Origin of the sequence: Longimycelium tulufanense (genome assembly GCF_014645795.1) — a bacterium.
GTDB lineage: Bacteria > Actinomycetota > Actinomycetes > Mycobacteriales > Pseudonocardiaceae > Longimycelium > Longimycelium tulufanense.
Genome location: NZ_BMMK01000002.1, coordinates 88,653 through 144,626, shown reverse-complemented (window position 1 = coordinate 144,626; position 55,974 = coordinate 88,653). Strand labels below are relative to the sequence as shown.

Below are 55,974 nucleotides of genomic sequence, written 5' to 3'. Positions count from 1 at the left end.
GAAGCCGGGGTGGTGGCCGCGGTGCACGCCGGCCGCGTCGGCGCCCGGGTCGGCGTGGTGCCCGCCGCGCTTGCCGCCATGCGCGAGCTCGGTGCCCGGATCGACCGCGTCGAAGCCCTGCTCGGCCCCGCGGTGTGCGGCGAGTGCTACGAGGTTCCCGCCGAGATGGCCGACGACGTCGAGCGACACCTGCCGGAGAGCGCGTGCCGGACCCGCGGCGGTCGGCCCGGGTTGGACCTGCGGGCCGGGTTGTGGCGCCAGCTCGCCGACGCCGGCGTCGCCCGGATCGGCCTTGATCCCCGGTGCACCGTGGAGGACCGGACGCTGTTCAGCCACCGCCGGGACGGCACCACCGGCCGGCTCGCCGCGGTGACCTGGTTCGAGCCGGAGGAGGGGAGCACCGGATGACCCCGCCGGCGAGCCACGACATCGACCCCAGAACCGCCGAGATCGCCGCGGGCCTGCGCGCGGTGCGCGAACGCATCACCGCGGCCTGCCGCGCCGCCGGCCGCGACCCCGGCGAGGTCCGCCTGCTGCCGGTGACCAAGACCTTCCCCGCCGAGGACGTGGCGCGGCTGGTCGACCTCGGGCTGACCGAGTTCGGCGAGAACCGCGACCAGGAGGCGGGTGCCAAGACGGCGGAGCTGGCGCGACTGCGGCCGGACGCCACCGTCCGCTGGCACATGGTGGGGCGGCTGCAACGCAACAAGGCCCGGCACGTCGTGCGGTGGGCCGGGATGGTGCAGTCCGTCGACAGCCCACGGCTGGCCACCGCGCTGGAGCGCGCGGTGGCCAGCGCCCGCGCCGCGGGGGAGCGGACGGAACCACCGCTGGACGTGCTGGTGCAGGCGAGCCTGGACGCGGACCCGACCCGCGGCGGCTGTCCGTTACCGGACCTGCCCGAACTTGCGGATCAGATCGCAAGTTCGAGTGAGCTGCGATTGCGTGGGGTGATGGCGGTGGCCCCCCTCGGCGCCGACCCCGACGACGCGTTCTCCACCCTCGCGCAAGCCGTTGACCTCCTGCGGAAGGATCATCCGGCGGCCACCGAGCTGTCCGCGGGCATGAGCGGTGATCTCGAACAGGCGATCGCCCACGGGTCGACCTGGGTGCGTGTCGGAACCGCGTTGCTGGGCGGCCGCCGACTAGCCTCACCCTGAGCCGTTGAGGGACGTCGGTGGCCGACCGGGGGGCGCCGCCGGCCCAGGGGAGTCGCGGAGGAAGGGCATGAGCGCGCTACAGAGGCTGAAAGCCTACTTCGGGATGGTCCCCGCCGACGACGTGGACGCCTACGCCGACGAGCGCGACCGCTACCGCGGTGACTACGCGGGCGACTACCGCCGGGGCAACTACGCCGGCGAACCCGACGACTACCACCCCTACGACGACCGCGTGGGGGGGCGCCGCCGGCTGGGCCGGGGTTACCGGCCCGACCTGGGGACCGAGGACGAGTACGAGCCGGAGCGCGTGCCGGGCCGACGGGGTTGGGCCACCGACCCCCCGGTGCGGGGTGCGCTCGCCATGGAGCCCCAGCGGGAGCCCGTTCCCGCGGTGCGCCCGGTGGAGCAGACCGGCCCGTTCAGCCGCATCACGACGCTGCAGCCACGCAGCTACAGCGAGGCGCGGACGATCGGGGAGCACTACCGGGAAGGCATCCCGGTGATCATCAACCTGACCGACATGGACGACGCGGACGCCAAGCGACTGGTCGACTTCGCCGCCGGCTTGGCGTTCGCGCTCCGCGGCTCGATCGACAAGATCACCAACAGGGTGTTCCTTCTCTCACCACCCAACGTGGACGTCACCGTGGAGGACGCGCGCCGGCTGGCCGAGGGCGCGTTCTTCAACCAGCGCTGACGGGATGGCAGAGTTGAGGGGTGCGTCCGGTTCTGCTCGTCCTCTATTACCTGTTGTTCTTCTTCTGGCTGCTGCTCACGGCGCGTGTCGTCGTGGAGCTGGTCCGCGCCTTCGCCCGGCAGTGGCGTCCGTCGGGAGGGGTTGCGGTCGCGCTGGAGACCATCTACACAGTGACCGACCCGCCCGTGTCGGTGGTCCGTCGGGTGATCCCGGTGGTCCGGATCGGCGGCGTCGGACTGGACCTGTCGATTATTGTGCTGCTGCTGGTCGTCTTCATCCTGATGCGACTGGTGGATCCTGGGTGACGGGGAGCCCGGGTACCCGCAGCCAAGGAGTGCGTGAGGTGATCTTTCGATGCCGTTGACCCCCGCCGACGTCCATAACGTCGCGTTCAGTAAGCCTCCCATCGGCAAGCGGGGCTACAACGAGGACGAGGTCGACGCCTTCCTCGACCTGGTTGAGGCCGAGCTGGCCCGGTTGATCGAGGAGAACAACGACCTGCGCCAGCAGGTGGAGCAGCTGGAGTCCCAGCTCGACGGTGCCCGGGCCGAGCTGGACGACGCCCGCGCCAAGGCCGCGGCCGGCCCGGTGGGCCGCGCCGTCGAGGAACCCCGCCGGCTGGCCCCGGTGCCCCCGCCCTCGGTGGTCGAGCAGACCTCGCCGGGCGGCGGCGACCACCACGTGCAGGCGGCCAAGGTGCTCGGCCTGGCCCAGGAGATGGCCGACCGGCTGACCGGTGAGGCCAAGGCCGAGGCCGACAGCATGGTCTCCGAGGCGCGCGCCAAGTCCGAACAGCTGCTCTCGGAGGCCCGCACCAAGGCCGACGCCATGGTCAACGACGCGCGCAGCCGCGCCGAGACCATGCTCAACGACGCGCGCAGCCGCGCCGAGACGCTGGAGCGGCAGGCCCGGGAGAAGGCCACCGCGCTGGAGCGCGACGCGCAGCGCAAGCACGCCGAGGTGATGGGCACCATCACGCAGGAGAAGAACGCGCTCGAGAGCAAGATCGACACCCTGCGCACGTTCGAGCGGGAGTACCGGACCCGGCTGAAGACCTACCTGGAGTCCCAGCTGCAGGAGCTGCAGGACCGCGGCTCGGCCGCCCCGGACAGCGGACGGAGCCAGCAGACCGGCTACACGTTCGGTTCCCGCGCGGCCGAGGCGGGCTGAGCCGGCCAGACGGCACAAGACGGGCGCGACATCGTGCTCCACCTCGTCCTGCTGTTCGTCCTGGCGGCCTTCGGGCTGCTGGTGACGGCACTGGCCACCGGCGCGACCGGATGGGCCTGGGCTTCGGTGGCCACGAGCGTGGTGGCCGGCGGGTTGCTCGTAGCCGACGGGCTGCGCCGCCGTTCCGTCGTCACCTCCGGCGACGGCACCACGGGGGACATCGTGGCTTCCGACTCCCGCCCACCGGAACACGCGTCCGGTGCCGGGGTGGGGCATGACGAGCTGGCGGGCGGGCCGGCACGGTCGGCTGCCGACGGGGAAGCGGCAGCCGACCGCCGTAAGGCAACCGGTCCGCCCGCCGATCCCGGCGCTCCGGCCGGATCCGGCGGGGAACCGGGCTCGACGTCCGGCCGGCGACCCGATCCGCCGGAGGAGGACACCGACGCCGCGGACAGCCTTCGGGTAGCCGAGCTGGCCGATGAAATCCTCGTCGTCGACGAGCGGCCCCGGTACCACCTGGCCGGCTGCCGCTGGCTGGAAAACCGACTCACCCTTCCCCTTCCGGTGCGGGAGGCGCGTTCCCTCGGCTTCACCCCGTGCGCGCACTGCGCACCGGACGCCACCCTGCTTTCTCGGCACCGCACGCTCCCGCGATAGGCACGCTGGTCGACTCGCTCACCGGCTGATCGCCGAAACCGTTCCGCCGATCACTGAACCTGATCATTGGCTTGACCGGTGTTGTGCGGCATTCCGGACAAAGCGCCGAATTGGCCATTAAACTTCGGGCCGCCACGCGGGCTTGAGTGCGCAAGCAATTCGTGTGTGCAGACCGAGCACGCCCGCTCGCCCAAGCCCGATTGCGTTTCTCCCCTCGACCTCGTCGACGGCCGGGTTGGAGCTGTGTTGGATGGCTCGGTTCCGGGTTTCGCTGTGCGCCTCGTCGTCCCGTTGCAATGCTCGCTTCATCCGTCACCGAGCGGTGGTTTGCCGGTACCGGCTACCCTGGGCAACACAGGCATCGATCCGGCCATCACCGGGGAGCCTCCGGAAGAACGGGCGATAGGCGCGCGGCGCGCCGGTCCCATCGCCTCAGTAGAACCGGACGGGTCCGGCCCGTCACAGCCGGCAACGAGAGGCCGCCGCAGTCGCGGTGGCAAGCGGGGTGGTACCGCGGGACACCCGTCCGGCCCACGGGCCGGTGTCGAGGGTGTGTCGTCCCCGCGTGGGCATCGGCGAGCAGCCGGGCCCGTGCGAGCGACGAGAACTCGACCCGCGAGGAGCACCGCCCGATGGCCTACCCGAAGGCTCCGCTGTCCGGCGCCGAGCACGGCGTCCCCGCGCAGCCATCCTTCCCCCAGCTCGAGCGGGACGTGCTCGGCTACTGGGCCGCCGACCGCACGTTCGCCGCCAGCGTCGAGGCCCGCCCGGCCGGCGAGGCCGGTACGAACGAGTTCGTCTTCTACGACGGCCCGCCGTTCGCCAACGGCCTCCCGCACTACGGGCACCTGCTGACCGGCTATGTCAAGGACCTGGTGCCGCGGTTCCAGACGATGCTGGGCCGCCGCGTGGAGCGCCGGTTCGGCTGGGACTGCCACGGGCTCCCGGCCGAGGTGGAGGCCGAGAAGCAACTCGGCATCACCACCAAGGCCGAGATCGAGAAGCTGGGCGTGGCCGAGTTCAACGCCGCCTGCCGCGAGTCCGTCCTGCGGTTCACCCGTGAGTGGCGCGCCTACGTGACGCGGCAGGCCCGCTGGGTCGACTTCGACAACGACTACAAGACGCTCGACCTGCCCTACATGGAGAGCGTCATGTGGGCGTTCCGGACGTTGTGGGACAAGGGCCTGATCTACCAGGGCCACCGGACGCTGGCCTACTGCTGGCGGTGCGAGACCCCGCTGTCCAACACCGAGACCCGGATGGACGACGTCTACCGGGACCGGCAGGACCCCGCGCTGACCGTGGGCTTCCGGCTGGAGACCGGCGAGCTGGCACTGGCCTGGACGACCACCCCGTGGACGCTGCCGTCCAACATGGCGCTGGCGGTGGGCCCGGACGTCGACTACGTCGTGGTCGAGCACGGCGACGAGCGGTACCTGCTCGCCGCGGCGCGAATGGGCGCCTACGCCCGCGAGCTGGGGGAGGAGCCGCGCGTCGTGGCTCGTCACCGCGGCGCCGACCTGGTGGGCCGGCGATACACGCCGCTGTTCGACTACCTGGTCGACGCCGAGCGGTTCGGCACCGGCAACGCCTTCCAGGTGCTGCCGGCCGACTTCGTGTCGACCGAGGACGGCACCGGGATCGTGCACATCGCGCCGGCCTTCGGTGAGGACGACAACCTCCTGGGCCGGGCCTACGACCTGCCGATCATCGAGACCGTGGACCCGCACGGCCAGTTCACCGCGCTCGTGTCGGACTACGCCGGCCAGCACGTGTTCGACGCCAACAAGCCGATCATCGCCGAGCTGAAGCGACGCGGCGTGGTGTTGCGGCACGAGACCTACGACCACGCCTACCCGCACTGCTGGCGGTGCGACAACCCGCTGATCTACAAGGCGGTGTCGTCCTGGTTCGTGGCGGTGACGAAGTTCAAGCACCGCATGGTCGAGCTGAACCAGCGGATCAACTGGGTGCCGGGGCACATCAGGGACGGGCAGTTCGGCAAGTGGCTGGAGAACTCCCGTGACTGGTCGATCTCCCGGAACCGGTACTGGGGCTCGCCGATCCCGGTGTGGGTGTCCGACGACCCGAACCACCCCCGGGTCGACGTCTACGGCTCGCTGGACGAGCTGGAGCGCGACTTCGGGGTGCGGCCGACCGACCTGCACCGCCCCTACGTGGACCAGCTGGTGCGGCCCAACCCGGACGACCCGACCGGCAGGTCGATGATGCGGCGGGTGCCCGAGGTGCTCGACTGCTGGTTCGAGTCCGGGTCGATGCCGTTCGCCCAGGTGCATTACCCGTTCGAGAACCGCGAGTGGTTCGAGCACCACTACCCGGGTGACTTCATCGTCGAGTACAACGGCCAGACCCGCGGCTGGTTCTACACGCTGCACGTGCTGGCCACCGCGTTGTTCGACCGGCCCGCGTTCCGCAATTGCGTGGCGCACGGGATCGTGCTGGGCGACGACGGGCAGAAGATGTCGAAGTCTCGGCGCAACTACCCGGACGTCAACGAGGTGTTCGAGCGGGACGGCTCGGACGCCATGCGGTGGTTCCTGATGGCCTCGCCGATCCTGCGCGGCGGCGACCTCATCGTGACCGAGCGCGGGATCCGGGACGCGGTGCGCCAGGCGGTGCTGCCGCTGTGGAACTCCTGGTACTTCCTGGCGCTCTATGCCAACGCCGAGGGTGTCGAGGGGCGGTGGCGCACCGACTCCGAACACGTGCTCGACCGCTATGTGCTCGCCAAGACCCGGGACCTGGTCAGCGAGGTGACCGGGGCGCTGGAGAGCTACGACCTGCCGGGCGCGTGCGCGGCGGTGCGGGACTTTCTGGAGGTCCTCACCAACTGGTACGTGCGCCGGTCGCGCGACCGGTTCTGGGCCGGCGAGGCGGACGCCATCGACACCCTGCACACCGTGCTCGAGGTGGCCAGCCGGGTGGCGGCGCCGCTACTGCCGCTGACCGCCGAGACGGTGTGGCGGGGCCTGACCGGTGGGCGCTCGGTGCACCTGGCCGACTGGCCGCGGGCCGGCGAGCTCCCGGCCGACGCCGACCTGGTGCGGGCGATGGACGAGGTGCGGCAGGTCTGCTCGGCCGCGCTGTCGCTGCGCAAGACGAACAGGCTGCGCGTGCGGCTGCCGCTGGCGCGGCTGGTGGTGGCCACCCCGGACGCGGCGGCGCTGGAGCCGTTCACCGAGCTGATCTCCGACGAGGTGAACGTCAAGGAGGTCGTGCTCACCGCCGACGTGGCCGCGCACGGGCGCTTCGAGCTGGCGGTCAACGCCCGGGCGTGCGGCCCGCGGCTGGGCGCGGACACCCAGAAGGTGATCCGGGCGGTCAAGTCGGGGGAGTGGACCCGCACCCCCGAGGGCGCGGTGCTCGCCGCCGGGATCGAGCTGCGGCCGGGCGAGTACGAGGAGCGGCTGGTGTCCTCCGACCCGGGCGCGGCCGCCGCGTTGCCGGGCGGGGCCGGGCTGGTCGTACTGGACACCGAGGTCACGTCGGAGCTGGCCGCCGAGGGCCTGGCCCGGGACGTGGTGCGGGCGGTGCAACAGGCCAGGCGGGCCGCCGACCTGGCCGTCTCCGACCGGATCGCGCTGACGCTGGAGCTGCCGGCCGAGGCGGCCGAGGCGGTGCGTGCGCACCAGGAGTTCCTCGCCGGCGAGACGCTGGCGGACTCGGTGGCCTATGGGCCGGTGACCGGTGGCGGTGCGGGGGCCGGCGAGACCGGCTACGAGGGGACCGTCGGCGACGGTGTGCCGGTCCGGGTCGGCGTCGCCAAGATCTGAGAAACTGTCTGAAAAGGACGGCGTGTGACGGCGTGTTGCCGGCGATCACGCTGGCAACACGCCGTTTCACAACATCAGGGTCTTCTCCTGCGGCATCCGGTGCTCCCACACTGGGCCGCATGGGAGTCTGGGTGCAGATCGGAGAGATACCCGAGGATGTCCACCGGAACCTGATGGCTCGTGCGGCGGCGGCGGGCCAGTCCCTGTCGGAGTTCCTCCGTCACGAGCTCGCCAGGATCGCGACCAGGTCGGCTCCCGAGGAGTTGCTGCGCCGGGTCCGGGCCCGCAAGCCCGGGTTGGGCAAGACCCTCGCGGAGATCATCCGCGAGGTGCGGGACACCCGGTAACGCGACCGCCGGTGGCCGGTCGGTCCCCCGGGACCGGTCAGCCACCGGCGCGCTCGGCCGGCTGGCCTCCCTCCACCCGACGGGCCAGCGCATGCAGCAGCCGGACCCAGGGCGACCAGCGTGCCGGCCGTTCCGGCGCGCGCCCGGCGACGCGCTCGGCACGGTCGAGCAGGTCCTCCAGCAACGCGTCGTGCATCCATCGGACGACGAGAGGCCACAGCAGGACCATGGCTCGTCGGCACGTCCCTCGGATCTCATGGCGGAGCACGCAGGTACCGGGTGCCGGTCCGTCGAGTATTTCGAGGCTGTGTGTGCCCTCGATGCCCACCGAGCGGGCGAAGGTGAACTCGACCCGCCGTCCGGGCTCGTACCGGCTACAGGTGTAGCGAACCAGGCCGTGGCCCCCAGCGGCGCCCACGCCCAGCGGGCGGTCCAGCAACAACGGCGGCCACTGCGGAGCCGGCCAGACCGACCGTTGCGGCTCGGCGATCTCGTCGACGAGCGGCGCCGCCTCCCGGGCGGGTAACGGCAGTTCTCGGGAATGCACGTTGTGGACCACGCCTGTCCCACCTCCATACGGTAGCGTATGGTTTTGCGCCGTACGGTAGCGTATGGTCCGTGTCGGAGCGAGGTGTTTCGGCCCACGACGGGGATTCCCGACGCCGGTTGGGCAAGGCGGACTGGACCGCGGCCGCGCTCGCGGCCCTGGCCGAGGGCGGTGTGGCCGCGGTCGCCATCGAGCCGCTGGCCGCCCGGTTGGGCACCACGAAGGGCAGCGCGTACTGGCACTACCCCAGCCGCGACGCGTTGCTCCACGCCACCCTGGAACGCTGGGAGGTCGAACACACCGAGGCCATCATCACCATGGTGGGATCCGAGTCCGATCCGGCCCGGAGGTTGCGGGTGCTGCTCGGCAGCGTGCTGGAGCACGCGGCGGAGAACCAGGTCGAGATTGCGGTCCTGGCCGACGCCGACCATCCGGTGGTGGCACCGGTGCTGCAACGGGTGACCGAGCGTCGGGTCTCCTACCTCGCCTCGCTGTTCGCCGAGCTGGGCTACGGCCGGGGGGAGGCACGTCGGCGTGCCCTGCTGGCCTACGCGGCCTACCTCGGCCACGCCCAGCTGCTGCGGGCCACGCCCGAGGTGCTGCCCGCGGCGCGCTCCACCCAGCGCCGCTACTTGGACCAGACCATTCGCGTGCTCACGCAGGGTGGTGGCCCGAGCACCGGGTGACGACGCCGCGGTCGCGGCCACGTCCAGATCGGACGAGGCCAACCGCCCACCCCGCACAATGGGGGACGAGTGCGTGGGAGTCAGGAGGCGGTTTGACGGGGCTGGCGAGCGTCCTCGGGATCATCGCTGTCGTTCTGCTGGTGGCCGTGCTCGCGGTGCGGCTGTCGGTCCGCCTCGGCCTGCCCTCGCTGCTGCTGTACCTCGCCATCGGGCTGATCCTCGGCGAGGCCGGGCTCGGTATCCGCTTCGACGACGCACCGATGACCCAGTCCCTCGGCCTGGCCGCGCTGGTGCTGATCCTGGCCGAAGGTGGACTGACCACCCGGTGGCACACGGTGCGGCCCGCCGTCGGTATCGGGCTCGCACTGTCCACAGTGGCCGTTGCGGTCAGCATCGGGGTCACCGGCGGCGCCCTGCACCTGTTGCTGGACCTGGACTGGCGGACCGCCCTGCTGTGGGGCGCCGTCCTGTCATCCACCGACGCGGCCGCGGTGTTCAGCGTCCTGCGCGGGGTGGGAGTCAGCAAGCGGCTCGCCGGCGCGCTGGAACTGGAATCCGGTCTCAACGACGCACCCGCCTTCATCGCCGTGGTGCTGCTCGCCTCCGCCGACTCGCTGCAGTGGTGGACGCCGCTCAACGTCGTCTACCAGCTCCTCGGCGGTGCCGTGGTCGGCTTCGGGCTTGGGTGGCTGGGCGCGCAGGCCCTGCGGCGGGCGGCGCTGCCCGCGACCGGCCTCTACCCGCTGGCGACGGTCGGCGTCTGTGTGCTCAGCTACGCGGCGGGCCAGGGGGTGGCCGCGTCCGGGCTGCTGGCCACCTACGTGGCCGGCCTGGTGCTGGGCAACGCCCGCCTGCCGCACCGGGCGGACACGCTGTCGTTCGCCGAGGGACTCGGCTGGCTCGCCCAGATTGGTCTGTTCGTGCTGCTCGGCCTGTTCGCCTCCCCGGGCCGGCTACCGGCGGTGCTGGCGCCGGCGCTGGTAGCGGGCCTGGTACTGCTGTTCCTCGCCCGCCCGCTGTCGGTGGTGCTGTCCGCGCTGCCCTTCCGGCTCCCGTGGCGAGAACAGGTGTTCCTGTCCTGGTCCGGGCTGCGCGGCGCGGTCCCGATCGTGCTCGCCCTGGTGCCGTTGACCCAGGGCGTGCCGGGCGCGGACCGCCTCGTCGACGTGGTGTTCGTGCTGGTCGTGCTGCTGACGTTGTTCCAGGGCACCACACTGCCCGTGGTGGCGCGTCGGCTCGGCCTGCTGCGGCGGGGCGAGCCGCGGGAGATCCAGGTCGACGTCGCCCCACTGGACGAGCTGGGCGCCGGACTGCTCCAGGTGCGGATACCGCCCGGCTCGAAGATGCACAACGTCTATCTCTCCGAGCTGCGGCTGCCACGCGGCGCCACGGTGAGCCTGGTGGTGCGACGCGGCGAGGGCTTCACCCCGGAACCGACCACCCGCCTCCAGGAGGGCGACCAGCTCCTCGTGGTGACCACGGAGACCGTGCGCCAGGAAACCGAGCAACGCCTCCGCGCGGTCGACCGCGCCGGCCGCTTCGCCCGCTGGCGCGGCGAGACGGGTAAGTGATCCGCACGCAGGTGATGAGACACCACCCGAATGTCTTGCAGGACAGCGATTCGCTACCCGCCGGACGACCGTTGTCCGAAAGCTGTTGTCCGGCACCGTCAACCACACGCGGAACCCATTGGCAGCACACATGAGTCCGGCGGCTCTCGGGTAACAGCGCGGGGCAGGGTTGACCGCGGGCGCTGACCGTCAGGTCTCGGCATACGGGAGCGACGTTTGCGAACTGCCTCCGCTCGGTTAGGGTGCCGGGCAAGGTCATGAGCGCCAGCGACAAGCCCCGGCTTGCTGGCCGGCAACCCTCCAACCGCGGTGGGGTGCCCCGGGTGAGGACCCGGTCCGGCGCGCGGTGCGTCGGGCAAGCGCGGACCCCTCGTGGGTCCGAAGGGATCCACGAGGAGGGACCCATGTCGCTCGCGTTCGCGCCCAGCCCCGCCACCCTGCCCGGGGTCGTCGGTGACCAGCTCCGGGTGCCGCTGGTGACCGGGGAGCAGGTGAGCTATGCCAACCTGGACCACGCGGCCAGCGCACCGTGCCTGGAACCCGTCCGGCGCGCCGTCGACGAGCTGCTGCCCTGGTACGCCAGCGTGCACCGGGGTGCCGGCCTCGCTTCGCAGGTCTGTACGCGGGTCTACGAGCGGGCCCGCGACGTGCTGCGCCGGTTCGTCGGTGCCCGCCCGGACGCCGCAGTCGTGTTCACCCGCAACACCACCGACGCCCTCAACCTGCTGGCCCGCGCGCTGCCGAAGGGCACCACGGTGGTCCGGTTCGACAGCGACCACCACGCCGCGCTCCTGCCCTGGCGGGGCCGGCAGGTGCGCCGCGTCGGGGTGCCGGCTTCGCCGGAGGAGGCCATCGCCGCGCTCGACCGCACGCTCGCGGCCTGCCCGGTCGGGCCGCGCCTGGTGGTGCTCACCGGGGCGTCCAACGTCACGGGCGAGGTGTGGCCGATCGCGGAGCTGTCCGCGGTGGCCCGCCGGCACGGTGCCCGGGTCGTGCTCGACGCCGCCCAGCTCGCGCCGCACCGGCCGGTTCGCGCGACCGAGTGGGACGTCGACTGGGTGGCCCTGTCCGGGCACAAGCTCTACGCCCCGTTCGGCGCGGGCGCTCTCGTCGGGGTGGCCGACTGGCTCCGCGCCGCCGAGCCCTACCTGATCGGCGGCGGCGCCACCCGGCAGGTCGTCGACCTCGGCGAGCGGCTGGGCGTGTCGTGGGCGGCGGTGCCGGAGCGGCACGAAGCCGGCTCGCCCAATGTCATCGGGGTGCACGCGCTCGCGGCCGCCTGCGACGCGCTGTGCGAGCTCGGCTGGGACACAATCACCGCGCACGAGCAGGTCCTTGTCGAGACGTTGCGTGCCGGCCTTGGCCGCATCCCGGGCGTGCGCCAGCTCGCGCTCTGGGCGCCGGATCACCCGCGGGTGGGCGTGGTGTCCTTCGCGGTGGACGGCGTCGACCCGGGCCTGCTCGCCACGGCCCTGTCCGCCGAGCACGGCGTCGGCGTGCGCGATGGCGCCTTCTGCGCGCATCTGACCACTCGCTCCCTGCTCACCGGTGCCGGTGTGGACGGGGAGCGGGCGCTGCGCGCCAGCATCGGCCTCGGGACCAACCCCGAACACGTCGAACGCTTCCTCGGCGCGCTCGCCCGACTCGTGGAGCACGATCCGCGCTGGTGCTACCGGCTCGTTGACGGCCGGTGGACGCCCGACCCCGACCCCCGACCGCTGCCCTCCTTCCTGGACGGCGACGTGGTGCGCGGTGGTGCTCCGTGTGGGTCAGGGACAATGACCGGGTGAGCACCGAGGAAACCGAGCCGGACCAGGCCCGGCAACGCCCCGGCCGGGAGCCGGCAGCGTTGGATGGGCCGGCGGGCGACCAGACGGGGGTGCCCGCCGGGGCGTCGGTGGGGGAGCCGGCGGCCGGAGCTGCGGGCACCGCCCCGCAGCCGCCCCGCCGGGTGGCGTTGCTGGCCGTGGTGGCCGCCGTCGCGCTGGCGCTGGACATCGTCACCAAGGTGGTGGCGGTGGCCGAGCTGGAGGGCGAACCGGCGGTCGAGTTGTTCGGCGGCGGGCTCTACCTCGTGCTCTACCGCAACCCCGGCGCGGCGTTCTCCCTGGCCACCGGCATGACCTGGGTGCTGACCCTGATCGCGGCGGCGGTGGCGGCCTGGATCGTGTGGATCGCGCCCAAGCTGCGCTCGGTCGGCTGGGCCGTGGGCCTGGGCCTCATCCTCGGCGGGGCGTTGGGTAACCTGGTCGACCGGCTCTTCCGCGCGCCGGGACCGCTGCGCGGCCACGTCGTGGACTTCCTGTCCGTGCTCGCGCCGGACGGCAGCGTGTGGCCGGTGTTCAACCTGGCCGACTCGGCGATCGTCACCGGCGGCGCGACCCTGGTGCTCATGGCGTTGCTCGGCCGCGAGTACGACGGCACCCGCGCGCGGGACGGGGAGAAGCGGCGGCGGTCCGGGGAGGCGACCGGGTGAGGGATTCGCGGACGTTGCCCGTCCCGGACGGGCTCGACGGCATGCGGGTGGACGCCGGCCTGGCGAAACTGCTGGGCCTGTCGCGCACCGCGGCGGCCACGCTCACCGAGGCCGGGGACGTCCTGGTCGACGGCCGGCCGGTGGGCAAGTCCGACCGCCTGGTGGCCGGGGCGTGGCTGGAGGTCGTGCTGCCCGAGCCGGAACAGCCGGTACAGGTGGCCGCCGCGCCGGTGCCCGGCCTGGTGGTGCTGTACGAGGACGACGACATCGTCGTGGTGGACAAGCCGGTCGGCGTGGCCGTGCACCCGAGCCCCGGCTGGACCGGCCCCACCGTGGTGGGTGGACTGGCCGCCGCCGGTACCCGTATCGCCACCTCCGGCGCGGCCGAGCGGCAGGGCGTGGTGCACCGGTTGGACGCCGGTACCACCGGCGTGATGGTCGTGGCCAAGAGCGAACACGCGTACTCGGTGCTCAAGCGCGCGTTCAAGGAACGCACCGTCACCAAGGGCTACCACGCGTTGGTGCAGGGGCATCCTGACCCGACGCGCGGCACGATCGACGCCCCGATCGACCGGCATCCCAGGCACGACTACAAGTTCGCGGTCGTGGCAGGCGGCAAGCCGAGCGTCACGCACTACGAGGTGATCGAGGCGTTCCGCGCCGCCTCCTTGGTCGACGTGCGGCTGGAAACCGGGCGGACACACCAGATCCGCGTGCACTTCGCGGCGCTGCGGCATCCGTGCGTCGGTGACCTCACCTACGGTGCCGACCCGGTGTTGGCGCGGCGGCTGGGGGTGTCCCGGCAGTGGTTGCACGCCAGGACGCTCGGCTTCCACCACCCGGCCGACGGGCGCTGGGTCGAGTTCGTCAGCGAATACCCCGAGGACCTGGAGAAAGCACTGGATATCCTGGCTGCCGACCAATGACACGCGCCGCACCCTAGACTCCTGGCGCGTGACGGATGGAGGGCTTCCCGCAGAGCGTGCGCAGATCCGCGCCTCCGACGCCGACCGGGAACGCGTCGCACAGGTGCTGCAGCAGGCGATGGGTGAAGGACGGCTCACGCTCACCGAGCTCGACGAGCGCCTCGAGCAGGTGTATGCGGCCAGGACCCTGGGGGAGCTGGAACCGCTCACCCGGGATCTTCCCGTCCCGAGGGCCGCCACGGCTCCGGCCTCATCGGTGGCGGGGAAGGCGCCAACGTGGTCCGTGGGCGTGTTGTCCGGGTTCCAACGCAAGCGCGGGTGGATCGTGCCCGAACGCCACTCCGCCCTCGTGTACTGGGGTGGCGGGGAGCTGGATCTTTCCGAAGCGCGTTTCACCGCGGCCGAGACCACCATCAACGCGATCGTGGTGATGGGCGGGATCGAGATCAAGGTGCCCGAGAACGCCACGGTGCACGTCGAAGGCGTCGGGTTCATGGGCGGTTTCGACGGCAAGGCCGAGGGGGAAGGAACCGGCGACGGGCCGGTCATCCGGATCACCGGCTTCGCCTTCATGGGCGGCGTCGAGGTGCGGCGCAAGGGCAAGGGGAGGAAGGGAAAGGGCAAGCGCCGCAAGCCCGAGCTGGAATCCTGACCAGCCCCGGCAACTTGCCCACGGCGACGGCCGCGCGGCGCTCACCCGCGGAAACATCAGGTGTGACGGGGGAACCCCGATGCGGTGCCCCGCGATTCATGACGCGGCCCCGGCAGGACAGCCGGGGCCGAACAAGCGATGCGAGGGGATCAGCCGCGGGAACGCAGCAGGTTCAGGATCTCGTCGAGCTTCTGACCATGGTCATCAAGCTTGCGGCCGTGCTCCGCCTCGAGCCGGTCGATGCGGCCGTCGAGCTGACCCATGTGGCCGTCGAGCTGATCGATGCGGCCGTCGAGCTGACCCATGTGGCCGTCGAGCCGGTCGATGCGGCCGTCGAGCTGATCCATGCGACTCGTGAACTCTCCACGCAGCCCATCCACCTTGTCCTCGACGATACCCACCCGTTCGTTCATGGCGTTGAGGACCTGGGTGTGGTTGCGCAGGATGGCCCGGAACTCCGATACGTCACGATCGGCGGCTCCGGCCAGGACGCGGGCGGCCGCCGCGTCTGCTCGGTTGGCCTGGACCTGGTTGGCGAGCGTGGCCACCTGCTCTTCGATGGTGGCCATCCGGACCTTGAGATCGTCGATCTCGCTCACGCGGCGTATCCCCTCGTGCTCGGCTGGGGCTCCATTCTCGCTGCCGGCCCGTTTGTTGGTCGAGTCATGCTCATAACTCACGCGGGTGTAGCCGAGTGTAACGATCATCTCACTTCCTGGCGGCGCAACGTGTTCGTCCTGGTGACGCCTTACCGAGGGGGTCAGGACGACTCGGTGAGCGACCAGGTGAGGGAGCGTTGCTCATCGTCCGGGCGCGGGCTCCAGCGGACCGCGACCAGATCGGTGCTCTCCGGCAGCACGTACACCGTGTGCCCGCCGGCGGTCTCGCCGGGCTGCACCCCGATCCGGTGCGGCGGCCGGCTGGACAGCGACACCGGTGCCTTCGGCACCGGCGTGCCATCGGCGGCGACCAGCACCAGGTACAGGTCCGGCAACGACGAGAAAGGCACGTTGCCCCGGTTGGTCAGCTCGGTGTGCACCACGACCGCCCGCTCACCCTCCTGCAGCCGGTACCCGGCCGCGGTGAACAGGAAGTCCGCCGGATCCACCACCTCGACGAGCTGGATGGCCACCCGCTCGCCCTCCAGGCCCTCGGTCTCCAGCGTGGCGCCGACCGTGCCCGTGCGCGCGGCCGCGGACACGGCAGTGGTGCCGGCCGCGGCGCCAGCCTGCGGCGGCCGGTCCCCACGGGCCCACGAGGCGCTCTGCGGCGGCCCCCAGACCCCCATCGGGTCGGCGGCGGCCGGCACCGCCTGCGCGGCCTGCTGTGCGGGAACCGGATGGCTGGGCGGCCCGGTGGGCGCCGGGAAACCGCCGCTGGCGGGCCCGGTGTGGTGCTGCGGCTGCTGGGCTGGCTGCGGGTAGCCCGGCGCGGGATACGGCCCGGACGGGTGCGGGTTCGCCACGGGGTACTGCCCGTGCATCTGCGGGTGCGCCCCATACACCGGGTACGGCCCGCTCGGAACCGGATAGCCCCCGCTCGGCATGCCCTGGTTGGGATACCCGTACATCCCGGCAGCCGCCAACGCGGCCCGGATCCCGTTGGGATCGCACTCCACGCCGACGACCAACGGAAGCCCGGTGGCGGCCAACGCGGCAAGCCGCGACGCGACCTCGCGCACGTCCATCCCCATGCGGGCGGCGACGTCGTGCACGGCGATCCGCCCCACCTCGGCAACCAGGGCGAGCAGGCGAGCGTCAACGGGATCCGGCGCGACCACGGCTCGCACGCTACCTGGTACGGGTCACGGACCGGGCGGGACCCGGCGAACGGAACACCCGGGCGCGATCCAGCGGCGACCGAGGTCACCGGAATCGTTCAGCCCACCCAGGAGAGCCGAACGTGCCCGAAAGCCGACGCACGGCCCAACATTCTTTACGCGAGGGCACCCACCCCGAGCAGCCCCTTGATCTCACCCATGAACGCCGGGCTCGGGTTGATCGAGTAACGGTTGACCGCCAGCATCGTGGTCCGGTTCCGGTACTGCAGCTTCAACCGCACCGGGGTGTCCCCGGCGTGGGCCCGGAGCGTGTTGCGCAGGTCTGCCACCAGTTCGGGGGTGACCCGCTCCGCCGCCAGTGAGAGCACCACCGGCGGCTCCTCGCCCTCCCCGATCACGCTGAGATCCAACGGCACCACACTCGACCCGAAGACGGCGATCTTGTCGTCACGGCGGTTGATCCGCCCCTTGACGACCACCGCCGCATCCTCCACCAGGTCACCCGACAACACCTGGTACGCCTTGGGGAAGAACAACACCTCGACCGAGGCGTCCAGGTCCTCCAGGGTGACGATCGCCCAGGGCTCGCCGTTCTTGTTCACCCGCCGGTCCATCGCGGCGATCATGCCGGCGAGCACCACCTCGCCCTCACCCGGCGGGTCGGCCAGCAGCTCGGCGATCGTGACCGGAGCGTGCTTGCGCAGCAGGCGCTCCGCCCCATCCAGGGGATGGGCCGAGACGTACAGGCCCAGCATCTCCCGCTCGTAGGACAGCAGTTGCTTGCGGTCCCACTCCTCGGTCGAGAACCTCAGGTGCGCCAACGGCGACGTGCCATCGCCCGGCTGGCCACCGGAGTCATCCCCGAACAGGTCGAACTGGCCCATGGCCTCCTGTCGCTTCAGCGGGACCACCGCGTCCACGGCCTCTTCCTGGACCTGGCACAGCCCCAGCCGGGTGTGCCCCAGTGAGTCGAACCCGCCGGCCTTGACCAGCGACTCCAGCACGCGCTTGTTGCAGACCAGCAGCTCCGACTTGGACAGGAAGTCGGCGAAGTCGGCGTACTTCCCCCTGGTCTCGCGCGTGTCGATGACGGACTGCACGACGTTCGCGCCCACGTTGCGGACCGCGCCCAGGCCGTAGCGGATGTCGTTGCCGACAGCGGCGAACCGGTGGTCGGACTCGTTGACATCCGGCGGCAACACGCGGATGCCCATCTTGCGGCACTCCGACAGGTACACCGCCGACTTGTCCTTGTTGTCGCCCACCGAGGTCAGCAGCGCGGCCATGTACTCCGCGCGGTAGTTCGCCTTCAGGTACGCGGTCCAGTACGAGACCAGGCCGTAACCTGCCGCGTGCGACTTGTTGAACGCGTAACCGGCGAACGGCAGGATGACGTCCCACAGCGCCTGGATGGCCTCGTCGGAGAAATCCCTCTTGCGCATTCCATCCCGGAACCCCTCGAACTCTTTCTCCAGGACTTCCTGCTTCTTCTTGCCCATCGCCTTGCGCAGCACGTCCGCGCGGCCCATCGAGTAGCCGGCGACCTTCTGCGCGATGCGCATGATCTGTTCCTGGTAGACGATCAGCCCGTAGGTCTCGGCCAGGATCTCCTTCAGGGACTCTTCCAGCTCCGGGTGGATCGGCTTGATCTGCTGCCGGCCGTTCTTGCGGTCGGCGTAGTCGTTGTGCGCGTTCATGCCCATCGGACCGGGCCGGTACAGCGCCAGCACCGCGACGATGTCCTCGAACCCGGTGGGCTGCATCCGGCGTAGCAGGTCCCGCATGGCGCCACCGTCGAGCTGGAACACGCCGAGGGTGTCGCCCCGGCCGAGCAGCTCGTAGGTGGCCCTGTCCTGAAGCCCCAGCGTGTCGAGGTCGATGTCGACACCCTGGTTCTTCTTGATGTTGTCGATGGCGTCGCCGATGACCGTGAGGTTCCGCAGCCCCAGGAAGTCCATCTTCAACAGCCCGATCGCCTCACAGCTGGGGTAGTCCCAGCCGGTGATGATTGCGCCGTCGTCCCGCTGCCACAACGGGATCGTGCCGAGCAGCGGCTCCCTGGACATGATGACCGCGCAGGCGTGCACGCCGGCGTTGCGGATCAGGCCCTCCAGGCCGCGCGCCGTATCCATGATCGTGGAGACGTCCGGCTCGTTCTGCGCCATCGTGCGCACCTCGGCCGCCTCGGCATACCGCGGGTGCTCCGGGTCGAAGATGCCCGCCAGCGGGATGTCCTTGGCCATGATCGGCGGCGGCAGCGCCTTGGAGATCTTGTCGGCGATCGAGTAGCCGGGCTGTCCGAAATGGACGCGCGCCGCGTCCTTGATCGCGGCCTTGGTCTTGATGGTGCCGAAGGTGATGACCTGCGCGACCCGGTCGGTGCCGTACTTCTCGGTGGCGTAGCGGACCATCTCGCCGCGCCGACGGTCGTCGAAGTCGATGTCGATGTCGGGCATCGAGGCCCGTTCCGGGTTGAGGAACCGCTCGAACAGCAGGCCGTGCGGGATCGGGTCCAGGTTCGTGATGCCCAACGCGAAGGCCACCAGCGAGCCGGCCGCCGAGCCACGGCCCGGGCCCACCCGGATGCCCACGGACTTCGCGTAACCGACGAGGTCACCGACCACCAGGAAGTACGCCGGGAACCCCTTCTCCGCGATGACGCCCAGCTCGAAGGTGGCCCGCTCGACGTACTCGTCGGGGACCCCGCCCGGGAAACGACGCTCCAGACCGGCCATGACCTCCTTGTACAGCCAGCTCTCTTGCGTCTCCCCCTCCGGCACCGGGTACACGGGCATCCGGTCCCGATGGTCGTAGATCTCGGCGTAGGACTCGACCCGCTCGGCGATCAGCAGCGTGCTGTCGCACGCGCCGGGAACCTCGGCGTCCCAGTAGGAACGCATCTCCTCGGCGGACTTCAGGTAGTAGCCGTCACCGTCGAACTTGAAGCGGTTCGGGTCGTTCAGTGTCTTGCCGGACTGCACGCACAGCAGTGCCGAGTGCATGTCCGCCTGGTCCCGCGTCACGTAGTGCGAGTCGTTGGTGGCCAGCGGGCGCAGGTCGAGCCGGCGCCCGATGTCGAGCAGGCCTTCGCGGACCGAGCGCTCGATCGGCAGGCCGTGGTCCATCAACTCCAGGAAGTAGTTGTCCTTCCCGAAAACGTCCCGGTACCGGGCGGCCGCCCGCAGCGCCTCGTCGAACTGGCCCAGCCGCAGCCGGGTCTGCACGGCGCCCGAGGGACAACCGGTCGTGGCGATGACCCCCTCGGCGTACCGCTCGAGCAGCTCGTCGTCCATCCGCGGCTTGCGGTAGTAGCCCTCGATGCTGGCCAGCGACGACAACGCGAACAGGTTCCGCAGGCCCTGCGCGTTCTGCGCGAACATCGTCATGTGCAGGTAGGCACCGCCACCGGAGACGTCGCCGCCCTCACCGAGCTCGTCGGTTGACCGCTGCCGCGCCTCGCCCCAGAACACCGGCTGCTTGTGGTACCGGCTGCTGGGCGCGACATACGCCTCGATGCCGATGATCGGTTTGACGCCGGTTTTCTTGGCCTGGTCGTAGAATTCGGCGGCACCGAACATGTTTCCGTGGTCGGTCATCGCGACCGCCGGCATGCCCAGCCGGTCCGCCTCCGCGAACAGTGGGCTCACCTTCGCCGCCCCGTCGAGCATCGAGTACTCGGTGTGGACGTGCAGGTGGACGAACGAGTCACCAGCCAAGGCCAGGGCTCCTCCCCGATCGATGATCATCGGCCGAGGGGCGGGGCGGTGTCGACGCCCGCATCGCCACACGGGCCGGGCCGCTGCCGCGCCGTCCAGGATCCCGCGTGGTGCCCCCACGCGGGATCCGATCCAAGCAGACTCCCGGCGGCCGGCTGCGGAGGGCTCGCCGGGAGCGGGGTGAGCTCACTCGTGAGCTCACCGACAGCTCACCAACACGGGGTGCCTCCGTCGGTCGCACGGTTCCCTCCATACCGCCGGGCACCGACGATCGGGGCAGTGAGCACCGCTCCGGGTGGCCGAACGAACTCGAGTGGGTGCGACGGATGCGGTCACCGATCAGGTTGGTGCCCGCCCGGGCCGATCACCTGGTGGGGTCAACCTTGCGTCGCTACCCGGACGCGCATCGTTAACCTCCTGGCGTGCCGATCGTCCCAGTGTCCCTCCCGGGGCCGGCCGACCCGGGCGCCGAGCCGGTCCTGGAGCGGCGTTGGCTACGGGCCCGGCCCTGGCTCGCCACAGCGTTGTTCGGCATCCCGCTGGCCGGCCTGGTGGCCACCACACTGCTGGCCGGGCTGGAGTGGTGGTTCGACCCCGGTGCGGGGTGGCGATGGCTCCCCGTCGCCCCTGCCCTCGTCGTCGTCTGGCTCAACGTCCTGGCGCTACGCCGCGAGCGGTTGCTACTCGACCCGGCCGAGTGGCCGGTGCGGGCCAGCCTGTACGGCCTGGTCCAAGCGGTGTTCGGGCTGCTGCCGGCCGGCTGGCTGGCCACCGGGCGGCTGGGCGCCGGGGTGTGGGCCGTCGTCGCCGGGGTGCCCGTGCTCGGCGTCGCCGTGGCGTGGTGGGCGAGGCGCCGCCTGATGTCGCCGCTGCCCCCGGAGGTCGGTGGCAGCGGCTTCACCGTGCGGTTTCCGTTGCGCACCCAACGGATGGGACGGGCAGTGCTCGGCCGGGACCGCCTCACCTGGTGGGTGCGGGAGAGCAGCGAGGACAGGCTGGCCAGCGAGGACATCCCACTGCTGGACGTGCAGGCGGTGCGCGCCACGGTCCTGCCGGACGACCAGCCACCCCGCCAGTGGGCCACCAGCCGTGCCGGGGAACCGCTGTGGGCCGGGCCCGGCCCCGCCGTGCTGCTGCGCACCACCACCCTCGGCGAGCTGCTGCTCCCGACCGATCACGCGCTCGCGCTCGCCGACCTGACCTGGCGCCGCCGGCAGCTCTGCCGGCGGTTGGCCACGGCGCCGGCCGCGCCCTCGTAGGCTGCCCGCGTGGGACCCCAGGAACTGCTGGCACTGGACAGGGCACACGTCTGGCACCCCTACGGGCCGATGCCGGGCGCCGAGGACCCGCTGCTGGTGTCCTCGGCCTCCGGCGTCCGGCTCCGGCTGGCCGACGGCACCGAGCTGATCGACGGCATGTCCTCGTGGTGGGCGGCCATCCACGGCTACCGGCACCCCGAGCTGGACGCGGCCGTCCGCGACCAGCTGGGCCGGATGAGCCACGTGATGTTCGGCGGACTCACCCACGAGCCGGCGGTGTGGCTGGCCAGCCGGCTGGTGGAGATCACCCCGGAGCCGCTCCACCACGTGTTCCTGTCCGACTCCGGCTCGGTGTCGGTCGAGGTCGCGGTCAAGATGTGCCTGCAGTACTGGCGGTCGACCGGGCGGCCGGAGAAGCGGAGGATGCTCACCTGGCGCGGCGGCTACCACGGTGACACCTTCCACCCGATGTCGGTGTGCGACCCACAGGGCGGGATGCACAGCCTGTGGCGGGGTCTGCTTCCCGAGCAGGTGTTCGCCGCTGAGCCACCCGCGGGGTTCGACGCAGATGTCGACCACGACTACGTCCGGCACCTTGCAGACCTCATCGAGCAGCACGCCCACGAGCTGGCCGCCGTGATCGTGGAGCCCGTCGTGCAGGGCGCGGGCGGCATGCGCTTCCACAGCCCGCGCTACCTGCACGTGCTACGCGAGCTGACCGCGGCGCACGACGTCCTGCTGGTGTTCGACGAGATCGCCACCGGGTTCGGGCGGTCCGGCGCGTTGTTCGCCGCCGACCACGCCGGGATCAGCCCGGACGTCATGTGCCTGGGCAAGGCGCTGACCGGTGGCTACCTGTCGATGGCGGCGACGTTGTGCACGTCCGGCGTGGCCGAGGGAATCTCCCAGGGCGAGGTGCCCGTCCTCGCCCACGGGCCCACCTTCATGGGCAACCCGCTGGCCGCGGCGGCCGCCAACGCGTCCCTGGACCTGCTCCTGCGTGGCGACTGGGCGGGGGAGGTGCGCCGCATCGAGGCCGGGCTGCGGGCCGGGCTCGCGCCCGCCGCCGACCTGCCGGGCGTGGCCGACGTGCGGGTCCTCGGCGCGATCGGGGTGGTCCAACTCGACCACGCCGTGGACATGTTGGCGGCGAGCAAGGCGGCGGTGGCGCACGGGGTGTGGGTGCGCCCGTTCCGCGACCTGATCTACGTCATGCCGCCCTACGTCACCAGCGACGCGGACCTCGCCCGGATCGGCGCCGCCGTCGTCGCTGCCGCCGAGGTCGGCTGAGGAGGTTGACCGGCGAGGTCCGTAAGACCTCCTCCGGCATTGCGTGAGCGGCCGCGCGTCGAGCCCCGGTTACCGGGTCAGCAGCGCGGTGGCGAGCTCGGCGTCGCTCGGCTCGACGAGGATGCCGCCACCCGGCAGCACCACGACCGGGATGTTCCTGCGGCCGGAGAGCCGGACCGCCTCCTCGCGCGCGGCCTCGTCGTGCTCGACGTCGATCTCGACGAAAGGGACCTCGTTCCGGCGCAACCACGCCTTGGCCCGCCGGCAGTCGCCGCACCACTCGGCGCCGTACATCACGACCTGGTCCGGGTTCGTCGACACGGCGGTGACGCTACCCGGTCGGGTGCAGCAGGGTCGTGGCGACGCGGGCTCAGCGGGCGCCGAAGTGGCGCCGGGTGTCGCGGGCGAAGGTCGCGTACAGCGCCCGGTTGAGCGGTGCGCCCGCCCGAAAGGCCAGCCGGAGCGCGGGGTTCGGTTCGAACGCGAACGTCCAGGTGAACCGGCAGCCGGTGGCGGTCGGTTCGACCAGGTAGTCCTCGCCGAACCGGCGGAAGACCGGCAGGTTCGCCTCCTCGGCGAGAAACGCGTGGCGGCGCCCCTCGTCCCAGGTGATGAAGCGCTCGCGGATGCGAAGGGACCCGCGCAGCACCGTGGCGGTGCGGGTGGTTCCGACGCCGAAGGGCCGGTCGGAGGTGTAGCGCACCTCGGACAGCAGGCGACACCACGACAGCGGGTCGGAACCGGTCAGGCCGGCCCACACGCGTTCGGCGGGCACCGGCAGGTCCATCGGGTAGCGGTACCGGAACGGGGCGGAGTCGAAGAACCCTTCGTCGAGCGGTTCGAGGCTGTACCAGCGGGTCATGGAGACCTCCTCAGTCCACCCGGTCCCCGGCCGAGGGGCTGGCCTCGCCGGACGGCGCGACATGACAGCGCTACCTGTTGCCAGAAGTGACACTAAATCCAGGGCGGCGTCGCCTACGGGATCTCCCCAGTGTCCTTCAGCACCCTTCAACCAGCTCGCGAGACGCAGCAGCACCGACGCCCCGCCGGGCGGAACGGGCGCCCCCGACCGGTGCGTGCGAGCCGCCGTCCAGCGTGCCGGCGATCACGGACGCCCGGCTCACCGGCGGGAAGCGGGGGTCGTAGCCTGGCGCGTCGTGGATTTCCTCGTGATCAGCGGCACCGGCACCGAGATCGGCAAGACGGTGGTCACCGCGGCGATCGCCAGCCTGGCGCTGGCCGCCGGCCAGAAGGTGGCCGTGCTCAAGCCGGCCCAGACCGGGCTTCGGCCGGGGGAGCCCGGGGACGTCGACCAGGTCGCGGCGCTGGCCGGCCCGGTGACCGGCCAGGAGCTGGCCCGGTTCCCCGATCCGCTGGCCCCGGACACCGCCGCCCGGCGCGCCGGTCTGCCCCCGGTGCGGCCGGCCGTGGCCGCCGCGGCCGCCACCCAACTCGCCGAGCAGCACGACCTGGTCCTGGTGGAGGGCGCGGGCGGCCTGCTTGTGCGGTTCGACGACAGCGGGGGCACCCTCGCCGACGTGGCGTGGGCCCTGGGCGCGCCGGTGCTGCTCGTGGCGGCGGCCGGGCTGGGCACGCTCAACGCCACCACGCTGTCGGCCGAGGCCCTGGCCCGGCGCGGCATCGCCTGTGCGGGGGTCGTGATCGGCAGCTGGCCCGCCGATCCCGACCTGGCCGCCCGGTGCAACCTCAGCGACCTGCCCGTGGCGGCCGGTGCCGCGTTGCTGGGGGTCGTGCCCACCGGGGCCGGCCAGCTCGATCGGGTCGAGTTCCGAGCGATGGCCCGCCGCTCGCTCGCACCGCCGCTCGGCGGCACCTTCGACGCCGAGGAGTTCACGGAGCGTTACGCCGCCTGACGCGTTGTGGAGACCCCATAGGGTTCAAACGATTTCGTTGATGAGTGAGCTGCGTCGCGTCGGAGATGGCGGGGAGTAGGGCAAACTACGACGCCAACGCGTCGTCTACAGGGGAGAGCCGTGACCGCAGCTGCCGAGCGCACCGCAGTCGAGCAAGGGGCCGAGGACATCCTCGCCGTCGCCCGCGCGCAGGTTCTGGAGCGCGGTGAGGGACTGACCGAGCAGCAGGTGCTCGCCGTGCTGCGTCTGTCCGACGATCGCCTGACCGAGCTGCTCCAGCTCGCCCACGAGGTCCGCATGCGCTGGTGCGGCCCGGAGGTCGAGGTCGAGGGCATCGTGAGCGTGAAGACCGGGGGATGCCCGGAGGACTGTCACTTCTGCTCGCAGTCCGGCCGGTTCCCCACCCCGGTGCGCGCCGCCTGGCTGGACATCCCGGGCCTGGTGGAGGCCGCGAAGCAGACCGCGGCCACCGGTGCCACCGAGTTCTGCATCGTGGCCGCCGTCCGGGGCCCGGACAAGCGGCTACTCTCGCAGGTCAAGGCCGGTATCGAGGCCATCCGGGCGGCCGGGCTGGACATCAACATCGCCTGCTCGCTCGGCATGCTCACCCAGCAGCAGGTCGACGAGCTGGTGGCGATGGGGGTGCACCGCTACAACCACAACCTGGAGACCGCACGCTCGCACTTCCCGCAGGTGGTGACCACGCACAGCTGGGAGGAGCGGTGGGACACCCTGCGGATGGTGCGCGAGGCCGGGATGGAGGTGTGCTGCGGCGGCATCATCGGCATGGGCGAGAGCATCGAGCAACGCGCCGAGTTCGCCGTGCAGCTCGCCGAGCTGGGCCCGCACGAGGTCCCGATGAACTTCCTGATCCCGCAGCCGGGCACGCCGTACGAGGACTATCCGGTGGTGGCCGGCAGCGAGGCGTTGAAGACCGTGGCCGCGTTCCGGCTGGCCATGCCGCGCACGATGCTGCGCTTCGCCGGCGGCCGCGAGCTGACCCTGGGCGACCTGGGCGCCGAGCAGGGCATGCTCGGCGGGATCAACGCCATCATCGTTGGCAACTACCTGACAAATCTCGGGCGACCGGCCGAGCAGGACCTGCGCATGCTGGATGATCTCCGGATGCCGATCAAGGCGTTGAACGAGACCCTGTGATGCGCCAGGGGACGGGGGAGCGGCGGTGAACGAGGGTTTCTGCGGCTGGTGCGGTAAGCCGGGCGCCGAGGGCGACCACGCCACCTGCCGGCAACGACTCAGCTCGATCGACCCGCCCCGGTACTGCACCTCCTGCGCCCGTCGCATGGTGGTCCAGATCACGCCCTCTGGGTGGACGGCCCGGTGCAGCCGGCACGGCACCTTCAGGCCGGGGGTGTCCGGCCCGGCGGCCGGCGCGCCGCCGGACCCGGCGAAGGCCGGTCCGGCCGGAGATCCCACGCTGTCGCTCGCCTGAGCGCGCGGTGCCCGCCGTCGCTGCGGCCCCCAGGGCCGCCGGCTAGGGTCGATGCGGCAGTGGGGTGCCTTGACGGGAGGTCTTCGGGTGCCGGAGAACGGGTCACCGGGGGAGCGCGCCGAGTCGGCCGGGCCGCCCACCGTGGTCGACGTCGGGGGCGCGGCACCCCCGTGGCGCCGGCCGCGGCCGCGGGTCGTGGTGCGCCGGGACCTGCTGCCCGCGGTGAGCGTGCTGTCGACGGTGTCGTTGCTGGGGATCCCGCTGGGCTGGCTGTGGGCCGAGCTCGCGCCCGGCCAGCAACTACGGGTGGGCCAGGGCGGCCGGCTGACCTCGCTGCCGCTGGAGAGCTACCACCTGTTCGACGACATCGGGATCTTCCTGCTGCTCACGTTCGCCGCCGGGCTGCTCGCCGGTGGGGCGGTGTGGCTGTTGCGGCAGCGCCGGGGACCGGTGGTGATGGTGGCCGCGGCCGCCGGCTCGCTGCTGGCCGCCTGGCTGGCCACGCGGATGGGGCTGACCTTCGCCGAGATCATGTACCCGCAGCCGGGCGGGCCGGTCCCGGTGGGCACCGTGCTGCACCGGCCGCCGCGGTTGGAATCGGCCTGGGTGGTGCTCGCGCAGCCGTTGGCCACGCTGCTCACATACGGCGCCTGTGCCGCGTGGAACGGCCGGGACGACCTGGGGCGCCGTCTCGGCTGACGGCCCGGTGGCGCGGCCTCCGGCCGGTACCTTCTGCCCGATTGGCACGGTCATCACGATTCGCGCGTCTCTTCGGCATCGACGGTCTTGCCGGGACACGTCGTCGCACCGCGGTTTTCCATCCTGCGGAAAAGAATTCTGAGATCCAGGGTGGAACAACCGTGGATGCCCCGCTGCCTTCTGGCTGGCGCCGTCTAGTTGCGGGAGGGCAACTCGGCGAACTCGGAGACGTGTGCCGGCACGGCACGCAGCGCCCGCAGGATCGCCGTCTCCCGCACCAGCACCTGCCGGATCCACCGCAGCCGGCGGGCCGGGCAGGTCAGCTCGAGTAGGTGTTGGCGGTCACCGGTGTACAGCAGGCAGTCGGCGGCGAGCAGGTAGGCCAGGTCGGTGCAGGTGACGTCCTCGGGCGGCTCCGCCCAGTCCTCGGCGTTCCACGCCAGCCGGCAGTAGTGCCCGTGCGCCTGGCGGGCGGAGGAGGCCAGCACCGGCAGCAGGTCCCGGATCTCCGGCACCGGCTCGGTGTCCGGCACCCATTCCACCTTGCCGATCAGGTACGGGGCGCTGGCGGTGTCCACGTCCAGCAACCGGAAGCGCCGCTCACCGCGGGCCACGATGTCGAAGCGGCCGTCCGGGAGCCGGCGGGCCTCGCGGAGCAAGGCGGAACAGCCGATGTCGTGCAACGCCTCCACGTTGTCCGTACCAACCTCCCACCCCCGGCGGATCGCCACCACCCCGAAGCAACCACCGGGGGCGGCACCGGTGGTCAGGTCGGCGACGAGCTGACGGTAGCGGGGCTCGAAAATGTGCAGCGGCAGGGATGCTCCCGGCAGCAACACGCTGCCCAGCGGGAACAACGGGAGTACCTCGGCCACCCGTTCACGTTACGACGAGCCCCAGGCACGTGCTCACCGGATCTACTCGCCGGCATCGTCCTTGGCCGCCCGGGGCGGGCGGAGCACCGCGAACGGGTCGGTCACCTCGAGTCCCTTGCCGGTGAACCGGAACAACGCGGCGGGGCGCCCGCCGGAGGGCCCGGAGGGCGCGGTGTGCCCGGTCGGCTCCAGCAGCCCGCGCCGGGAGAGGACGCGCTGCAGGTTCGTGGCCGAGACGCGGTAGCCGAGCGCCGCGGAGTACAACGCACGCAACGCCGAGACCGTGAACTTTCTGGGCGCCAGGGCGAAACCGAGGTTGGTGTAGGAGAGCTTGGCCCGCAGCCGGTTGCGGGCGCGCAGCACGATGGCACCGTGGTCGAACGCGGTCGGCGGGAGCTCGGCGACCTGGTGCCAGGCGGTGTCCGCCGGGACGGCGGGGTCGACGTCACAGGGCACCAGGCCGAGGAACGCGGTGGCCACCACCCGGGGCGGTCGGGGGACGCGGTCCGGCGCGCTGAACACCGCGAGCTGCTCCACGTGCGCGAGCTGCTGGACGTCGACCTTCTCCGCCAGCTGCCGCCGGATGGAGGTCTCCACGTCCTCGGTCGGGCGGAGCCGGCCACCCGGCAACGCCCACCGGCCGGCGTGCGGCTCCCGGGCTCGTTGCCACAGCAGGACCTGGAGTGATCCCACTCTCACCTGCAGCACGGCGGCGAGTACCTCATGTTCCGTACCACCCGATCGGCTGATACCATCGGCCATGTTTTCGATCCTAAGTCGAAAACCCGGGCGGCGGCCAGTGGCCGCAGGGGAAGTACGCGAGGAGGACGACATGGCCGCTACTGCGTCGGTGGAGCGGACCTCGGCGATGGAGCCCTACGGCGGTGTGGTGCCGGATGCGGCCTGGCGCGACGAGGTGCGTCGGCTTGCCGAGCAGCGGAACGCGGTGATCCTGGCGCACAACTACCAGTTGCCGGAGATTCAGGACATTGCGGACCATACCGGCGATTCGTTGGCGTTGAGCCGGATCGCGGCCGACAGCGCCGCGGACGTGATCGTCTTCTGTGGTGTGCACTTCATGGCCGAGACCGCCAAGATCCTCAGCCCGGGCAAGACGGTGCTGATCCCGGACGAGCGGGCGGGCTGCTCGCTGGCCGACTCGATCACGGCCGAGCAGCTGCGGGCCTGGAAGGCCGAGCACCCGGGCGCGGTGGTCGTCTCCTACGTCAACACCACGGCCGACGTGAAGGCCGAGACGGACGTGTGCTGCACGTCGTCGAACGCGGTGGACGTGGTGCGGTCGATCCCGGCCGACCGTGCCGTGTTGTTCTGCCCGGACCAGTTCCTGGGCGCGCACGTCAAGCGCGTCACCGGACGGGAGAACCTGCACATCTGGGCCGGCGAGTGCCACGTGCACGCCGGCATCAACGGGCCGGAGCTGGCCGAGAAGGCCGCCGCCAACCCGGATGCGGACCTGTTCATCCACCCCGAATGCGGGTGCGCCACCTCGGCCCTCTATCTCGCGGGGGAGGGCACGGTGCCCAGTGAGAGGGTGCGGATCCTGTCCACCGGCGACATGGTGAAGGCAGCCCGGCAGACCAGCTCGCGCAGCGTGCTGGTGGCCACCGAGGTGGGCATGCTGCACCAGCTGCGCCGCGCCGCACCGGAAATCGACTTCCGCGCGGTCAACGACCGCGCCTCCTGCCGCTACATGAAGATGATCACGCCGGCGGCGCTGCTGCGGGCGTTGCGGGAGGGCCGGGACGAGGTGCACGTGGATCCCGGGGTCGCCGAGCGCGCCCGGGGCGCGGTGCGGCGCATGATCGCCATCGGCCAGCCCGGTGGCGGCGAGTGATGGCCCCGGCCTGGGAGGCCGGTGCCGACCTGGTCGTGGTCGGCACCGGCGTTGCGGGACTCACCGCCGCGCTCACCGCCCGCGAGCTGGGGCTGCGGGTGCTGGTGGTGACCAAGGCCGGCCTGGGTGAGGGCAACACCCCGTGGGCCCAGGGCGGGGTTGCCGTGGTGCTGCCGGAGGAACACGAGCCCGGTGACACCGTGGCCCGCCACGCCGCCGACACTCTCGCCGCCGGCGCCGGGCTGTGCGATGAGCGTGCGGTCGCAGTGATTCTGGCCCAGGGGCCAGGAGCCGTGCAGCGGTTGCGTGAGCAGGGCGCCCGCTTCGACACTGCGCGCGACGGAGCGCTGGCCCGTACCCGGGAAGGCGGCCACAGCGCCTTCCGTGTCATCCACGCCGGCGGTGACGCGACAGGCGCGGAAGTGGAACGCGCTCTTGTCAATGCGGTCCGCGACGACCCGATTCCGGTGCTGGAGCAGCACATCGCGGTGGAGGCGTTGCGCACGCCCGTCGGTGATGTCGCGGGATTGCTCGTGCTGGACGCAGAAGGCGCGCCGGGCGTGGTGCGTGCGCCCGCGGTTCTGCTGGCCACCGGCGGAATCGGGCAGCTGTACCAGGCCACCACGAACCCGGAGCTTGCGACCGGTGACGGGCTGGCGCTTGCGTTGCGCGCCGGTGCCGTGCTCGCCGACGTCGAGTTCGTGCAGTTCCATCCGACGGTTCTCTTCAGCGGACCGCACGTCACAGGACGACGCCCCTTGGTCACCGAAGCGGTGCGGGGCGAAGGCGCCGTGCTCGTCGACCACAGCGGCGCGCGAGTAATGGCCGACGTGCATCCGCTGGCCGACCTCGCACCCCGGGACGTCGTGGCCGCCGCGATCACCCGGCGCATGGTCGCCACCGGGCAGGACCACGTCCTGCTGGATGCGACACACATGGGCGGCGACGCGTTCCGGCGGCGTTTTCCCACCGTCCACGCCGCGTGTCAGGATGTCGGTGTCGATCCCGCGCACGAGCCGATTCCCGTTGCGCCCGCGGCGCATTTCTCCTGCGGCGGCGTGATGACCACTGTGGACGGCAGGAGCGGGGTCACCGGCCTCTACGCAGCCGGCGAGGTGGCGCGGACCGGGCTCCACGGGGCGAACCGGCTGGCCTCCAACAGCCTGCTCGAAGGACTCGTGACGGGTGCCCGGGCAGCCCGTGCGGTGGCCGCCGACCTCGCGGCGGGGCTGCTCGCCGATCCCAAGCTCGCCGAACCGGCGCGCCCGCCGGCCGCTCCTGTCGTGGACCGGGACGCCCTGCAACGTGCCATGAGTCGCTACGCCGCCATCGGCCGGGACGCGAGCGGCCTGATCGAGGCGATGTCGGTACTGGACACCAGGTCGGTCCACCGTCCACTGGAGACGCACCGGGCCGTGGAGGATGCCGCGCTCGCCATGGTCGCCTCAACCCTGCTGACGACAGCGTTGCAGCGCACCGAGTCGCGCGGATGCCACGTACGCACCGACCACCCGAACACCGACGAGTCCTGGCACCGTTCCCTACCCGTGCGGCTGGACGCGGCCGGCCGGCTCGTCCATGTCGAACCCGTGATCCTCGGAGGCGTCGCGTGACCCAGTTCGGCGTTCCGGTCACAGATCCCGCGACCACCCACATTTCCGTTGCCGTGACGGAGATCGTGCGTGAGGCCGGTTTGGACGTCGAGGACGTGCGCCGGGTGGCCACCGAGGCGTTGGCCGAGGACCTGCGCTACGGGCCGGATGTGACCACCGTGGCCACGGTGCCCGCGGACGCGGTTGCCGAGGCGGTCATCGCGCCCCGCCGGACCGGCGTACTCGCGGGCGTGCCGGTGGCGCTGGCGGCGTTGGACATGGTGGTCGGGGACTACCAGGTCCTGGAACAGCGCGCGGATGGCGACCGGCTGGCTCCCGGCGACACGGCACTGCGGCTCCGAGCCGGCACTCGCGAGCTGCTCACCGCCGAGCGCACGGTGCTCAACCTGCTCTGCCACCTGTCCGGGGTGGCCACCGCCACCGCGGCGTGGGTGGAGGAGGTTGCGGGCACCGGGTGCGCGATCCGGGACAGCCGCAAGACCCTGCCCGGGCTGCGGCTGTTGCAGAAGTACGCGGTCCGCTGCGGCGGCGGGGTCAACCATCGCATGGGTCTTGGCGACGCCGTGCTCATCAAGGACAACCACGTCGTGGCCGCCGGTTCGGTGGGTGCCGCGTTGGCGGCCGCCCGGGCGCACGCCCCCGGCCTACCCCGCGAGGTCGAGGTGACCACGCTGGCCGAGCTCGACGAGGTCCTGGCCATGGGCGCCGAAGAGGTCCTGCTGGACAACTTCACCGTCGAGCAGTGCACCGAAGCCGTCCGCCGTCGCGACACCGCTGGCACGACGACGCGGTTGGAAGCCTCCGGCGGGCTCACCCTCGACGTCGCCCGCGCCTACGCCGAGACCGGTGTCGACTACCTGGCCGTGGGTGCACTCACCCACTCCGCACCAGCACTCGACCTCGGCCTCGACATGTAGCAACACCTCGGCGACCAGCTCAGTTGCGCACCAGACCCGGTGAACCCGGTAACGGCGGTTGGGGGAGTCCCGATGATCGTCGTTTTCTGGCGGCGACCGCTTTCTCCCTTTTCAGGGGAAGAAAGTCTTCTGTAGCGACTGGGTGATGACCGAGCGCTTGTTCGGGTCGCTCCGAACCGCATACACGGACTCGATGTGGTAGAAGTAGCCGTCCTTCGTGTTCGTGTGCCGTCCCTGCGGGTTGATGGTGGCGCGAGGTCTTGGTAGTTCGTACGGTTCGGTTCAGAAGCGTCGGTTGGCGAGGACGGGCAGGGTGGTGCGGGCCTCGTGCACCGTGGCTGGGTCGAGGTCGACGACCAGGACGTCCGGCTTGGCCTCCAGCTGCGCGTGGATCCGGCCGAACGGGTCGGCCACCGTGCTGAACCCGATCCCGCTGGGTGCGTTGCCCAACGGCTCCCGTCCCACGGTGGTCGGATCGGCCTGACCACATGCCACCACCCAGGACGTGCTGTCCAGGGCACGGGCCCGGACGAGCAGCTCCCACTGTTCGCGCTTGCCCGGCCCCGCGCCCCACGAGGCGCCGAGCAAGATCACCGATGCGCCGTTCGCGGCGAGCGTGGTGAACAGGCCGGGAAAGCGGATGTCGTAGCAGGTCGCCAGTCCGACGTGGATGTCGCCGATCGGAAAGGTCACCAGTTGGGAGCCCGGCGCCACCGTGCGGGACTCGGCAAAGCCGAACGCGTCGTAAAGGTGGACCTTGTCGTAGTGCGTCTCGGCGCCCCCGCCGGTGACCAGCACCGTGTTGCGCACCCGGCCGTCGGGCTCCGGGGTGAACATCCCGGCGACGACCGTGACACCGGCCTCCGCGGCGATCTCCCGCACCTCGTCGGCCCAGGGGCCGTCCACCGGCTCGGCGAGTGGGCCGAGCGGCACGCCGAAACACGCCATCGTGGCCTCGGGAAAGACCACCACGGTCGCTCCCCGTTTCGCCGCACTGGCCACGCCCTCCCGCACCAGCCCGAGGTTGGTCGAGGGCTCGGGGGTCGAGACGATCTGGCACAACCCGATTCGCACCGGCCTTCCTCCTTCCCGCCACCCCGATCCCACCATGTACGCTCCACCTCCCGCATCCGCGACGCGGAGCGGCGTGACGTGGCGCACGTGGGCGATGCGAGCGTCGCCACACAGCGACAAGGTGCGCAGCGCAGCTCGGAGCCGAGCAGCCCAGCACTGTTGCAAGCGGTTCGCAGCAAACTCTAGGGTCGCGCTGTGCCCCACCCCCGGCCCCTCCGTCCCCGACTCGTGCCGGTCCTGCTCGCCCTGGCCGCGGCAACGGCGCTCGTCGCCTGCTCCGCGCCGGCGAACCCGGACGCCAGTCGCGACGCCGACCGCACCCGGCTCACCCTCGTCGACCCCAACGAGCCGGACAGCCTGAACCCCCTGCTCGGCTACGCCGAGAGCGGCGCGTCCAAGCTGTTCGACGGCCTGCTCGCCTACCGCGCCGACCGCACCCTGGAACCGGCGCTGGCCGCCGAGTTGCCGCAGCCCTCGGCGGACGGCAAGAGCTGGACGGTGAAGCTGCGCAAGGACGTGAGGTTCCACGACGGCAGCCCCTTCGACGCCGCCGACGTGGTCGCCACCTACAAGGCCGCCCTCAACCCGGCCTACGCGTCCACCGTGCGTTCCTCGCTGTCGATGATCTCCGACGTCGTCGAAATGGATCCGCGGACCGTCCGGTTCGACCTCGCCTACCCGTACGCGCCGTTCCAGCACAAGCTGGTGATGGGCATCCTGCCGAGCGAGGTGCTGGCCAAGCCGGAGCCCCAGGACAGGTCCCCGATGAACGTCAAGCCGATCGGCACCGGCCCGTACGAGCTGGAGGACTGGCGCCGGGGTGAGCGCATGGTGTTGAAGGCCAACGACACCTACTGGGGCGGCGCACCGAAGATCCGCAAGATCACCGTGGTCTTCGCCACCGACGACAACACCCGCGCGCAGCGGCTGCGCGGGGGCGACTTCGACGGCGGCCCGCTGCCGCCGAAGCTGGCCAAGACGTTCGAGAACACCGATGGCTTCAAGGTCGTCACCCACCGCACCTCCGACTACCGGACGATCGAGATGCCGATGGGCAACCCGGTCACCGGTGACAAGGCCATCCGGCTCGCCCTCAACTACGCGGTGAACCGCAAGGGCATGATCGACGCCCTGCTCGCCGGGAAGGGCGCCCCGGCCTCCACGCCGATCCCGCAGTCGCTGCCGGAGTTCGTCGAGCCCTCGGCGCAGTTCCGCTACGACCGGGCCGAGGCCGAGCGCGTCCTCGACGAGGCCGGCTGGGTGAAGGGGGACGACGGGATCCGGGGCCGGGACGGCCGGCGTGCCGCATTCACCGTGATGTACCCGGCCGGCGACAACGTCCGCAAGGATCTCGCCCAGGCGTTCGCCTCCGACGCCAAGGCGGTCGGTGTCGAGGTGAACCTGGAGGGCCTCGGCTGGGACGCCATCGAGCCGCGCATGGGTCAAGACGCGCTCGTGCTCGGCGACGGCAACCCGTTCGACCCGGACCTGACCTCCTACCCGCTACTGCACTCCTCGTACGCCGGCGACGGCTTCAACAACCCGGGCTCTTACAAGAACCCCGAGGTCGACGAGGCGCTGGACGCGGCCCGCCGCACGATCGACCCGGCCCAACGGGTGGCGTACTACAAGCAGTTCCAACGCGCGTACGCGGCCGACCCGGGCATGGTGTTCCTGGTCTTCCTCGACCACACCTACGTGGTCCGCGACGGGTGGACCGGCTACGAGCCGATCGTCGAGGGGCACGTCCACGGGTTCACCTGGGGCCCGTGGTGGAACGTGCAGGACTGGGCGCCGAAGCGATGAACCTCGCGGACGGGCCCACACCGAGCCCGCCCGCGACGGCCCGCCAGCCGGGCCCGCTCGCCGGGGCGGGTCGCCGGCGCCGCGCGCGTGCCGTTGCCGCGCTGGCCGGCCGCCGGCTGGCGTTCGCGGTGCCCGTCCTGGTCCTGGTCTCCGCCGCGGTGTTCGCGCTGGGTGCCGCATCGCCGTTCGACCCCGTCAAGCAGTACTACGGCAACCAGATCTTCACCGCTTCACAGTCCGATGTGGACAGGGTGCGTGCGGAACTGGGGGTCGACGAGCCGGCGCTGGTCCAGTTCGGACACTGGCTCGGTGGGCTGCTCACCGGCGACCTCGGCCACAGCCGGTCGTTCCGGCAGCCCGTCACGGACGTGATCGGTGAGCGGCTGCCGTGGACGCTGTTGCTGATGTGCTCCGGGCTGGCCGTCGCCGTGCTGCTCGCTCTGGTGCTCGGCACCCTGGCGGCCCGGCGTCAGGGTGGCTGGCTGGACCGTGTCGTCACCGCCGTCGGGCACGCGCTGGAAGGGATCCCGCCGTTCGTTCTCGCGCTGGGCGCGATCGCCGTCTTCGCGCTCACACTGCGCTGGCTGCCGGTGGCCGGGCTCACCGATGCCGGCCAGCCGGCGACGTTCAGCCAGGTGACCAGGCACCTGGTGCTGCCGGCGTCGGTGCTCGGTGTCTCGCAGTCCCCCTGGCTGGTGCTGCACGTCCGGCAGTCGCTGCTGTCGTCGCTGGCCGAGGACCACGTGGCGGGCGCACGGGCGCGGGGCCTGGCCGAGTGGATGGTTGTCCTGCGGCACGCCCTCCCGACCGCGCTGCTGCCGTTCGTGACCCTGGTCGGCGCCCGGGTGCCCGAGCTGGTGACCGGCGCGGTGCTGGTGGAGGAGGTCTTCTCCTGGCCGGGACTCGCCTCGGCCGTGGTGAAGTCCGCGCTGTCCGTCGACTTCCCGCTGCTGGCCGCCCTGACCCTGCTCGCGACGTTGGCGGTGCTGCTCGGCTCGCTGCTGGCCGACGTGGCGGTCGCGCTGCTGGACCCGAGGGTGGCCACCGATGGTTGATCTCGCCACACCGGTGACCTCCGGCGGCGCCGACACCGGAGACTGGCAACCGGTGGCCCGATCACGTGCCGGACGTTCCCGGGCCGCGCGTACGGCGAATCGGCTACGTCTGGTGGCCGGGTTGGCAACGCTGGTCCTGCTGACCGTGGGAGCCGTGCTGTTGCCCTGGCTCGGTGGGCTGGACGAGCGGTTGGTGGACTACGGCGCGGTGTTGCGTCCGCCGAGCCCCACCCACCTGTTCGGTACCGACGAGGCCGGTCGTGACCTGCTGTCGCGCACCTTCGCCGGGCTACGGGTCTCGTTGCTGGTGGCCGCGTTGTGTGCGGTCGTCTCGACCGCGCTCGGCGCGTTGGTGGGCACCGTGTCCGGTGCCCTCGGTGGATGGACCGACCGGCTCGTCATGCGCTGCGTCGACGCGGTGAACGCCGTGCCCCACCTCCTGTTGGGCATCGTGATCGTGGCGCTCTACCGGGGAGGCCTGCTCGCGGTCGTCGCCTCGATCGCACTGACGCACTGGACAACCGTCGCGCGCATCGTGCGGGCCGAGGTGCTTTCCTTGCGACAACGGCCGTTCATCGATGCCGCGATCTCCGGCGGTGCCTCGCGTTGGCGTGTGGTACGTCGCCACCTCCTGCCGGCAATCGTGCCGCAGGCGGCGATCTCGGCGGTGTTGTTGTTGCCGCACGCCGTGTGGCACGAGACGGCCCTGAGCTTCCTCGGTCTCGGCCTGCCGCCGCACATGGCGAGTATCGGGAACATCCTCGGGGACGGTCGCGGCTCGGTCCTCGCCGGAGCGTGGTGGACCGTGGTGTTGCCGTCGGTGTTGTTGGTCGCCGCCACATTGGCGGTGTCCGGCATTGCCTCGACCTGGCGGGACCGGTTGGTTCCCCGGCGGCGATCGGAGTTGTCGCTGTGACCGGCGAGCTACTGGACGTGCGCGGGCTCTCCGTCCGGTTCCTGCTCGGCCGGCGCGGGCGCGGAGGCGAGGTTCGCGCGGTCACTGACGCCACCTTCTCGTTGCGACGCGGCCAGTTGCTGGCGTTGGTGGGGGAGAGCGGCTGTGGGAAGTCGGTGCTGGCCTCGGCGCTGCTGGGGTTGTTGCCCGGCAACGCCCAGGTTCGTGGGCACGCCCTGCTGTCCGAACAGGACGGTCCGATCGATGTGATGTCGGCACCGGAAAATGTTCTGGCGCAACGGGTGCGTGGCCGGTTGGTCGGGCTGGTGCCGCAGTCGGCGGCAACCCATCTCACCCCCGTGCGCACCGCGCGGAGCCAGCTGTTGGAGACGGTGCGCGTGTTGCGGCCCGACGTCGACGATCCGTTCGGGTTCGCCGAACACCTGGCCGAGCGGGTGGGCCTGGAACCGGCGTTCCTCGACCGCTACCCGCACGAGCTGTCCGGTGGGATGGCGCAGCGGGTGGCCGTGGCGCTGGCGTTGGTCGGTGACCCACCGCTGGTGGTGGCCGACGAGCCCACGACCGGGCTGGACCGGCCGCTCGTGCGGCGCACCGTCGACCTGCTCGCCGGGCTGGCCGAGGAGGGCAGGGCCGTGTTGATGATCACGCACGACCTCGCGGCCGCCCGTCCGGTCGCCACCGACCTGGCCGTCATGTACGCGAGCCGGCTGGTCGAACTGGGCCCCGCGGCGCGGGTGTTCGCCGAGCCGTTGCACCCCTACACCGCGGGCCTGCTCGCCGCCCTGCCCGGCGGTGGCTTCACCCCGATCCCCGGCGAACCTCCCGAGCTGACCGCGTTGCCCGCGGGCTGCGCGTTCGCACCGCGCTGTCCGCTCGGCCCGGACGCAGGCTGCAGCGGTGACCCCGAGCTGATCCGCTGGGACGACCGCATGGTCGCCTGCCGCCGGCCATGCTGACCGGGGTCGGCCTGGTCGCCGGCTACGAGCGGGGCCGCCCGGTTCTGGACGGGGTGGACGTCGAGGTGCGTCCGGGCGAGGTGCTCGGCCTGGCCGGCCCGAGCGGCTGCGGAAAGTCCACCCTGGCGCGGGTGCTGGCGTTGTTGCTGGAGCCGTGGGCAGGCACGGTCGAGTTGGACGGCCGGGCCGTGCGACGCTTCCGGCACGCGGCGCCACGGGAACAGCGCACCGCGATCGGGGTGGTGTTCCAGCAGCCGCGGCTCTCGGTCGATCCGCGGTTCACCCTGCGGGAGGTCGTCGCCGAGCCGCTGCACGCGACCGGGCGTGCGGCCGAGGCCGCAGGGCGCGTCGCCGAGCTGGCCGAGCAGGTGGGCCTTACCGGGGAGCTGCTGACCCGACGGGCGCACGAGGTGAGTGATGGCCAGTTGCAGCGGGCGTGTCTGGCTCGTGCGCTTGCGCCGCGCCCCCGATACCTGGTGTGTGACGAGATGACCGCGATGCTCGACCCCTCCACCACTGCGGCGCTGGTGCGCGTGGTCACCGCGCATGTGGCCGAGACCGGTGCCGGTGTCCTCGCGATCAGCCACGACGACGAACTACTCGCTGTCTGGGCGGACCGCGTCACGCACCTGGCGTGACGACCCGGGCGTGAACGACCTCGGATCCCGCGACAGGTCCGCTGAACCCAGGACCTGATCGGGAGTCGCTGGCACCACCCAGCGTCCGCCCAGCAGACTGGCGGCACGCCGCGGAGCCGACCGAGGAGGAGCCCGTGATCGATCTCGACGTCGTGCGTTCGGACACCCCCTCCTGCGCTGACCAGGTGTTTCTGGACAGTGCGGGATCCTCGCTCCCACCCCGACAGGTGCTGGACGAGGTGATCGGGCATCTCCGTCGCGAGGCCGAGGTCGGCGGCTACCGCGCGGCCATCGAGCGGCTCGACGACCTGGAGGACGGTTACCGGGTGGCCGCCGGGTTCCTCGGCTGCGAGGCGTTCGAAGTCGCCTTCACCGACAGCGCCACCCGTTCCTGGAACCTGGTGTTCGCCGCGCTGCCACTCGCCCAGGGGGACCGGATCCTGGTGAGCGAGGTGGAGTACGCCAGCAACGCCGTCGCCCTGCTACACCGGACCGCCGCGGTCGGCGCGAGCGTGGAGCCGATACCGTCGGACGAGACCGGCGCCGTCGACCCGGCAGCCCTGCGTGAGCTGCTCGACGAGCGGGTCCGCCTGGTATCACTGGTGCACGTCCCGACCAACGGCGGCCTGGTCAACCCGGTACGCGAGATCACGGACGCCGCGCACGAGGTGGGCGCCTTCGTGCTGCTGGACGCCTGCCAGTCGGCCGGCCAGCTCCGGGTACGCGCCGACGAGCTCGGCGTCGACGCCCTGGCGGTCACCGGCCGGAAGTGGCTGCGCGGGCCACGCGGAACCGGCGTGCTCGTGGTCCGGCGGCCGGCCACGGAACGGCTCAGGCCGGGGCTGGTCGACCTGCACGGCGCGACCTGGATGGCCCCGGACGAGATCCGGCTGCGTGACGACGCCCGCGTCTACGAGCTCTGGGAGTTCGGTGTCGCCGAGCGGCTCGGGCTGCTCCAGGCGTTGCGTTACGCCGACGCACTCGGCGTCGACGAGATCGCCGCGGCCGTGGCCGATCGCGCCCAACGGGCGCGGGACGGGCTTGCCACCGTCCCAGGGGTGACGGTGCACGATCTCGGACGTCAGCGGTGCGGCATCGTCAGTTTCACCGTGGACGGTGTGCCGGCCGAGAAGGTGCGGGACCTGCTTCGCGAACGTGACATCACCGTCACCGTCAGCCGCGTCCACTCCACCCTGCTCGACATGACCCGCCGCGGCCTTCCCGAGCTGGTGCGCGCCTCACCGCACTATTTCGTCTCGCCAGAACAAATCGACGAGTTCGTCGCCGAGGTCGCCGCCCTTCGGTGATCAGTACTCGTGGATTCCGGGACGGTACCGGCGATCACCAGTACCGTCCCGGAAGCTCTCGGCGGTTTACGAGCAGCTCTTGCCGATCACGCGCGGGACGCAGTCCGCGTAGGAGAGCAGGAGATCCACCGCGCGGTCGTTGCGCGCGGTCTCCCGCGGAATGACCTCGTCCGGTGGGTAGAAGCCGGAGAGGCCACTGCCACTGCGCGGGTACATCTCGAAGGTGTATGACCAGATCTTGTGCTCGCCCCACATCCAGTCGTTGACCGACCCGTCGGTGATGTACAGGTCGCTGGACTGTTCCGGGGTGTAGCCGTTGGTCCGCGCCATCTGCCGGCCCAGCGTCTGGAACGTCCTGGCCTCGTCGGCGTTCAGTCCGGGACCGGTGTCGTTGTAGGTGTAACCCCACGGCCACAGGACCAGTTCCGAGTAGGTGTGGAAGTCGATGTGCGCCGTGATCTGCTGCTTTCCGCCCACGACCCGGGAGTTGACGAAGTCACGGACGCGCGCGGTTTCCGGGGCGGAGAAGGGCGCGGTCCCGCGGTAGGTCTCCGAGTTGGGGTTGCCACTGGAGCCGCCGCAGCAACCCCACTTGTAGCCCCAGTTCCGGTTGGGATCGGTCCCGTTGGTCGGCTGCCGGTTCTTGCGCCAACCTCGGTAGCGACCGGTCTCGATGTCGTACTCCGAGCCGTCGGGGTTGACGCTCGGGATCACGTAGATCTCCCGCGAGTTCACGAACTGGGTGATGTTCGCGTCCTCGCCGTAACCCTCGGTGAACCGCTGCACGATCCGCAGGCACATCTCGACGGTCAGGTGCTCACGGGCGTGCTGGTTGCAGGTGAACAACACCTCGGGTTCGTTCTCGTCGGCCGCGGCGTTGTCACTGATCTTCAGCATCCACAGGTCACGTCCCTGGTAGGACTTGCCGATGCTGGACAGCCGGGCGATCGCGGGATGGTCGCTCGCCGCCTTCCGCAACGCCGCGGTCATCTCCGAGTAGTTGTGGTAGTTGGCGTCCTGGGGCGGGAAGTCGAAGGTGGTCGGACCAGTCGGACCACCCTCCGACGGCAGGGACTCGACGAACTCGACGCGGTGACCGAGCGCGCGCACGGCAGCCACCTGCCCCGGGGTCGCGATGACCGTCATCCGGTCCCCGCCCACCCCCAGTACGTCGACGCCCGTCCGAGCGACTGCCGTGCGGTCCCACGGGGTCGGGGTCCCGTGCACCGTGTACACCGCCGGCTCCCCGGCCGTCGTCCCGGACCACACCGTGCGCGGCGGGTCGGCGGCCTGCCGCGGCTCCGCCCCGGCCACGTGGAGCGGGGCGAGCAGGGCGAGGCAGGCACCGAGGGCCACCGTCATCAGGCTGCGACGCGTGGATAACATCGGGCCTCCGATTGCTGACGGAGCGTGATGGGTCGCCAGCATGCGTGTCGTCACGCTCCGTGGCAAGGATTCGGAAAATTTGCAATGAGCAGGTGTTATGGCACCGTCCACTCGGGTGGTCGAGGCAACACAGCGCGATCGACCGTGCGCGTCGTCCCGGCAGGTGGACCGTTTAACCTGGTGACACGGTTAACTGCCGCACCCCGACGATCGTGAACGAGGACGCCATGCTCACCCGTACCGACCTCCGTGGTCGAGTTCCGTCCCCGGCCGAGCTGCGCGCAACCCTGCCGCGCGCCGAGGTGGACGTGGACGCGGTGCTGCATCAGGTTCGTCCGGTGGTCGAAGCGGTGCGTGACCGCGGCGTCCCGGCCGTGCTGGAGCTGGCCGAACGTTTCGACCGGGTGCGCCCATCCGCGGTGCGGGTGCCGCGCGAGACGCTGCGCGCGGCACTGGACAACCTGGCCCCGGCGGTCCGCGAGGCACTGACCGAGTCGATCGTGCGCGCCAGGAAGGTGCACGTCGACCAGCGTCGGACCGACGTCACCACCCGGGTCGTCCCGGGTGGAACGGTCACCGAGCGCTGGGTGCCGGTCGCCCGGGTCGGCCTGTACGCGCCCGGCGGCCTGGCGGTCTACCCCTCCAGCGTGGTGATGAACGTCGTGCCCGCCCAGGCGGCCGGTGTCTCCTCGCTCGTCGTCTGTTCGCCACCGCAGGTCGAGTACGGTGGCCTGCCGCACCCGACGATCCTGGCCGCCTGCGCGTTGCTGGAGGTCGACGAGGTGTGGGCGGTCGGCGGCGCCCAGGCGGTCGCCCTGCTCGCCTACGGCGGAACCGACACCGACGGCGCCGAGCTGGCCCCGGTGGACATGGTCACCGGTCCGGGAAACATCTACGTCACCGCGGCCAAGCGGCTGCTGCGCGGCCTGATCGGGATTGACTCCGAGGCCGGGCCCACCGAGATCGCCGTGTTGGCCGACGACACCGCCGATTCGGTGCACGTCGCCGCCGACCTGATCAGCCAGGCCGAGCACGACACGCTCGCGGCGAGCGTGCTGGTCACCACCTCGACCGAGCTGGCCGACGCCGTGGACGCCGAACTGGAGCGCCAGGTGGCACGGACCAAGCACACCGAGCGCATCCGCACCGCACTGACCGGACCGCAGTCCGGCTGCGTGCTGGTGTCCGCCGTGGACGACGGGGTGCGGGTCGTCAATGCCTACGCGGCCGAGCACCTGGAGATCCAGACCCGCGACGCACGGGAGGTGGCCGGCCGGATCCACAGTGCCGGCGCCATTTTCGTCGGTCCGTACGCTCCGGTGTCGCTCGGCGACTACTGCGCGGGCTCCAACCACGTGCTGCCCACCGGCGGCTGCGCGCGACACTCCTCCGGTCTGTCCGTGCAGACGTTCCTCCGCGGTATCCACGTCGTCGAGTACACCGCCGAAGCATTGGCCGACGTGGCGCCGAAGGTCGTGGCGCTGGCCGAGGCGGAGGATCTCCCCGCACACGGGCAGGCGGTCTCGGCACGCTTCCCCGGCGACGACGGGGCGGCCCGGTGAGCCCCCGCGAGCCCGGGGCGGTGGGCGGGCAGGTGCGGCTCGAGGAGCTGCCCCTGCGCGAGGACCTTCGGGGCCGCACGCCCTATGGCGCACCGCAACTGGACGTGCCGGTTCGGTTGAACACCAACGAGAACCCGTATCCGCCGCCCCCCGAGCTGGTCACCGACGTGACCGAGGCCGTGGCGGAGGCGGCGCGTGTCCTGCACCGCTACCCGGACCGGGATGCGACCGCGTTGCGCACCGACCTGGCGGCGTACCTGTCCGAGGACACCGGCGTTCCGTTGACCGCGGCGAACCTGTGGGCCGCCAACGGATCCAACGAGATCCTGCAGCAGATCCTGCAGGCGTTCGGCGGACCCGGCCGGAGCGCGTTGGGTTTCGAACCGTCCTACTCGATGCACCCGATCATCGCCGCAGGAACCCGCACCGAATGGGTCCCGGCACCGCGACGCTCCGACTTCTCGCTGGACACCGAGCGCGCGACGGACGTACTCGCCGAACACCGCCCGGACGTGATTTTCGTGACCAGCCCGAACAACCCCACCGGGCAGTCGGTGCCGTTGGACGACCTGCGCGTGCTGGTCCAGGCCGCGCCGGGCATGGTGGTGGTGGACGAGGCGTACGCCGAATTCTCCAGCCGTCCCAGTGCCGTCCGGCTGCTCGACGAGTTCGGCCACAAGCTGATCGTCAGCCGCACCATGAGTAAGGCGTTTGCGTTCGCCGGGGGTCGACTGGGATACCTCGCCGCAGCGCCCGCGGTGATCGACGCGTTGCAGCTCGTGCGCCTGCCGTATCACCTGTCGGTGCTCACCCAGGCCGCCGCGCGCGCGGCCCTGCGGCACGCGGAGCAGACGCTCGCCGCGGTGCACAAGTTGAGCGCCGAGCGGGACCGAGTGCGGGAAGCGTTGGTGGGCATGGGTTTTTCGGTGGTGCCCAGCGACGCCAACTTCATCCTCTTCGGACGGTTCGAGGACGCGCACGAGGCATGGCAGCGTTACCTCGACCGCGGGGTCCTCATCCGGGATGTCGGCATCCCCGGCCATCTCCGGGTCACGGTGGGCACGCCCGAGGAGAACGAGGTGTTCCTCGCCGTCAGCAAGGACATCGCCTCGGCCGGCCTGGAACGGCCGGGCGACTCCGACGACGACACGGAGGTCAACCGGTGAGCCGCACGGCACGGGTGGAACGCAACACCAAGGAGTCCACGGTCTGGGTGGAGCTGGACCTCGACGGCGTCGGGAAGGTGGACGTCAGCACCGGGGTGCCGTTCTACGACCACATGCTCACCGCGTTCGGCATGCACGGCGCCCTCGACCTCACCGTGCGCGCGACCGGTGACGTGCCGGTGGACGCGCACCACACCGTGGAGGACGTCGCCATCGTCCTGGGCCAGGCGCTCCGGAAGGCGCTCGGCGACTCGTCGGGCATCCGGCGGTTCGGCGACGCCTGGGTCCCGATGGACGAGACCCTCGCGCACGCCGCGGTCGACGTCTCCGGCCGGCCGTACTGCGTGCACACCGGCGAGCCCGACTCGGTCGCCGGTTTCGTCATCGGCAACAACTACCCGGCGGTGCTGAACCGGCACGTGTTCGAGTCGCTGGCCTTCCACGCCAAGATCGCCCTGCACGTCCGGCTGATCCACGGGCGCGACCCGCACCACGTCACCGAGGCGCAGTACAAGGCGATCGCCCGCGCGCTGCGTGCCGCGGTGGAGCCGGACCCGCGCTTCGGTGGGACCGTGCCCTCCACCAAGGGATTGCTGGACGGCAGCTGAACCCGGACAGGCAGCTCAACCCGGCCGCACCGGCCAAGGACGAGGAGCGGAGAAGGAACCCGTGTCCAACGAGTGGATCTGGATTGGCCTCATCGCCCTGGCCGGCTTCCTCCTCGGCGGGGTCTACGCCACCTGGAAGGCCGCCAAGATGTTCGCGGTCGTCCTGGGGGTTGCGGCCATCCTCGCTATCGCCGGAGCGATCGCGTGGATGATGTAGCCGGCGAGCCCGGCCGTTTCCTGACGTAGCGAGGCGGAACCCAGGCCGTGAGCCACACACCGTTGTCGCTGCGGGAAAAGCGGTGTCCGGCCGCGGCCATACCGCCCGCATCGACCTCGAGCACCACCGGCTCGCCTCGCCTGCCTCCCACCCGAAGTGCGGTCCCGACGTCGGCGGAGAGGTGTACGGCGTGCCGCCGCATCGGACGTAGCCCGTCGCGCTCGATCGCGGGCAGGTACCTGGCGATGGTGCCGTGGTACAGCGTTGCCGGTGGTATGACCTCCGGGAGCTGGAGGTCGACGGGAACGGAATGTCCTTGGTTGGCGCGGATGTGCGTTCGGGTCGCGTTGAACGTGAAGCGACGTTTGTCGTTGCGTTCCACCACTTCCGCCAACCCGGTGCGGCTGAGCGGAAGCCCGTGCGCGGTGAGCGCGGCCAGCAGGTCGTCCACCGCGACCCATCCCGCGCGGTCGAGCACGAGACCGATCTCGCCCGGTGCGTGCCGGAGGTGACGCGACAGGCGTCTGGAGACGCGGACCAGCTCTCGTTCGTTCACCGCACCAACCCGTCATCACTGTGAGTTCATCGCCGGTGACCTGTCTGTCGGTGACTAGGTGGTGCCGCCCTCGGTCGCGGGCTTGAGCCGTGGCGCGCCAGGGCCGGCGTCCGCCATCCGGTCCTCCGGATTGTGCAGGCCACACGTGCGCAGCGAGAGGCAGCCGCAGCCGATGCAGCCGGTCAGCCGGTCCCGGAGTCGCTGCAGGGCGTCGATGCGGGTCTCCAGCTCCGCACGCCACTTCCGGGATAGGCGTGACCAGTCGGCCTTGGTGGGGGTGCGACCCTCCGGAAGCTCGGCGAGGGCCGCCCGGACGTCCTCCAGGCTGAGCCCGATTCGCTGCGCGGCCCGGATGAACGCCAACCGCCGCAACACCGAACGCGGGTATCGCCGCTGGTTACCGCTGGTGCGCAGCGAGCTGATCAGGCCCTTCTCCTCGTAGAACCGCAACGCCGTGTGCGGGATGCCGCTCCGCGCGGCAACGTCACCGATGGTGAGCAGGTTCGGCAGTGACCCCATGCACACCACCATACGGGTTGACCTCCAGTTAAGTCGAGGTTGCAAGTTGTAGCGGTGACCACGGTAATTTCCGGCTACGCCGACCTCCCCGAGTTGATTGGTCGGATGACGGGTGACGAGAAGCACGCCGCCGTCGCTACCTCCACATTGGACGTTCTGTGGGTGCTCTACGACCGGGTCCTGCGGGTGGATCCGGACCGGCCCGACGACCCGGACCGGGACCGCTTCCTGCTGTCGAAGGGGCACGCTCCGATGGCGTACTACGCGGTCCTGGCGGTCAAGGGCTTCCTGCGGCCCGACGAGCTGGACACCTGGGCGACCTTCGACTCCCGGCTCGGCCACCACCCGGACCGGGCGCTCGTGCCCGGTGTGGAGATCGGCAGTGGCTCGCTCGGGCACGGCCTGCCGATCGGTGTCGGCCTCGCCCTGGGCCTGCGGGCCCAGGGCAGGCCCTGCAGGGTCGTGGTGCTGGTGGGCGACGCCGAGCTGGAGGAGGGCAGCAACCACGAGGCCATCCAGGTCGCCGGCCGGCTCGGGCTGGACCGGCTGACCGTGGTGGTCGTGGACAACGCCTCGGCCAGCCTCGGCTGGCCGGGCGGCGTCGCCGACCGCTTCGCCCGCGAGGGATGGGCCGGCACCACCGTGAACGGCCGCGACCACGACGCGTTGTACACCGCCTTCACCCGGGACCACCCCGGCCACCCGCTGGCGGTCGTCGCCGCCGTCGAGCCCAAGGAGTACCGGCACCCATGATCGCGTCCACCCTCACCACTCCCACCGCCATGCGGGACGCGTTCGTCGACATCGTCACCGCCGAGCTGGAGGTCAACCCCCAGCTGGCCGTGGTGCTCGCCGAGATCTCCGCGGACCGGTTCGAACGTGCCGCCGCGCGGCATCCGGACCGCGTCCTCAACCTCGGTATCCGCGAGCAGCTCCTGGTCGGCGCGGGCGGCGGGCTCGCGCTCAGCGGGCTGCGGCCCGTGGTGCACACCTACGCGCCATTCCTGGTGGAACGCCCGTTCGAACAGATCAAGCTCGATTTCGTGCATCAGGACGTGGGAGGTGTCCTCGTCGGCATCGGGGGCTCCTTCGACGGCGCGAACCTGGGCCGTACCCACCAGGCACCCGGCGACGTGGCCCTGATCGACAGCCTGCCGGGCTGGACGGTGCACGTGCCCGGGCACCCGGCCGAGGTCGAACCGCTGCTGCGCGCCGCGCTGGCCGGACAGGACCGGGTGTACCTGCGGTTGTCGACCGAGACGAACCGCGACGCACACCCCGGCACGGGCTTCCAGCTGATCCGCACCGGCCGCCGGGGAGTGGTGATCGCCGTCGGCCCGGTTCTGGACGCCGTGCTCGACGCAACCGCCACCGCTGACGTGACCGTTCTCTACGCGAGCACCATCCGTCCCTTCGACACCGCCGGGCTGTGTGCCGCTCTCTCCGGCGTCGATCGCGCCGACGTCGTCCTCGTGGAGCCCTACCTGCGGGGCACCTCGGCACACCAGGCGAACGAGGCGTTGTCCGAGGTGCCGCACCGGTTGCTCTCGCTCGGCGTCCGGCGGGACGAGGAACTGCGTGCTTACGGCACCCCGGCCGAGCACGCTGCCGCGCATGGGCTGGACGCCCGCACGATCCGCGCCGCTCTGGACACCTTCCTCGGCTGACCAGGGCAGGCCCCACAGACCGCACGCCGCCGGGGTTGAATTGGGGTATGAATCCCCGCTCCGACACGCCCTCGTTCGACGCCGGCGGCGTGCACCTGGCCGTCTTCCTCCGCGCGCCCTTCGAGACCGTGCGGGAGGAGTTGGGTGCCCGGCCCCCGGTCGCGATCCCGGCAGGGGATGGCAGCCTGCTGTTCGGCACCGACCCGGATGACGCCAAGGAGGTCGACTGGGCGACGCGGGCCGCGGCCGTGCGGCACGCGCGTCCGGTCACCCTGCTCTGGAACGGCTTCGCGGCGGGGATCTTCACCCCCGGGCTCTGGTCGGACGGGAGCTGGGTGTGGGGTCACCCGGACCTGGTCGGCCCCGTCGCCCAACGGCTCCCGACGATCAGCCCGGCCGCGTTGGGGCAGGCCGACACCCTGGCGTACCAGGCCGCCGTCGCCAGGGCCGCGAAGCGACTGGCGGCCTCGCTCCGCGTGTCCCAGGAGCCGCTGGCAGGGGTCCTGTCGCGGCCGCTGGCCGGGCCCGAGGCGCTGGTCTCGCTGTTCACCGCCGCCGATCTGGGACCGGCCGCGCAGGTGCTGGCGCACGCGCTTGCCGAGTTCCCCAACGTGGCCGGCCCCGGCGCGCCGCCGCGCTGGTGGATCCGGATCCCGGGGGACACCGCCTGGTACGCGCACGACCTCGGTGGGTTGTGGATGAAGGCCAGCGGGACGCGTCGACGGACCAAGTAGGCTGGCGGCGTGGCCCGCGTCGTCGTCTTGGACTACGGATCCGGCAATCTCCGCTCGGCCGAACGCGCGTTGCGGCGTGTCGGTGCCGAGGTCGAGGTGACCGCCGACCGCGATGCCGCGCTCAACGCCGACGGGCTCGTCGTCCCCGGCGTGGGCGCGTTCGCCGCGTGCATGGAAGGTCTGCGATCCGTCCACGGTGAGCAGATCATCGGTACGCGGCTCGCCGGTGGCCGGCCGGTCCTGGGCATCTGTGTTGGGATGCAGATTCTTTTCGAGCGCGGTGTGGAGCACGGGATCGAGGAGGACGGCTGCGGAGAGTGGCCGGGAACCGTGGAGCGGTTGCAGGCGGATGTCCTGCCGCACATGGGATGGAACACCGTGCGTGTGCCCGAAGGATCCGTGCTTTTCGCCGGCCTCGACGCCGACACCCGCTTCTACTTCGTTCACTCCTATGCCGTGCGCAAGTGGGAGTTGACCGTCCAGCCGCCGTTCACGCCGCCGTTGGTCACATGGGCGCACCACGGTGAGGACTTCGTCGCCGCCGTGGAGAACGCTCCGCTGTGCGCCACCCAGTTCCACCCCGAGAAGTCCGGTGACGCCGGCGCCACCCTCCTCGAGAACTGGCTCAACAGCCTCCACTGACCGGCGAGTTCCGCGCTGGCTCAAGAGTTTCGGCGCCGCGTGGTGGGGCGACCGTCAAGTAGTCGAACATCCGGGGAACCTCGGTACGGATGAGGCTGCGCAGATCGTTCACCAGCCGATGCAGGGCGATCGGGCTGGCTGGTGGCTCCGACCAGTGCAGGAGGAAGAGCGTCAGCCGCATGGCGGGCAGCCGCGCCAGCCGGTCCCGGTGGCCCGCCGCGCAGGTCGCGTCCCGCAGCCGGCGGAGATTGTCGAGCACGTCCGCCGCCTCGCCCGGGTTGGCCAGCCGGTACGTCCAGGCGTGATTGTTCAGTAACGCGGCCACCGCGGCTCGGCTGCGCTCGACGGCGGGGAAGGCGGGGCCGCTGGCCGGGTCAGGGACGGGGACCGCGCGCAGGACCCAGCGATTGGTGCGATGGCCGAACCGGCGGGAACGCACCCGCACGACCCGCCCGTTCGCCGCCAACTGCGACAGGCAGCGGGTCACCCGACCCTGTGGCAGTGCGCAGGCCGTGACCAGGTCACGGGTACCGAGCCCGACAGCACCGGCCCGGGCCAGTTCGGCCAGCACCTCGCCGGTGCAGCTGGGCCAGCGAGGTCCGGTGCGGCGACATGGCCCCGCCCGCGACGTCCCCCAGGCATCGATCGCGGCGATGACCAGCTGCCCGAACGAGGTGGTGACGGCGTCCATCGGGCGCGGTCGGGGGTGTGCGGTCAGGAGTCGAACCCCGAAGAACCAGATCGAACCCGTGGGAAAGTCGCGCCCAGCCGCCCTCGTTTTGCCGCACATGTTGCAGCCCCCTTGGGGCACCGAAGCCATCCCATCAGCACGACGTGACAAAAACACGGTCCCGGCGAATCGCCGCATTCGGCACGGCGTCCGGTCGTTCCACAAGTCGATCAGGGGGTCGTGTTTCGGGGTGCAGCGTCGAGTGGTCGGTACTCAAGCAGATCGAACCTGGCCGTGCCGACGCTACGGAGGGTTGTCGTGAAAGGGAAGATCGATGTGGTCGCACCACCCGAGTGGCCCTTTCCCGACCTGTCGTCGGGCGTCGGTCCACGCCTACACCACGACCGCGCCAGGAAAACAGTGCCTGATCCATGCGCCGGCCCCCGAGTTTTCGCGCGCCGCGTGGGCCGCGATAGTCCGGTTGGGAGTGAGCACCCACCATATGGCCGAGCAGGGTCACGGCTTAGGGTGGACGGGTGACGTTCACGCTGCTCCCCGCGGTCGATGTGGCCGACGGCAAGGCCGTCCGCCTGGTGCAGGGCGAGGCCGGGTCCGAGACCTCCTACGGCGACCCGCTGGAGGCCGCCCTGGCCTGGCAGGAGGGCGGCGCCGACTGGATCCACCTGGTCGACCTGGACGCGGCCTTCGGCCGCGGCACCAACCGGGAGCTGCTCGCCGACCTCGTCGGTCGGCTCGACGTCAAGGTGGAGCTGTCCGGCGGCATCCGCGACGACGAGTCGCTGCGCGCGGCGCTGGCCACCGGCTGTGCCCGGGTGAACCTCGGCACCGCCGCCCTGGAGGACCCGGCCTGGTGCGCCCGTGCCCTCGCCGAGCACGGCGACCGGATCGCCGTCGGCCTGGACGTGCGCATCACCCCGGACGGGCACCGGCTGGCCGCCCGCGGCTGGACCACCGACGGCGGCGACCTGTGGGAGGTGCTGGCGCGCCTAGACCGCGACGGCTGCGCCCGCTACGTGGTCACCGACGTGAGCAAGGACGGCACCATGCGCGGCCCCAACCTGCGGCTCCTGCGCGACGTCTGTGCCCGCACCGAGGCCCCGGTGATCGCCTCCGGCGGCGTGTCCAGCGTGGCCGACCTGCGCGCGCTGGCGGAGCTGGCCCCGCTCGGCCTGGAGGGCACCATCATCGGCAAGGCCCTCTACGCGGGTGCCTTCAGCCTGCCCGAGGCGCTCGCGGCGGTCCGGGGGTCCTGACGTGGTCGTCGCGGACCCGGCGGACCACCGGCTCGGTGAGCTGGCGGACATCGCGGCGACCGTGCTCGACGAGGCGGTGCCCGACTTCGTCCGCTGGCTCGGCGCCGCCAGCGAGGTCGAGAAGAGCCCCGGCGACTTCGCCACCGCCGCCGACTTCGCGATCGAGGAGCGGGTGGCCCGGCTGCTCACCCAGCGCACCGGCATCGCCGTGCACGGCGAGGAGCACGGTGGGCCGGACCCGGCCCAGGGCGAGGCATGGGTGCTCGACCCGATCGACGGCACCGCCAACTACTCCACCCGGCTCCCGTTGACCGGCATGCTGCTCGCCCTGCTCCGCGACGGCGCGCCGGTGGCCGGCCTGACCTGGCTCCCCTTGCTCGACCAGCGCTGGACCGCCGTCGGTGGCGAGCTGCGCTGCAACGGCCACCGCCAGCCGCCGCTGGCCGGGGCCAAGCTCGCCGAGTCGGCGGTCACCTTCGGCAACCCCCGTCGGGTGCGGTCCACCGAGGACTACCCGACGCGGTGGCGGTTCGACGTACTGGAGGCGATCACCGCGCGCTGCCTGCGCGTACGGATGCTCGGCTCGACCGGCGTCGAGCTGGCGTTCGTTGCCGGCGGCGTGTGCGGTGGCGCCCTCGGCTTCAGCGACCGGCCGTGGGACAACGCCGCCGGGGTGTGCATGATCCGCGCGGTCGGCGGCATCGCCACCGACCTGGAGGGCCGGCCGTGGACGGTGGACCGGCCGGTACTGGCTGGCGCCCCCGGGGTGCACGGTGAGTTGCTGGAGATCGTCCGCTCCGTCGGTGATCCCGCCGCCTTCGGCGACGACTGATCCCACGCGTCCGGGGCGCACCGAAAGCCCTGCTGGGCACCGTCGTAGGCTGGGCACATGGCGGTCGCCGTGCGTGTCATCCCCTGCCTCGACGTGGATCGGGGCCGGGTGGTCAAGGGCGTCAACTTCACGAACCTGGTCGACGCGGGCGACCCGGTCGAGCTGGCCCGTGCCTACGACGCCGAGGGCGCCGACGAACTGACCTTCCTGGACGTGACCGCGTCCTCCGCCGAGCGTGAGACCACCTACGACGTGGTGCGCCGCACCGCCGAGCAGGTCTTCATCCCGCTGACGGTGGGCGGTGGCGTACGCAGCGTGGACGACGTGGACCGGCTGCTCCGCGCCGGCGCGGACAAGGTCAGCATCAACACCGCCGCGATCGCCCGTCCCGAACTGCTGCGGGAGGCATCCCAGCGGTTCGGCGCACAGTGCGTCGTGTTGTCGGTGGACGCGCGTCGGGTCCCGGAGGGACAGCCCCCCACACCGTCTGGTTTCGAGGTGACCACCCACGGCGGCCGGCGCGGTACGGGCATCGACGCCGTGGAGTGGGCGGCGCGGGGACAGCGGCTCGGCGTCGGCGAGATCCTGCTCAACTCCATGGACGCCGACGGCACCAAGGCCGGCTTCGACCTCGAGCTGATTCGCATGGTGCGTGGCGTGGTGGACGTGCCGCTGATCGCCAGCGGTGGCGCCGGTGCGGTGGAGCATTTCCCGCCGGCGGTGGCGGCCGGCGCGGACGCGGTGCTCGCGGCGAGCGTGTTCCACTTCGGACAGCTGCGGATCAGTGCGGTGAAGGGCGCGCTGCGCGACGCCGACGTGGTGGTCAGGTGAGCCAGCCGCTGGAGACACGGGTCGCCGCCGCTCTCCTGGCCGGCGCCGGCGTGGCCTTCCTGCTCGTGGGCATTGCGCGGTGGGCGGTCGAGGGTGGCCCCGACCTCCTGCTGCCGCCGGTGGTGTTGACCGTGTTCGGGGTCGGCGTGGCCGCCGGCCTGCTGGCGGGCTGGTGGTGGGCGCGCCGGGTCGGGCTCGTGCTGGCCGTCGTCGGCGCCGTGTTCCACCTGCTCATCGTTCTCGGCGGGGCACCGTGGTGGGCGCGCCTGGTGTCCGGCCTGCTGGCTGCTTCGCAGGTGTACGTGCTGGTGCTGTTGAACATGAGAGGTTCCCGTGAACGAGCACCAGATGCGTGAAGATGCGGGAGTTCACGGGGTCCGACCGGGTGCGGGTGTCCCGCAGGACGTCTGGAGGTAACCACGAGCGATCACCGCTCTTGTCGCGGGTGGCAGAGCTCGTGGTTGCCGACCGGGTGCGGGTGTCCCGCAGGACACAGCACCGGTAAGGGAGAAGGGAAGTCGCGGTGAGCATGGCCGGCCTGGACCCGTCGATCGCGAACCGGCTCAAGCGCACCCCGGACGGGCTGGTGTGCGCGGTCGCACAGCAGCGCGGTACCGGCGAGGTGTTGATGGTGGCCTGGATGGACGACGAGGCGTTGCACCGCACCCTCACCACCCGGCGCGCCACCTACTACTCCCGGTCCCGCCAGACCTACTGGGTGAAGGGGGAGACCTCCGGCAACACCCAGCAGGTGCACGAGGTGCGGCTGGACTGCGACGGGGACACGTTGTTGCTGGTCGTGGACCAGGTCGGGGCGGCCTGCCACACCGGCACCAGGACGTGCTTCGACAGTGACGTCCTGCTGTCCGAACAGGACTGATCACCGCGGGGGCACCCCCCCTGAAACCCGCGGAACGGGCTCGTGTAGAGTTCTCTTCGTCGACGCGGGGTGGAGCAGCTCGGTAGCTCGCTGGGCTCATAACCCAGAGGTCGCAGGTTCGAATCCTGCCCCCGCTACCAGGTCACGAGGCCACCGGAACCACGTTCCGGTGGCCTCGTTGTGTTGTGCCCCAAGCACTTGCGGCAGGGGACGGGGCCGGCACACGCCACTTCCGTGGCGCCCGCACGTGCTCGATGCCGTTGATGTTCCGGCGGATCACGCGCGTGGTCTTCGGCCAGCGGCCGACAGCGGGCGCGGGGACGGGGCCGTGAGCGACGGAAAATCCCCCGGTTTTCCCTGCTGTCAAAGGTGATCAGTCCAGCTCCCCGGACATATAGCGCTGGAGGTTCGGGGCCATCGTGCGTACCAGGGTGTCCACGTCAGCCGATGCCAGCGGCTCCAGCCGCACCACGTAACGCGCCATCCCCAGACCGATGATCTGGCTCGCGCACAGCGTCGCCCGCAGCTCGTGCTGGTCGGGCGCCACGGCGGCGACGACTCGGCCGAACACCGTCTGGACGAAGATGTCGCGCAGCGCCTGCGCCGCCAGGTCCATGCTGGTGACGCTGCGGACCAACGCGGTGAACTGCCCGCCCCCGGTGGCGTCCCAGACGGCGAGGAAGTTACGCACCATGCGCTCGCCGACCGTCTCCGGCGGCCCGTCGAGCAACCGCCGGACGATCTCGTCCGGGGTGATCGGCAGCTGGATGACCGATGCCGCGAACAAACCCTGCTTGCCCCCGAACCAGTGGTTGACCATGGCCGGGTCCACTCCTGCCCGGCGGGCGATCACGCGGACGGTGGCACCGTCATAGCCCTGCGCGATGAACTCGGCGCGGGCGGCCTCCAACAGCGCCGTCCGGGTGTCCTCCCCGGCCGGACGGCGGCCCCGCCGCCGGCGCCGGGCCGTGCCCCCACTCTCGTCACCGGTCGGCACGTCCTCCCCCGCTGTCCCATGACCGTGCGTGTCCGCCACGGGCGCGGCATCCGCGCCGTTCCCCCGATCGTCCGTGGCGCTGTGCCCCTGAATAGGGCTGTCGCCGTGCTCAAGCCTTCTGGCCACGTCCACATCATCGCTGGTGAGGTACGTAGCGCGCAGTGCGAGCGCGAGCCACCGGACCACGGGGTCCACCTGGCGGGACGTGTGGAGGATCACAGGGGGCTGGACTGGCCCCCTGCGGCGGTGGCACCGGGATCGACGTCCTGCCTGCCCGCCACCGGTTCTCCCACCTCGTGGGACGGGTGCACCGCCCCCAGGGCGGCGACCGGGCCACCCCGCCGGGCCGGCAGAATGGCCAGCATGCTCAGCGCGAATGGCAGCGGGGTCGGGGCGGCCCTCGGCGTCGGACCGGTCTCTCCGGGCCGGGAGGAGTTCCGCGCGCTGGCGGCGGACCGCCGGGTGATCCCGGTCGTGCGGCGACTGCTCGCCGACGGGGAGACGCCGCTGAGCGTGTACCGCAAGCTGGCCGCGGACCGCCCCGGCACCTTCCTGTTCGAGTCGGCGGAGAACGGCCGTTCCTGGTCCCGGTGGTCCTTCGTGGGGGTGCGCAGCGCCGCCGCGCTGACCGTGTCCGACGGCGTCGCCACCTGGACCGGCAACCGCCCGGCCGGGCTGCCGGACGAGGCGGACCCGCTGCGCGCGCTCCGCGCCACGGTCGAGGCGCTGCGTACCGACCCGCTGCCGGGGCTCCCGCCGCTGACCGGTGGGATGGTCGGCTACCTGGGCTACGACGCGGTCCGCCGGCTGGAGCGCCTCCCCGAGCTGACCACGGACGACCTGCAGATCCCTGAGCTGGTGATGTTGCTGGCCACCGACCTGGCCGCGCTGGACCACCACGAGGGCACCGTCACGCTCATCGCGAACGCGGTGAACTGGGACGGCAGCGACGAGCACGTCGATGCCGCCTACGACGACGCCATCGCCCGCCTCGACGCCATGGCCGAGGCGTTGTGCGAGCCCGCGCCGCCCAGCGCGGTCGTCCTCAGCCGCGCCGAACCCCGGTTCTCGCGGCGCCGCACCTCCGAGGACTACCAGGGCGCGGTGGATCGGGCCAAGGAGGCCATCCGGGCCGGTGAGGCGTTCCAGATCGTGGTGTCGCAACGCTTCGACGTGCCCACCACGGCCGACGCGTTCGACGTCTACCGGGTGCTGCGCACCACCAACCCCAGCCCGTACATGTACCTGCTCCGGCTCGAGGGCTTCGACATCGTCGGCTCCAGCCCGGAGGCGTTGGTGACGGTGCGCGACGGCAAGGCGACCACGCACCCCATCGCGGGCACCCGGTGGCGTTCTGACGACCCGGACGAGGACGCCCTGCTGGAGAAGGACCTGCTGCAGGACGCCAAGGAGCGGGCCGAGCACCTCATGCTGGTCGATCTGGGCCGCAACGACCTCGGGCGGGTGTGCCGGGCGGGCTCGGTGCACGTGGTCGACTTCTTCCGCGTCGAGCGCTACAGCCACGTCATGCACATCGTCTCCACGGTGACCGGGGAGCTGGCCGAGGACGCCACCGCGTTCGACGCGATCACCGCCTGCTTCCCCGCCGGGACGCTGTCCGGTGCGCCCAAGCCGCGAGCGATGGAGCTGATCGAGGAGCTCGAGCC

The 55,974-nt window shown here is 71.5% G+C and carries 58 protein-coding genes, 1 tRNA gene and 1 riboswitch (2 of these 60 running past the window's edge); of the genes, 44 read left to right on the top strand and 15 right to left on the bottom strand.

Annotated features, from left to right (window positions below):
* From pgeF to IEY55_RS02915, 8 genes are all read left to right on the top strand, one after another.
* Positions 1-408: the 3' portion of a peptidoglycan editing factor PgeF gene (gene pgeF / locus IEY55_RS02950; protein WP_189053608.1), read on the top strand. Its footprint begins 315 nt before the window's first position; 408 of the gene's 723 nt are visible here — the last part of the coding sequence; its start codon lies off the left edge, out of view; it ends in the stop codon at positions 406-408.
* On the top strand, positions 405-1,160 hold the full coding sequence (locus tag IEY55_RS02945) for a YggS family pyridoxal phosphate-dependent enzyme (RefSeq protein ID WP_189053606.1): 756 nt from the start codon (positions 405-407) through the stop codon (positions 1,158-1,160). Before pgeF ends, IEY55_RS02945 begins: the two co-directional genes overlap by 4 nt.
* A 67-nt stretch (positions 1,161-1,227) precedes the next feature.
* Positions 1,228-1,857: a cell division protein SepF gene (locus IEY55_RS02940; protein WP_189053604.1), complete on the top strand. Its 630-nt coding sequence runs from the start codon at positions 1,228-1,230 to the stop codon at positions 1,855-1,857.
* Positions 1,858-1,877: 20 nt separating this feature from the next.
* The gene (locus tag IEY55_RS02935) at positions 1,878-2,162 is read left to right on the top strand and encodes a YggT family protein (protein WP_189053602.1); all 285 of its coding nucleotides are present in this window, start codon (positions 1,878-1,880) and stop codon (positions 2,160-2,162) included.
* A gap of 49 nt (positions 2,163-2,211) precedes the next feature.
* Positions 2,212-3,027 (top strand): DivIVA-like cell division protein Wag31, encoded by an 816-nt coding sequence (gene wag31, locus IEY55_RS02930; RefSeq protein ID WP_189053600.1) that lies wholly within the window; start codon positions 2,212-2,214, stop codon positions 3,025-3,027.
* A gap of 33 nt (positions 3,028-3,060) precedes the next feature.
* Positions 3,061-3,684 (top strand): hypothetical protein, encoded by a 624-nt coding sequence (locus IEY55_RS02925; protein WP_189053598.1) that lies wholly within the window; start codon positions 3,061-3,063, stop codon positions 3,682-3,684.
* 632 nt (positions 3,685-4,316) lie between these two features.
* Positions 4,317-7,478 (top strand): isoleucine--tRNA ligase, encoded by a 3,162-nt coding sequence (gene ileS / locus IEY55_RS02920; protein ID WP_189053596.1) that lies wholly within the window; start codon positions 4,317-4,319, stop codon positions 7,476-7,478.
* Between the two features lie 119 nt (positions 7,479-7,597).
* Positions 7,598-7,825, top strand: a complete 228-nt coding sequence (locus IEY55_RS02915) for a hypothetical protein (RefSeq protein ID WP_189053594.1) — start codon at positions 7,598-7,600, stop codon at positions 7,823-7,825.
* A 37-nt stretch (positions 7,826-7,862) separates the two neighbouring features.
* On the opposite strand, the gene IEY55_RS02910 is transcribed toward IEY55_RS02915, so the two are convergent.
* Positions 7,863-8,384 (bottom strand): SRPBCC family protein, encoded by a 522-nt coding sequence (locus IEY55_RS02910; RefSeq protein ID WP_189053592.1) that lies wholly within the window; start codon positions 8,382-8,384, stop codon positions 7,863-7,865.
* A 59-nt stretch (positions 8,385-8,443) separates the two neighbouring features.
* Between IEY55_RS02910 and IEY55_RS02905 the strand changes: the two genes are divergently transcribed.
* The 6 genes from IEY55_RS02905 to IEY55_RS02880 all read left to right on the top strand — a co-directional run bounded on the left by IEY55_RS02905 (position 8,444) and on the right by IEY55_RS02880 (position 14,683).
* Entirely contained in the window at positions 8,444-9,058 is a 615-nt protein-coding gene (locus IEY55_RS02905; protein ID WP_189053590.1) for a TetR/AcrR family transcriptional regulator, read from the top strand.
* 92 nt (positions 9,059-9,150) lie between these two features.
* Positions 9,151-10,629 carry a potassium/proton antiporter gene (locus IEY55_RS02900; RefSeq protein ID WP_229685925.1) on the top strand — a complete coding sequence of 493 codons (1,479 nt, stop codon included), beginning with the start codon at positions 9,151-9,153 and terminating at the stop codon, positions 10,627-10,629.
* Positions 10,630-10,882: 253 nt separating this feature from the next.
* A riboswitch (SAM riboswitch) is annotated at positions 10,883-10,997 on the top strand.
* A gap of 36 nt (positions 10,998-11,033) precedes the next feature.
* A complete protein-coding gene (locus tag IEY55_RS02895) occupies positions 11,034-12,419 on the top strand; it encodes an aminotransferase class V-fold PLP-dependent enzyme (protein WP_189053588.1) in 1,386 nt (461 codons plus the stop codon).
* Positions 12,416-13,105, top strand: coding sequence for a signal peptidase II (gene lspA, locus IEY55_RS02890; protein ID WP_373289954.1), 690 nt, complete (start codon positions 12,416-12,418; stop codon positions 13,103-13,105). The genes IEY55_RS02895 and lspA overlap by 4 nt, the downstream gene beginning before the upstream one ends.
* Before the next feature lie 41 nt (positions 13,106-13,146).
* Positions 13,147-14,031, top strand: coding sequence for an RluA family pseudouridine synthase (locus IEY55_RS02885; protein ID WP_189054226.1), 885 nt, complete (start codon positions 13,147-13,149; stop codon positions 14,029-14,031).
* Positions 14,032-14,059: 28 nt separating this feature from the next.
* Positions 14,060-14,683, top strand: coding sequence for a DUF1707 SHOCT-like domain-containing protein (locus IEY55_RS02880; RefSeq protein ID WP_229685923.1), 624 nt, complete (start codon positions 14,060-14,062; stop codon positions 14,681-14,683).
* A gap of 149 nt (positions 14,684-14,832) precedes the next feature.
* Here IEY55_RS02880 and IEY55_RS02875 read toward each other — a convergent pair whose 3' ends face one another.
* The 3 genes from IEY55_RS02875 to dnaE form a co-directional block, all read right to left on the bottom strand.
* The gene (locus IEY55_RS02875; protein ID WP_189053586.1) at positions 14,833-15,282 is read right to left on the bottom strand and encodes a hypothetical protein; all 450 of its coding nucleotides are present in this window, start codon (positions 15,280-15,282) and stop codon (positions 14,833-14,835) included.
* Positions 15,283-15,443: 161 nt separating this feature from the next.
* The gene (locus IEY55_RS02870) at positions 15,444-16,463 is read right to left on the bottom strand and encodes an Lrp/AsnC family transcriptional regulator (RefSeq protein WP_189053584.1); all 1,020 of its coding nucleotides are present in this window, start codon (positions 16,461-16,463) and stop codon (positions 15,444-15,446) included.
* A gap of 155 nt (positions 16,464-16,618) precedes the next feature.
* A complete protein-coding gene (gene dnaE, locus IEY55_RS02865; protein ID WP_189054222.1) occupies positions 16,619-20,179 on the bottom strand; it encodes a DNA polymerase III subunit alpha in 3,561 nt (1,186 codons plus the stop codon).
* Positions 20,180-20,601: 422 nt separating this feature from the next.
* Between dnaE and IEY55_RS02860 the strand changes: the two genes are divergently transcribed.
* Together IEY55_RS02860 and IEY55_RS02855 are read left to right on the top strand one after the other, a co-directional pair.
* Positions 20,602-21,438 carry a hypothetical protein gene (locus tag IEY55_RS02860; protein ID WP_189053582.1) on the top strand — a complete coding sequence of 279 codons (837 nt, stop codon included), beginning with the start codon at positions 20,602-20,604 and terminating at the stop codon, positions 21,436-21,438.
* A gap of 9 nt (positions 21,439-21,447) precedes the next feature.
* Positions 21,448-22,728 (top strand): adenosylmethionine--8-amino-7-oxononanoate transaminase, encoded by a 1,281-nt coding sequence (locus tag IEY55_RS02855; protein WP_189053580.1) that lies wholly within the window; start codon positions 21,448-21,450, stop codon positions 22,726-22,728.
* Between the two features lie 69 nt (positions 22,729-22,797).
* Here the strand turns inward: IEY55_RS02855 and IEY55_RS02850 are convergent, their stop codons facing one another.
* On the bottom strand, positions 22,798-23,049 hold the full coding sequence (locus IEY55_RS02850) for a glutaredoxin family protein (protein ID WP_229685921.1): 252 nt from the start codon (positions 23,047-23,049) through the stop codon (positions 22,798-22,800).
* Between the two features lie 49 nt (positions 23,050-23,098).
* Complete coding sequence (locus tag IEY55_RS02845) at positions 23,099-23,590, bottom strand: SRPBCC family protein (RefSeq protein ID WP_189053578.1); 492 nt, start codon at positions 23,588-23,590, stop codon at positions 23,099-23,101.
* Positions 23,591-23,885: 295 nt separating this feature from the next.
* Between IEY55_RS02845 and bioD the strand changes: the two genes are divergently transcribed.
* The 4 genes from bioD (at position 23,886) to IEY55_RS02825 (ending at position 26,754) form a co-directional block, all read left to right on the top strand.
* Complete coding sequence (gene bioD / locus IEY55_RS02840; RefSeq protein WP_189053576.1) at positions 23,886-24,602, top strand: dethiobiotin synthase; 717 nt, start codon at positions 23,886-23,888, stop codon at positions 24,600-24,602.
* 120 nt (positions 24,603-24,722) lie between these two features.
* A complete protein-coding gene (gene bioB / locus IEY55_RS02835) occupies positions 24,723-25,760 on the top strand; it encodes a biotin synthase BioB (RefSeq protein ID WP_189053574.1) in 1,038 nt (345 codons plus the stop codon).
* A gap of 25 nt (positions 25,761-25,785) precedes the next feature.
* The gene (gene bsaP, locus IEY55_RS02830; protein ID WP_189054339.1) at positions 25,786-26,055 is read left to right on the top strand and encodes a biotin synthase auxiliary protein BsaP; all 270 of its coding nucleotides are present in this window, start codon (positions 25,786-25,788) and stop codon (positions 26,053-26,055) included.
* 87 nt (positions 26,056-26,142) lie between these two features.
* Entirely contained in the window at positions 26,143-26,754 is a 612-nt protein-coding gene (locus IEY55_RS02825) for a DUF2567 domain-containing protein (protein WP_229685919.1), read from the top strand.
* 194 nt (positions 26,755-26,948) lie between these two features.
* Here IEY55_RS02825 and IEY55_RS02820 read toward each other — a convergent pair whose 3' ends face one another.
* A complete protein-coding gene (locus IEY55_RS02820; RefSeq protein ID WP_189053570.1) occupies positions 26,949-27,629 on the bottom strand; it encodes an LON peptidase substrate-binding domain-containing protein in 681 nt (226 codons plus the stop codon).
* 42 nt (positions 27,630-27,671) lie between these two features.
* Positions 27,672-28,391: an NUDIX hydrolase gene (locus tag IEY55_RS02815; RefSeq protein WP_189053568.1), complete on the bottom strand. Its 720-nt coding sequence runs from the start codon at positions 28,389-28,391 to the stop codon at positions 27,672-27,674.
* A gap of 70 nt (positions 28,392-28,461) precedes the next feature.
* Here IEY55_RS02815 and nadA point away from each other — a divergent pair, with 70 nt between their 5' ends.
* From nadA to nadC, 3 genes are all read left to right on the top strand, one after another.
* Positions 28,462-29,484 (top strand): quinolinate synthase NadA, encoded by a 1,023-nt coding sequence (nadA, locus tag IEY55_RS02810; protein WP_189053566.1) that lies wholly within the window; start codon positions 28,462-28,464, stop codon positions 29,482-29,484.
* Positions 29,484-31,097 (top strand): L-aspartate oxidase, encoded by a 1,614-nt coding sequence (locus tag IEY55_RS02805; protein WP_189053564.1) that lies wholly within the window; start codon positions 29,484-29,486, stop codon positions 31,095-31,097. Before nadA ends, IEY55_RS02805 begins: the two co-directional genes overlap by 1 nt.
* Before the next feature lie 62 nt (positions 31,098-31,159).
* Positions 31,160-32,014: a carboxylating nicotinate-nucleotide diphosphorylase gene (gene nadC, locus IEY55_RS02800; protein WP_229686028.1), complete on the top strand. Its 855-nt coding sequence runs from the start codon at positions 31,160-31,162 to the stop codon at positions 32,012-32,014.
* A 282-nt stretch (positions 32,015-32,296) separates the two neighbouring features.
* Here nadC and IEY55_RS02795 read toward each other — a convergent pair whose 3' ends face one another.
* A complete protein-coding gene (locus IEY55_RS02795; RefSeq protein ID WP_229685917.1) occupies positions 32,297-33,088 on the bottom strand; it encodes a carbon-nitrogen hydrolase family protein in 792 nt (263 codons plus the stop codon).
* Between the two features lie 195 nt (positions 33,089-33,283).
* On the opposite strand from IEY55_RS02795, the gene IEY55_RS02790 reads away from it, so the two are divergent.
* The 6 genes from IEY55_RS02790 to IEY55_RS02765 all read left to right on the top strand — a co-directional run bounded on the left by IEY55_RS02790 (position 33,284) and on the right by IEY55_RS02765 (position 39,766).
* Positions 33,284-34,894, top strand: a complete 1,611-nt coding sequence (locus tag IEY55_RS02790) for an ABC transporter substrate-binding protein (RefSeq protein WP_229685916.1) — start codon at positions 33,284-33,286, stop codon at positions 34,892-34,894.
* The gene (locus IEY55_RS02785) at positions 34,858-35,949 is read left to right on the top strand and encodes an ABC transporter permease (protein ID WP_229685914.1); all 1,092 of its coding nucleotides are present in this window, start codon (positions 34,858-34,860) and stop codon (positions 35,947-35,949) included. The genes IEY55_RS02790 and IEY55_RS02785 overlap by 37 nt, the downstream gene beginning before the upstream one ends.
* Positions 35,942-36,865, top strand: a complete 924-nt coding sequence (locus IEY55_RS02780) for an ABC transporter permease (protein ID WP_189053560.1) — start codon at positions 35,942-35,944, stop codon at positions 36,863-36,865. The genes IEY55_RS02785 and IEY55_RS02780 overlap by 8 nt, the downstream gene beginning before the upstream one ends.
* Positions 36,862-37,821 (top strand): ABC transporter ATP-binding protein, encoded by a 960-nt coding sequence (locus IEY55_RS02775; RefSeq protein WP_189053558.1) that lies wholly within the window; start codon positions 36,862-36,864, stop codon positions 37,819-37,821. Before IEY55_RS02780 ends, IEY55_RS02775 begins: the two co-directional genes overlap by 4 nt.
* Positions 37,815-38,459 (top strand): ABC transporter ATP-binding protein, encoded by a 645-nt coding sequence (locus IEY55_RS02770; RefSeq protein ID WP_189053556.1) that lies wholly within the window; start codon positions 37,815-37,817, stop codon positions 38,457-38,459. Before IEY55_RS02775 ends, IEY55_RS02770 begins: the two co-directional genes overlap by 7 nt.
* A 134-nt stretch (positions 38,460-38,593) precedes the next feature.
* On the top strand, positions 38,594-39,766 hold the full coding sequence (locus IEY55_RS02765) for an aminotransferase class V-fold PLP-dependent enzyme (RefSeq protein ID WP_189053554.1): 1,173 nt from the start codon (positions 38,594-38,596) through the stop codon (positions 39,764-39,766).
* A 66-nt stretch (positions 39,767-39,832) separates the two neighbouring features.
* On the opposite strand, the gene IEY55_RS02760 is transcribed toward IEY55_RS02765, so the two are convergent.
* Entirely contained in the window at positions 39,833-41,152 is a 1,320-nt protein-coding gene (locus IEY55_RS02760) for a M14 family metallopeptidase (RefSeq protein ID WP_189053552.1), read from the bottom strand.
* Between the two features lie 227 nt (positions 41,153-41,379).
* Here IEY55_RS02760 and hisD point away from each other — a divergent pair, with 227 nt between their 5' ends.
* From hisD to IEY55_RS02740, 4 genes are all read left to right on the top strand, one after another.
* Positions 41,380-42,714, top strand: a complete 1,335-nt coding sequence (hisD, locus tag IEY55_RS02755) for a histidinol dehydrogenase (protein ID WP_189054215.1) — start codon at positions 41,380-41,382, stop codon at positions 42,712-42,714.
* Entirely contained in the window at positions 42,711-43,880 is a 1,170-nt protein-coding gene (locus tag IEY55_RS02750) for a histidinol-phosphate transaminase (RefSeq protein WP_229685912.1), read from the top strand. Before hisD ends, IEY55_RS02750 begins: the two co-directional genes overlap by 4 nt.
* Positions 43,877-44,488, top strand: a complete 612-nt coding sequence (hisB, locus tag IEY55_RS02745; protein ID WP_189053550.1) for an imidazoleglycerol-phosphate dehydratase HisB — start codon at positions 43,877-43,879, stop codon at positions 44,486-44,488. Before IEY55_RS02750 ends, hisB begins: the two co-directional genes overlap by 4 nt.
* Before the next feature lie 61 nt (positions 44,489-44,549).
* Complete coding sequence (locus IEY55_RS02740) at positions 44,550-44,705, top strand: CG2302 family histidine operon protein (RefSeq protein WP_189053548.1); 156 nt, start codon at positions 44,550-44,552, stop codon at positions 44,703-44,705.
* Here the strand turns inward: IEY55_RS02740 and IEY55_RS02735 are convergent.
* Positions 44,674-45,261 (bottom strand): RNA 2'-phosphotransferase, encoded by a 588-nt coding sequence (locus IEY55_RS02735; protein WP_189053546.1) that lies wholly within the window; start codon positions 45,259-45,261, stop codon positions 44,674-44,676. The genes IEY55_RS02740 and IEY55_RS02735 overlap by 32 nt on opposite strands.
* A 54-nt stretch (positions 45,262-45,315) precedes the next feature.
* Positions 45,316-45,780: a redox-sensitive transcriptional activator SoxR gene (soxR, locus tag IEY55_RS02730; RefSeq protein WP_189053544.1), complete on the bottom strand. Its 465-nt coding sequence runs from the start codon at positions 45,778-45,780 to the stop codon at positions 45,316-45,318.
* Positions 45,781-45,834: 54 nt separating this feature from the next.
* On the opposite strand from soxR, the gene IEY55_RS02725 reads away from it, so the two are divergent.
* Genes IEY55_RS02725 through hisH form a run of 4 tightly spaced genes read left to right on the top strand, consistent with a single transcriptional unit; the run spans position 45,835 to position 48,823 of the window.
* Positions 45,835-46,533: a thiamine pyrophosphate-binding protein gene (locus IEY55_RS02725; protein WP_444543281.1), complete on the top strand. Its 699-nt coding sequence runs from the start codon at positions 45,835-45,837 to the stop codon at positions 46,531-46,533.
* Complete coding sequence (locus tag IEY55_RS02720; RefSeq protein WP_373289953.1) at positions 46,530-47,447, top strand: transketolase family protein; 918 nt, start codon at positions 46,530-46,532, stop codon at positions 47,445-47,447. Before IEY55_RS02725 ends, IEY55_RS02720 begins: the two co-directional genes overlap by 4 nt.
* 47 nt (positions 47,448-47,494) lie before the next feature.
* Positions 47,495-48,181 carry a hypothetical protein gene (locus IEY55_RS02715; RefSeq protein ID WP_189053542.1) on the top strand — a complete coding sequence of 229 codons (687 nt, stop codon included), beginning with the start codon at positions 47,495-47,497 and terminating at the stop codon, positions 48,179-48,181.
* 9 nt (positions 48,182-48,190) lie between these two features.
* The gene (gene hisH, locus IEY55_RS02710) at positions 48,191-48,823 is read left to right on the top strand and encodes an imidazole glycerol phosphate synthase subunit HisH (protein WP_189053540.1); all 633 of its coding nucleotides are present in this window, start codon (positions 48,191-48,193) and stop codon (positions 48,821-48,823) included.
* Here the strand turns inward: hisH and IEY55_RS02705 are convergent.
* Positions 48,807-49,514: a hypothetical protein gene (locus tag IEY55_RS02705; RefSeq protein WP_189053538.1), complete on the bottom strand. Its 708-nt coding sequence runs from the start codon at positions 49,512-49,514 to the stop codon at positions 48,807-48,809. The genes hisH and IEY55_RS02705 overlap by 17 nt on opposite strands.
* Positions 49,515-50,029: 515 nt before the next feature.
* Here IEY55_RS02705 and priA point away from each other — a divergent pair.
* The 6 genes from priA to IEY55_RS02675 all read left to right on the top strand — a co-directional run bounded on the left by priA (position 50,030) and on the right by IEY55_RS02675 (position 53,450).
* Entirely contained in the window at positions 50,030-50,767 is a 738-nt protein-coding gene (gene priA, locus IEY55_RS02700; protein WP_189053537.1) for a bifunctional 1-(5-phosphoribosyl)-5-((5-phosphoribosylamino)methylideneamino)imidazole-4-carboxamide isomerase/phosphoribosylanthranilate isomerase PriA, read from the top strand.
* Position 50,768: 1 nt separating this feature from the next.
* A complete protein-coding gene (locus IEY55_RS02695; protein ID WP_189053535.1) occupies positions 50,769-51,599 on the top strand; it encodes an inositol monophosphatase family protein in 831 nt (276 codons plus the stop codon).
* Between the two features lie 57 nt (positions 51,600-51,656).
* The gene (hisF, locus tag IEY55_RS02690; protein WP_189053533.1) at positions 51,657-52,430 is read left to right on the top strand and encodes an imidazole glycerol phosphate synthase subunit HisF; all 774 of its coding nucleotides are present in this window, start codon (positions 51,657-51,659) and stop codon (positions 52,428-52,430) included.
* On the top strand, positions 52,427-52,786 hold the full coding sequence (locus IEY55_RS02685) for a hypothetical protein (protein WP_189053531.1): 360 nt from the start codon (positions 52,427-52,429) through the stop codon (positions 52,784-52,786). The genes hisF and IEY55_RS02685 overlap by 4 nt, the downstream gene beginning before the upstream one ends.
* 173 nt (positions 52,787-52,959) lie before the next feature.
* Complete coding sequence (gene hisI / locus IEY55_RS02680) at positions 52,960-53,310, top strand: phosphoribosyl-AMP cyclohydrolase (protein WP_189054207.1); 351 nt, start codon at positions 52,960-52,962, stop codon at positions 53,308-53,310.
* Between the two features lie 63 nt (positions 53,311-53,373).
* Positions 53,374-53,450, top strand: a tRNA-Met gene (locus IEY55_RS02675).
* Between the two features lie 233 nt (positions 53,451-53,683).
* On the opposite strand, the gene IEY55_RS02670 is transcribed toward IEY55_RS02675, so the two are convergent.
* Positions 53,684-54,307 (bottom strand): TetR/AcrR family transcriptional regulator, encoded by a 624-nt coding sequence (locus IEY55_RS02670; RefSeq protein WP_189054205.1) that lies wholly within the window; start codon positions 54,305-54,307, stop codon positions 53,684-53,686.
* A 215-nt stretch (positions 54,308-54,522) separates the two neighbouring features.
* Entirely contained in the window at positions 54,523-54,672 is a 150-nt protein-coding gene (locus tag IEY55_RS02665) for a hypothetical protein (protein WP_189053529.1), read from the bottom strand.
* Between IEY55_RS02665 and IEY55_RS02660 the strand changes: the two genes are divergently transcribed.
* Positions 54,671-55,974 carry the 5' portion of an anthranilate synthase component I gene (locus IEY55_RS02660; RefSeq protein ID WP_189053527.1) on the top strand. It continues 265 nt past the right edge of the window, so only the first 1,304 of its 1,569 coding nucleotides appear in the window; its start codon is at positions 54,671-54,673; its stop codon lies off the right edge, out of view. The genes IEY55_RS02665 and IEY55_RS02660 overlap by 2 nt on opposite strands.

What these genes read in the sequence shown, in the direction of transcription:
- IEY55_RS02915 (WP_189053594.1), top strand. Translation starts at nt 7,598, where the DNA reads ATGGGAGTCTGGGTGCAGATCGGAGAGATACCCGAGGATGTCCACCGG.
- IEY55_RS02770 (WP_189053556.1), top strand. Translation starts at nt 37,815, where the DNA reads ATGCTGACCGGGGTCGGCCTGGTCGCCGGCTACGAGCGGGGCCGCCCG.
- IEY55_RS02665 (WP_189053529.1), bottom strand. Translation starts at nt 54,672, where the DNA reads ATGCTGGCCATTCTGCCGGCCCGGCGGGGTGGCCCGGTCGCCGCCCTG.
- IEY55_RS02885 (WP_189054226.1), top strand. Translation starts at nt 13,147, where the DNA reads ATGCGGGTGGACGCCGGCCTGGCGAAACTGCTGGGCCTGTCGCGCACC.
- IEY55_RS02705 (WP_189053538.1), bottom strand. Translation starts at nt 49,514, where the DNA reads ATGGACGCCGTCACCACCTCGTTCGGGCAGCTGGTCATCGCCGCGATC.
- nadA (WP_189053566.1), top strand. Translation starts at nt 28,462, where the DNA reads ATGGCCGCTACTGCGTCGGTGGAGCGGACCTCGGCGATGGAGCCCTAC.
- IEY55_RS02940 (WP_189053604.1), top strand. Translation starts at nt 1,228, where the DNA reads ATGAGCGCGCTACAGAGGCTGAAAGCCTACTTCGGGATGGTCCCCGCC.
- IEY55_RS02805 (WP_189053564.1), top strand. Translation starts at nt 29,484, where the DNA reads ATGGCCCCGGCCTGGGAGGCCGGTGCCGACCTGGTCGTGGTCGGCACC.
- hisD (WP_189054215.1), top strand. Translation starts at nt 41,380, where the DNA reads ATGCTCACCCGTACCGACCTCCGTGGTCGAGTTCCGTCCCCGGCCGAG.
- IEY55_RS02845 (WP_189053578.1), bottom strand. Translation starts at nt 23,590, where the DNA reads ATGACCCGCTGGTACAGCCTCGAACCGCTCGACGAAGGGTTCTTCGAC.
- IEY55_RS02715 (WP_189053542.1), top strand. Translation starts at nt 47,495, where the DNA reads ATGAATCCCCGCTCCGACACGCCCTCGTTCGACGCCGGCGGCGTGCAC.
- soxR (WP_189053544.1), bottom strand. Translation starts at nt 45,780, where the DNA reads ATGGGGTCACTGCCGAACCTGCTCACCATCGGTGACGTTGCCGCGCGG.
- IEY55_RS02760 (WP_189053552.1), bottom strand. Translation starts at nt 41,152, where the DNA reads ATGTTATCCACGCGTCGCAGCCTGATGACGGTGGCCCTCGGTGCCTGC.
- wag31 (WP_189053600.1), top strand. Translation starts at nt 2,212, where the DNA reads ATGCCGTTGACCCCCGCCGACGTCCATAACGTCGCGTTCAGTAAGCCT.
- IEY55_RS02780 (WP_189053560.1), top strand. Translation starts at nt 35,942, where the DNA reads ATGGTTGATCTCGCCACACCGGTGACCTCCGGCGGCGCCGACACCGGA.
- ileS (WP_189053596.1), top strand. Translation starts at nt 4,317, where the DNA reads ATGGCCTACCCGAAGGCTCCGCTGTCCGGCGCCGAGCACGGCGTCCCC.
- IEY55_RS02945 (WP_189053606.1), top strand. Translation starts at nt 405, where the DNA reads ATGACCCCGCCGGCGAGCCACGACATCGACCCCAGAACCGCCGAGATC.
- hisF (WP_189053533.1), top strand. Translation starts at nt 51,657, where the DNA reads ATGGCGGTCGCCGTGCGTGTCATCCCCTGCCTCGACGTGGATCGGGGC.
- hisI (WP_189054207.1), top strand. Translation starts at nt 52,960, where the DNA reads ATGGCCGGCCTGGACCCGTCGATCGCGAACCGGCTCAAGCGCACCCCG.
- IEY55_RS02895 (WP_189053588.1), top strand. Translation starts at nt 11,034, where the DNA reads ATGTCGCTCGCGTTCGCGCCCAGCCCCGCCACCCTGCCCGGGGTCGTC.
- IEY55_RS02720 (WP_373289953.1), top strand. Translation starts at nt 46,530, where the DNA reads ATGATCGCGTCCACCCTCACCACTCCCACCGCCATGCGGGACGCGTTC.
- IEY55_RS02815 (WP_189053568.1), bottom strand. Translation starts at nt 28,391, where the DNA reads ATGGCCGATGGTATCAGCCGATCGGGTGGTACGGAACATGAGGTACTC.